The organism is uncultured Algibacter sp., from assembly GCF_963976535.1.
In the GTDB taxonomy this organism is placed as follows: domain Bacteria; phylum Bacteroidota; class Bacteroidia; order Flavobacteriales; family Flavobacteriaceae; genus Algibacter_B.
Genome location: NZ_CAXBLF010000022.1, coordinates 1 through 49,127, shown reverse-complemented (window position 1 = coordinate 49,127; position 49,127 = coordinate 1). Strand labels below are relative to the sequence as shown.

Annotated in this window: 40 protein-coding genes and 1 pseudogene; 21 read left to right on the top strand and 20 right to left on the bottom strand. The window is 33.3% G+C overall.

Annotation, left to right across the window (positions count from 1 at the left end):
• Positions 1–18: 18 nt before the first annotated feature.
• From AAC024_RS08180 to AAC024_RS08170, 3 genes are all read left to right on the top strand, one after another.
• On the top strand, positions 19–609 hold the full coding sequence (locus tag AAC024_RS08180; RefSeq protein ID WP_339894795.1) for a HupE/UreJ family protein: 591 nt from the start codon (positions 19–21) through the stop codon (positions 607–609).
• Between the two features lie 639 nt (positions 610–1,248).
• Complete coding sequence (locus AAC024_RS08175) at positions 1,249–1,680, top strand: dCMP deaminase family protein (RefSeq protein WP_339894794.1); 432 nt, start codon at positions 1,249–1,251, stop codon at positions 1,678–1,680.
• The gene (locus AAC024_RS08170; RefSeq protein WP_339894793.1) at positions 1,680–3,272 is read left to right on the top strand and encodes a S41 family peptidase; all 1,593 of its coding nucleotides are present in this window, start codon (positions 1,680–1,682) and stop codon (positions 3,270–3,272) included. Before AAC024_RS08175 ends, AAC024_RS08170 begins: the two co-directional genes overlap by 1 nt.
• 166 nt (positions 3,273–3,438) lie before the next feature.
• Here AAC024_RS08170 and AAC024_RS08165 read toward each other — a convergent pair.
• Positions 3,439–3,531 (bottom strand): annotated as a pseudogene (locus AAC024_RS08165) (NAD(P)/FAD-dependent oxidoreductase); the annotation flags it as partial.
• A gap of 310 nt (positions 3,532–3,841) precedes the next feature.
• Here AAC024_RS08165 and AAC024_RS08160 point away from each other — a divergent pair.
• A complete protein-coding gene (locus tag AAC024_RS08160) occupies positions 3,842–4,075 on the top strand; it encodes a type II toxin-antitoxin system ParD family antitoxin (protein ID WP_339894792.1) in 234 nt (77 codons plus the stop codon).
• Entirely contained in the window at positions 4,076–4,378 is a 303-nt protein-coding gene (locus tag AAC024_RS08155; protein WP_339894791.1) for a type II toxin-antitoxin system RelE/ParE family toxin, read from the top strand.
• An 81-nt stretch (positions 4,379–4,459) separates the two neighbouring features.
• On the opposite strand, the gene AAC024_RS08150 is transcribed toward AAC024_RS08155, so the two are convergent.
• The 3 genes from AAC024_RS08150 to AAC024_RS08140 form a co-directional block, all read right to left on the bottom strand.
• On the bottom strand, positions 4,460–5,068 hold the full coding sequence (locus tag AAC024_RS08150) for an FAD-dependent oxidoreductase (RefSeq protein ID WP_339894796.1): 609 nt from the start codon (positions 5,066–5,068) through the stop codon (positions 4,460–4,462).
• A gap of 124 nt (positions 5,069–5,192) precedes the next feature.
• On the bottom strand, positions 5,193–5,396 hold the full coding sequence (locus AAC024_RS08145; protein WP_339894790.1) for a hypothetical protein: 204 nt from the start codon (positions 5,394–5,396) through the stop codon (positions 5,193–5,195).
• Between the two features lie 116 nt (positions 5,397–5,512).
• The gene (locus AAC024_RS08140; RefSeq protein WP_339894789.1) at positions 5,513–6,100 is read right to left on the bottom strand and encodes a MarC family protein; all 588 of its coding nucleotides are present in this window, start codon (positions 6,098–6,100) and stop codon (positions 5,513–5,515) included.
• 108 nt (positions 6,101–6,208) lie between these two features.
• Here AAC024_RS08140 and AAC024_RS08135 point away from each other — a divergent pair, with 108 nt between their 5' ends.
• The 3 genes from AAC024_RS08135 to AAC024_RS08125 all read left to right on the top strand — a co-directional run bounded on the left by AAC024_RS08135 (position 6,209) and on the right by AAC024_RS08125 (position 10,832).
• Entirely contained in the window at positions 6,209–6,772 is a 564-nt protein-coding gene (locus tag AAC024_RS08135) for a DUF3109 family protein (protein ID WP_339894788.1), read from the top strand.
• 300 nt (positions 6,773–7,072) lie between these two features.
• Entirely contained in the window at positions 7,073–8,053 is a 981-nt protein-coding gene (locus tag AAC024_RS08130; protein WP_339894787.1) for a ribonucleotide-diphosphate reductase subunit beta, read from the top strand.
• A gap of 289 nt (positions 8,054–8,342) precedes the next feature.
• The gene (locus AAC024_RS08125; RefSeq protein ID WP_339894786.1) at positions 8,343–10,832 is read left to right on the top strand and encodes a ribonucleoside-diphosphate reductase subunit alpha; all 2,490 of its coding nucleotides are present in this window, start codon (positions 8,343–8,345) and stop codon (positions 10,830–10,832) included.
• A 191-nt stretch (positions 10,833–11,023) separates the two neighbouring features.
• Here AAC024_RS08125 and AAC024_RS08120 read toward each other — a convergent pair whose 3' ends face one another.
• Entirely contained in the window at positions 11,024–11,746 is a 723-nt protein-coding gene (locus AAC024_RS08120; RefSeq protein WP_339894785.1) for a DUF6503 family protein, read from the bottom strand.
• A gap of 100 nt (positions 11,747–11,846) precedes the next feature.
• Entirely contained in the window at positions 11,847–12,731 is an 885-nt protein-coding gene (locus AAC024_RS08115; protein WP_339894784.1) for an OmpA family protein, read from the bottom strand.
• Between the two features lie 186 nt (positions 12,732–12,917).
• Here AAC024_RS08115 and AAC024_RS08110 point away from each other — a divergent pair, with 186 nt between their 5' ends.
• Positions 12,918–14,699, top strand: a complete 1,782-nt coding sequence (locus AAC024_RS08110) for a Na/Pi symporter (protein ID WP_339894783.1) — start codon at positions 12,918–12,920, stop codon at positions 14,697–14,699.
• A 41-nt stretch (positions 14,700–14,740) separates the two neighbouring features.
• On the opposite strand, the gene AAC024_RS08105 is transcribed toward AAC024_RS08110, so the two are convergent.
• Positions 14,741–17,041, bottom strand: a complete 2,301-nt coding sequence (locus tag AAC024_RS08105; protein WP_339894782.1) for an inorganic phosphate transporter — start codon at positions 17,039–17,041, stop codon at positions 14,741–14,743.
• An 81-nt stretch (positions 17,042–17,122) separates the two neighbouring features.
• Positions 17,123–18,355: a porin gene (locus AAC024_RS08100; RefSeq protein ID WP_339894781.1), complete on the bottom strand. Its 1,233-nt coding sequence runs from the start codon at positions 18,353–18,355 to the stop codon at positions 17,123–17,125.
• 385 nt (positions 18,356–18,740) lie between these two features.
• On the opposite strand from AAC024_RS08100, the gene AAC024_RS08095 reads away from it, so the two are divergent.
• Positions 18,741–19,055, top strand: coding sequence for a nicotinic acid mononucleotide adenyltransferase (locus AAC024_RS08095; RefSeq protein ID WP_339894780.1), 315 nt, complete (start codon positions 18,741–18,743; stop codon positions 19,053–19,055).
• 81 nt (positions 19,056–19,136) lie between these two features.
• Here AAC024_RS08095 and AAC024_RS08090 read toward each other — a convergent pair whose 3' ends face one another.
• The 3 genes from AAC024_RS08090 to AAC024_RS08080 form a co-directional block, all read right to left on the bottom strand.
• On the bottom strand, positions 19,137–20,345 hold the full coding sequence (locus AAC024_RS08090) for a multidrug transporter (protein ID WP_339894779.1): 1,209 nt from the start codon (positions 20,343–20,345) through the stop codon (positions 19,137–19,139).
• 45 nt (positions 20,346–20,390) lie between these two features.
• Positions 20,391–23,234: a TonB-dependent receptor gene (locus AAC024_RS08085; RefSeq protein ID WP_339894778.1), complete on the bottom strand. Its 2,844-nt coding sequence runs from the start codon at positions 23,232–23,234 to the stop codon at positions 20,391–20,393.
• 320 nt (positions 23,235–23,554) lie between these two features.
• Positions 23,555–23,938, bottom strand: coding sequence for a carboxypeptidase-like regulatory domain-containing protein (locus tag AAC024_RS08080; RefSeq protein ID WP_339894777.1), 384 nt, complete (start codon positions 23,936–23,938; stop codon positions 23,555–23,557).
• A 160-nt stretch (positions 23,939–24,098) separates the two neighbouring features.
• Between AAC024_RS08080 and dgt the strand changes: the two genes are divergently transcribed.
• The 3 genes from dgt to AAC024_RS08065 all read left to right on the top strand — a co-directional run bounded on the left by dgt (position 24,099) and on the right by AAC024_RS08065 (position 26,814).
• The gene (dgt, locus tag AAC024_RS08075; RefSeq protein ID WP_339894776.1) at positions 24,099–25,439 is read left to right on the top strand and encodes a dGTP triphosphohydrolase; all 1,341 of its coding nucleotides are present in this window, start codon (positions 24,099–24,101) and stop codon (positions 25,437–25,439) included.
• Between the two features lie 366 nt (positions 25,440–25,805).
• Positions 25,806–26,261 carry a helix-turn-helix domain-containing protein gene (locus AAC024_RS08070; RefSeq protein ID WP_339894775.1) on the top strand — a complete coding sequence of 152 codons (456 nt, stop codon included), beginning with the start codon at positions 25,806–25,808 and terminating at the stop codon, positions 26,259–26,261.
• Entirely contained in the window at positions 26,251–26,814 is a 564-nt protein-coding gene (locus tag AAC024_RS08065) for a PIN domain-containing protein (protein ID WP_339894774.1), read from the top strand. Before AAC024_RS08070 ends, AAC024_RS08065 begins: the two co-directional genes overlap by 11 nt.
• A gap of 32 nt (positions 26,815–26,846) precedes the next feature.
• Here the strand turns inward: AAC024_RS08065 and dxs are convergent, their stop codons facing one another.
• Positions 26,847–28,601, bottom strand: a complete 1,755-nt coding sequence (gene dxs, locus AAC024_RS08060; RefSeq protein WP_339894773.1) for a 1-deoxy-D-xylulose-5-phosphate synthase — start codon at positions 28,599–28,601, stop codon at positions 26,847–26,849.
• A 39-nt stretch (positions 28,602–28,640) separates the two neighbouring features.
• On the opposite strand from dxs, the gene AAC024_RS08055 reads away from it, so the two are divergent.
• Positions 28,641–29,090 (top strand): nucleoside deaminase, encoded by a 450-nt coding sequence (locus tag AAC024_RS08055; protein WP_339894772.1) that lies wholly within the window; start codon positions 28,641–28,643, stop codon positions 29,088–29,090.
• Between the two features lie 433 nt (positions 29,091–29,523).
• On the opposite strand, the gene AAC024_RS08050 is transcribed toward AAC024_RS08055, so the two are convergent.
• Genes AAC024_RS08050 through aspS form a run of 3 tightly spaced genes read right to left on the bottom strand, consistent with a single transcriptional unit; the run spans position 29,524 to position 33,384 of the window.
• Positions 29,524–29,754 carry a hypothetical protein gene (locus AAC024_RS08050; protein ID WP_339894771.1) on the bottom strand — a complete coding sequence of 77 codons (231 nt, stop codon included), beginning with the start codon at positions 29,752–29,754 and terminating at the stop codon, positions 29,524–29,526.
• 46 nt (positions 29,755–29,800) lie between these two features.
• Entirely contained in the window at positions 29,801–31,588 is a 1,788-nt protein-coding gene (locus tag AAC024_RS08045) for a chloride channel protein (RefSeq protein WP_339894770.1), read from the bottom strand.
• A 41-nt stretch (positions 31,589–31,629) separates the two neighbouring features.
• Positions 31,630–33,384, bottom strand: a complete 1,755-nt coding sequence (gene aspS, locus AAC024_RS08040; RefSeq protein WP_339894769.1) for an aspartate--tRNA ligase — start codon at positions 33,382–33,384, stop codon at positions 31,630–31,632.
• A gap of 289 nt (positions 33,385–33,673) precedes the next feature.
• Here aspS and AAC024_RS08035 point away from each other — a divergent pair, with 289 nt between their 5' ends.
• Complete coding sequence (locus AAC024_RS08035; RefSeq protein WP_339894768.1) at positions 33,674–36,352, top strand: TonB-dependent receptor; 2,679 nt, start codon at positions 33,674–33,676, stop codon at positions 36,350–36,352.
• A 207-nt stretch (positions 36,353–36,559) separates the two neighbouring features.
• On the opposite strand, the gene AAC024_RS08030 is transcribed toward AAC024_RS08035, so the two are convergent.
• The 5 genes from AAC024_RS08030 to AAC024_RS08010 all read right to left on the bottom strand — a co-directional run bounded on the left by AAC024_RS08030 (position 36,560) and on the right by AAC024_RS08010 (position 43,753).
• Positions 36,560–40,093, bottom strand: coding sequence for an efflux RND transporter permease subunit (locus AAC024_RS08030; RefSeq protein WP_339894767.1), 3,534 nt, complete (start codon positions 40,091–40,093; stop codon positions 36,560–36,562).
• 123 nt (positions 40,094–40,216) lie between these two features.
• Positions 40,217–41,386 (bottom strand): efflux RND transporter periplasmic adaptor subunit, encoded by a 1,170-nt coding sequence (locus AAC024_RS08025; RefSeq protein ID WP_339894766.1) that lies wholly within the window; start codon positions 41,384–41,386, stop codon positions 40,217–40,219.
• Positions 41,387–41,414: 28 nt separating this feature from the next.
• Positions 41,415–41,774 carry a four helix bundle protein gene (locus AAC024_RS08020; RefSeq protein ID WP_339894765.1) on the bottom strand — a complete coding sequence of 120 codons (360 nt, stop codon included), beginning with the start codon at positions 41,772–41,774 and terminating at the stop codon, positions 41,415–41,417.
• A 30-nt stretch (positions 41,775–41,804) separates the two neighbouring features.
• Complete coding sequence (locus AAC024_RS08015) at positions 41,805–43,145, bottom strand: TolC family protein (RefSeq protein ID WP_339894764.1); 1,341 nt, start codon at positions 43,143–43,145, stop codon at positions 41,805–41,807.
• Positions 43,142–43,753: a TetR/AcrR family transcriptional regulator gene (locus AAC024_RS08010; RefSeq protein ID WP_339894763.1), complete on the bottom strand. Its 612-nt coding sequence runs from the start codon at positions 43,751–43,753 to the stop codon at positions 43,142–43,144. Before AAC024_RS08010 ends, AAC024_RS08015 begins: the two co-directional genes overlap by 4 nt.
• A gap of 123 nt (positions 43,754–43,876) precedes the next feature.
• Here AAC024_RS08010 and AAC024_RS08005 point away from each other — a divergent pair, with 123 nt between their 5' ends.
• From AAC024_RS08005 to AAC024_RS07980, 6 genes are all read left to right on the top strand, one after another.
• The gene (locus AAC024_RS08005; RefSeq protein WP_339894762.1) at positions 43,877–44,851 is read left to right on the top strand and encodes a polyprenyl synthetase family protein; all 975 of its coding nucleotides are present in this window, start codon (positions 43,877–43,879) and stop codon (positions 44,849–44,851) included.
• Positions 44,851–45,198, top strand: coding sequence for a hypothetical protein (locus AAC024_RS08000; RefSeq protein ID WP_339894761.1), 348 nt, complete (start codon positions 44,851–44,853; stop codon positions 45,196–45,198). Before AAC024_RS08005 ends, AAC024_RS08000 begins: the two co-directional genes overlap by 1 nt.
• A 61-nt stretch (positions 45,199–45,259) precedes the next feature.
• Positions 45,260–45,694 carry an Rrf2 family transcriptional regulator gene (locus AAC024_RS07995; protein WP_339894760.1) on the top strand — a complete coding sequence of 145 codons (435 nt, stop codon included), beginning with the start codon at positions 45,260–45,262 and terminating at the stop codon, positions 45,692–45,694.
• A gap of 130 nt (positions 45,695–45,824) precedes the next feature.
• Positions 45,825–46,559, top strand: coding sequence for an iron-sulfur cluster repair di-iron protein (gene ric / locus AAC024_RS07990; RefSeq protein ID WP_339894759.1), 735 nt, complete (start codon positions 45,825–45,827; stop codon positions 46,557–46,559).
• Positions 46,560–46,676: 117 nt separating this feature from the next.
• Positions 46,677–47,870, top strand: coding sequence for a hypothetical protein (locus AAC024_RS07985; protein ID WP_339894758.1), 1,194 nt, complete (start codon positions 46,677–46,679; stop codon positions 47,868–47,870).
• Positions 47,860–48,321 carry a hemerythrin domain-containing protein gene (locus tag AAC024_RS07980; protein WP_339894757.1) on the top strand — a complete coding sequence of 154 codons (462 nt, stop codon included), beginning with the start codon at positions 47,860–47,862 and terminating at the stop codon, positions 48,319–48,321. The genes AAC024_RS07985 and AAC024_RS07980 overlap by 11 nt, the downstream gene beginning before the upstream one ends.
• The last annotated feature ends 806 nt before the right edge of the window (positions 48,322–49,127 follow it).

The window sequence follows — 49,127 nt, the reverse complement described above, 5'->3', positions numbered from 1 at the left end:
CCCTAAATCTTAATTATTATGCTTGAAAATTTTTGGTTTAATGTAGAGTATGGTATCAATCATGTGCTTGATATTAATGCCTACGACCATGTTTTATTCCTTATCGTTTTAACAATTCCTTACGTTTTTAAAGATTGGAAACGCGTATTGCTACTCGTTTCGATGTTTACTTTAGGTCATACCTTATCTTTAGTATTAGCGGCTTACAATGTAGTAACTGTAAATGCTACCGTGGTTGAATTTCTTATACCTATTACCATTTTAGTTGTCGCACTTTTTAATGTATTTACCTCTGGAAAAGGTGCACAACGCGAAAAAGTAGGTGTATTATTTTTATCTACACTGTTTTTTGGTCTAGTACACGGTTTAGGTTTTGCACGCGAATTTAAAATGCTATTGGGCGATACTGATAGCAAACTGGTGTTATTATTAGAGTTTGCTTTGGGTATTGAATTAGCTCAAATAATCATTGTATTTGTAGTGCTATTTTTAGGCTATATCGTACAAACTATTTTCAGGTTTACAAAACGCGATTGGATTATGGTAATTTCGGCTATAGTAGTTGGTTTGGTTATTCCTATGATTTTAAATAGCGCCTTTTTATCATAACTGTTTTTTTCATTTCCTTGAAGAAGGAAATCTCTTTTTTGGGCGCTCCCCAAGGGTCGGGCTTTAGTTCGTTGGTTTGTGTTTTAAATTAATGAACTCATGAATGTAAACATTTCGGCAGTCACTTCCCGATGAAAAATCGGGAGCGCTTCAATAAACCTGTACTGAGTGCAGTCGAAGCATGCCTCAATCCTTAACGAAGGTTAGTAGGCAGTATTCAGTTAGCAGCCTTTTATTATATTTTCAATCCGCTTGAGTTTCCCTCCTAATAAGGAGGGAGTAAGGGAGGTGTGAAAAACTTAACTACGCTTTGTGGAGCATGTAAAAAATATAAATAGTTACTTTGGTCTGAACCAAACTTTCGTAAAACTTTAACGCACTTTGCATTGTAATTAAAATACTAACTAACTATATTCGTTATATGGACTAGCGTTAAGGATAGAAGCGGCATCCTTTTTTGTGTAAACGTACTGTTTCTTGAAATTACTAAACAACATCTTAACAATTAATTTGATGAGATACTGAAACAAGTTCAGCACAAGAAAGATATAGCGGATAGCCTGACCCGAATTGTTATAAAGTTTGAGGTTTTACTAAAAACTTTATATGAGGGTAACGCCCAAATAAATAAAAAAATTAATGCCAGAAAATAAACAGCTTAAGTACGATAAAGCTTATTTGAGAATTGCTAAAGAATGGGGAAAACTGTCTTATTGCGAACGCAGGCAAGTGGGAGCCATTATTGTAAAGGATAGAATGATAATTTCTGATGGGTACAATGGTACACCGTCGGGTTTCGAAAATTTTTGTGAAGACGATGAAGGGTACACCAAGTGGTATGTGTTACATGCCGAGGCCAATGCCATTTTAAAAGTAGCCGCATCAACACAATCATGTAAGGGTGCAACGCTATACATAACCATGTCGCCTTGTAAAGAATGTAGCAAATTAATACATCAAGCTGGTGTTGTAAAAGTGGTTTATAACGTAGCGTATAAGGATAACTCTGGATTAAAATTTTTAGAAAGAGCAGGAATAGAACTTGAACAAGTTGAAGATTTAAAAGCATAATGTCGAATCAGAAAAAATATTGGCCATTAGTATTGGGCGTTGCCATAGCAGCGGGCATTTTTATTGGTGGAAAGTTAGATTTTACCGATTCGCCAGACCGGTTATTTTCTACCAATAGCAAAAAAGACAAACTTAACAGACTTATAGATTATATAGAATACGACTATGTTGATGAAGTTAACACCGATAGTATTGTTGATGTTACTGTAAATGGTATTCTGAATAATCTAGATCCGCATTCTGTGTACATTCCTAAAGAAGATATGGCGCGTGTTGCCGAAGAAATGAAAGGGGATTTTGTAGGTATAGGCGTGAGTTTTTATACCTATAAAGATACCATAGCTGTTATTCGTGCTATTGAAAACGGACCAAGTGCAAAAGCGGGTATAAGAGGCGGAGATAGAATTATTATGGCTAATGGCGATTCGTTATTTGGTAATCATTTAAAAGATGGTGAAATTATAAAAAAACTAAAAGGTGCTATAAACTCTAAAGTAAAGCTTAAAGTATACCGAAGAGGTGAACCAGAACTATTAAAGTTTACAGTTAAACGCGGAAAAATCCCTATTAAAAGTGTAGACGCGGCTTATATGCTTACTAAAAAATTAGGGTATATAAAGGTGAATCGTTTTGCTGAATCTACTTATAAGGAATTTAAAGCAGGCATTAAAAAATTGGAGACTTTAGGTGCTACTGAAATCACGCTTGATTTACGCGATAATCCAGGCGGTTTTTTAGGTGTTGCAGAACAAATAGTAGATGAATTTCTTGAAGACGATAAACTTATTTTGTTTACTAAAAATAAGAGAGGCGATATCGAGAAAAGTTATGCGACAAGCAAAGGCGATTTTGAAACCGGTAAGGTATATGTGCTTATTGACGAAAACTCTGCTTCGGCAAGTGAGATTGTTGCAGGCGCATTACAAGATAATGATAAAGGTATTATTGTGGGGCGACGCTCGTACGGAAAAGGGCTCGTGCAACGCGAAATGGATTTAGGAGATGGTAGTGCAGTGCGCCTAACCGTTTCTCGTTACTACACACCAACGGGTCGTTCCATTCAACGGCCGTATACTAATGGCAATAAAGATTATTACGATGAGTATTTTGAAAGGCTTGATAGCGGAGAGCTTCTTGATCCTGAAAAAATAAAAGTCGATGATTCTTTAAAATTCACAACCCCTGAAGGAAAAGTGGTTTACGGTGGTGGTGGTATTATTCCTGATGTTTTTGTGCCTATTGATAATAGCATGCAAAACGAAACGCTTTCTTTTTTACTACGTCGTGGTTTTTTTGGAAATTTTGTATTTGAAGAATTAGAAAAAGATAGGCACCTTTATGACAGCGCTACAAGACAAGAATTTATAGATGCTTTTGAAGTAGAGAGCGATCTCGTATTTGCTTTTCAAGATTACTTAAACCTGAGAACAGAATCTAAAGTGACTTTTGTAGCCTACCACGAAGAAGTAAAACAATACATAAAAGCCACACTTGCCGACCAACTTTTTGGAGCAGGTGCTTTTGAAGAGGTTTATAACCAACGCGATATTATGATTGATGAGGTTATTAAGTTGAGTGATAATGTGGAATAGTTTATTGATTTTTTTTGGTTTAATACCCCGAGGCTTGCCTCGTTTTTCTTTTTTTGGAATTTAGTTTTTGTCTTTTTGGAATTTTAATACCTCGTGGGCTTGCCCCGAGGTAGTTTATTTCTCGCTAAGGCAGGAATCTTATGAACTGAAATTTTGTTAAAGTATTTTACACAATTTTATCATGTACCTTAACATCCTTCCCACCATTCCAAAGTGTTAAAATATCAGTAGCCACATGTGCACCACTCCCAGAAGCGATAGTAAGCAATGTGTGTCCATATTTGCTAAATACAGACATAATTTTTATATTTGATTTCAATAGTGTCCGATTAAAATTTGTAAGATAGTCCGAACGATAGATTGAGTATAGGCTAAAAGTTTTTTTTGAGATATGCCCCTTACTTTTACAACAAGTAAAAAATCAAAAGCTTTCTGAAATGACAAATCTATTGTAAATTGATTATCAATGAGTTAAAATCAAGTCTTGATTCTATATTCTATCAGCGCAGCGGTCTTGATTCTTTTGTCGGACAATAATGATTTGATTTATATTATAGAAACTAAAATTAATGAACGTAAGTTTAACAAAAAAGCAGCAAGAATATATTGCAGACCAGATTGAATCTGGCGATTTTCAAAATGCCAGCGAATTGGTGAGAGACGCATTGCGATTGCATGAAGTCTATAGACACCGAGTGATTATGGATTTAAAAGCAGAAATTGAAAAAGGATGGTCTGGTTCAACAAGTAGCCGAAATATAAAGGATATTATAGATAGTAAGCGCCAAAATAAAGCGGGCTAAATGTTAAAAAAAATATCTAGCTACAAATTATCTGAGGAAGCAGATTTTGACCTTGAAGCTATTTTTGATTACACAGAATACAGTCGCGGTTTTAATCAAGCGGTTAAATATCTTAATCATTTAGATGTTGTTATTGAACAGTTAGTCTCAAATCCACTAATTGGTAGAAAACGACATGAATTAAAATTAGGTTTGCATAGTATTATTGAGCAAGAACACTTCATTTTTTATAGAATTATGAAAAATCATATTAGAATAGTAAGAGTGCTTCACGGAAGTAAAGATATTCCAAAACATTTTTAAGATTTGAGTTAGTAATGAGGTTAAGTATTCAATAACACCTCTGTGCAACTCAGTGTGTCTCTGTGAATCTCAGTGTAACAACTATTCACTGATTTTATCATGCACCTTAACATCCTTCCCACCATTCCAAAGTGTTAAAATATCAGTAGCCACATGCGCACCACTCCCAGAAGCGATAGCAAACTGACTGCGCCATCCTGCAAGCGTACCAGCAACATATAAGTTGTAGTCAATTAAATGATCGGCATTTTTTAACCAAATACGATTTTTTTCAATGGCTGCTCGTGGGTGAGGTTCAATGTATTGTTCTAAACCTTTAATGGTGATTAAATTAGTGTAGCCTACTGCGATAACAACGATTTTAGATTGGTAAGTATTTTTGTTCGTTTTAACTTCAAAGCAATGAGCGCTTTTTGAAACTTCTATAACTTTTTCATTTTCAATTTGGGCAACATGAGGATACAAATTTGAAAGTTGTTCTTTTCCGCTTTCTAAAATAGAAGCGCCAGTAGTTCCAGGAGCTAAGCCTAAAACATTATTAAATAGCGCGGTTTGTAAATGTGAGGATTTTTGATGCGTAATAATGCCAATGGTTTTGGTTGCAGCAAACGCTTTTGGTTTGGCAGAACCTAAAACCAATGCACAAGACATGCCTGCAGAACCACCGCCAACTATTAAAGCATCATACATTAAAATAATTATTCTCCGACTTTTGGTCGGGTTTCCTATTAACCTTTCCTTTGGAGAGGTCAGACCTGAAGTTTTTATCACTTTTGGGTGAGGCAAAATACAAAATTTCGGTTTCAGTAATTTTTTATTTGCGCTCTTTTATTTTCTGTTCTATACGTTTTGAGGTTCTTAAAATAGCCATCATTAAGATAACACAAAGGGATGCAACAATGGTGATAATAGCAATAATACTCTGACCTTCAAAAGGTGCATCAAAATTAATTTGGGTAAAATTAAAGATGATTAAGCCAAGAGCAATTACACTAAGAATTATGGTAAAATTTTTCATTTTTTTGGAATTTTAATATAGTTTTATTTTTTAGGGTTTAATACCCCGAGGCTTACCTCATTTTTTTTTTTGGAATTTAGTATTTGCCTTTTTGGAATTTTAATACCTCGTGGGCTTTAAACAACGTCAAACAACGCTTTTATGTTGTGCGCAAATAATTTTACGGCAATGGCTAGTAAAACAACACCAAATACTTTTCTAACAATATTAATCCCATTTTGTCCTATAAGGCGTTCAATTTTAGACGACGTTTTAAGTACTATATAAATAATAATAACATTCATTAATACAGCAACAATGATATTTTCAATTCTAAATTCTGCCCTTAGCGAAAGTAACGTAGTTAAACTACCAGGGCCAGCAATTAGAGGAAACGCTAAAGGAAAAACAGCAGTTGTCATCGAGTCATGATCTTCTTGTTTGTAAAGCGTAATGCCTAAAATCATTTCTAAAGCAATAAAAAATAAGATAAAAGCACCAGCAACGGCAAATGAGTTGACATCAATTCCAATAAGGTTTAAAATACTTTTACCTAAAAACAGAAACACGATTAAAATCACACCAGCAATGATCGAGGCTTTTTCACTTTGAATATGTCCTGCTTTTTTTCTTAAATCAATTACAATAGGAATGTTCCCAATAATATCAATCACCGCAAACAATATCATAAATGCTGTGAATATCTCTTTAAAATTTAACTGCATTATTTAGGTTTTTATAAAATTCTAAATTTTCGGCAAAAGTAGATTATTATATTAATTAAATTCAATTACAGATTAACTATTTTTGCGTGCTACAAGATAAATGATTTTATGTTTCAGTTAGGAAAAACTATTGTGTCTGAGGACATTATAGAAAAAGATTTTTTGTGTAACCTATCAGCATGCAAAGGTGCGTGTTGTATTGATGGTGATGCTGGTGCTCCTCTTGAAGCTGATGAAGCAGAAATTCTAAACGGCATTTACCCTAAAGTAAAACCGTTTTTACGTAAAGAAGGTGTTGAAGTCATTGAATCTCTAGGGGCTTATATTACTACTGAAGATGGCGAATTAGAAACACCATTAATTAATGGTGCCGATTGTGCTTATGTTATTTTTGATGAAAAAAACGTAGCGCTCTGTGCTATTGAGGAAGCTTATAGCCAAGGCGAAGTGTCTTGGAAAAAACCAGTTTCCTGTCATTTATATCCAATACGTGTTCAAGATTACAGTGAGTTTTCAGCAGTAAATTATCATAAATGGGAAATTTGTGATGATGCTTGTGCATTAGGTAAAGAATTACAAATCCCTATCTACAAATTTGTAAAAGAAGCGCTCATAAGAAAATTTGGTGAAGATTGGTACTCCGAATTAGAAAAGGTTGCAGAAACTTTTTAACACCTCAAAAAATTATTTAAAAACCCCAGTAAAAAGCCTTATTAACAAAGGGTTTGTGCTTATAAAACTTGATTTTTTTTTGTAAACAATTTGAAATTTAAAATTAGCTAATAAATTGATAATCATAATTTTAAGTCTTTTTTTGTGTAAACTTCTTAGTTTCTTGATGTTTCTTTGTTTGTTAAAAACTTGTTGAAAAGGTTTGTAACTTTTATTGAAAATGTATCAATCATTTTACAATCTTTGTTAACCCGAAATAATAGCAATTTTTCGACCAATTTTCTAAAAAACTAAAAACTAATGTCTCAGGCTATCGAACCTATTTTACAAGAAAACAAAGATCGTTTTGTTATTTTTCCTATTCAACATCATGATATTTGGGAATGGTATAAAAAGCAAGAAGCTAGTATTTGGACTGCTGAAGAAATTGATTTACATCAAGACCTTAACGATTGGAATAATAAATTAAATGACGATGAACGGTATTTCATCAAACATGTGTTAGCGTTTTTTGCAGCCAGTGATGGTATTGTAAACGAAAATTTAGCTGAAAATTTTGTTTCTGAAGTGCAATACTCAGAGGCTAAATTCTTTTATGGTTTTCAAATAATGATGGAAAATATTCATTCTGAAGTGTATTCATTATTAATTGATACTTATGTAAAAGATGATAAAGAAAAGGACGCATTATTTAATGCCATTGAAGTATTTCCAGCTATTAAGGAAAAAGCAGATTGGGCATTACAATGGATAGACTCACCAAGTTTTGCAGAACGTTTAATTGCTTTTGCAGCGGTTGAAGGGATTTTCTTTTCTGGAAGCTTTTGTTCTATATTTTGGCTTAAAAAACGTGGTTTACTACCTGGCTTAACATTCTCTAATGAGCTTATTTCAAGAGATGAAGGTTTGCATTGTGATTTTGCGGTGCATTTACATGAAAACCATATTGTAAATAAAGTACCCAAATCAAGGATTACGCAAATATTAACAGATGCTTTAGATATTGAACGCTCATTCATTACCGAATCACTTCCAGCAAGTTTAATTGGGATGAATGCGAAGTTAATGACAGAATATCTTGAGTTTGTAACAGATAGATTATTAGGTGAATTTGGTTGTGAAAAAGTTTACAACTCATCAAATCCTTTCGATTTTATGGACATGATTTCATTACAAGGAAAAACCAATTTCTTTGAGAAACGTGTTGGAGACTACCAAAAAGCAGGTGTTCTTAATAAAGAAGATGATGAGGATAAATTCAGTTTTGACGCTGATTTTTAATCAAAAAGAATTCATTGAAGCATTACGTAAAGGTTTCCTTTGAATTTGTCATTCTCGCGTAGGCGGGAATCTACAAAAAAAGCTCAAAAGTTTTCTTTAAAAGATTAAAATAATATTTCCGTAAAAGGAAATTAAAACAAAGTACCATTTAATAATTAATCAACTAAGTTTCATCTTATTAGATTCAAGATTGAATTTAGAATAAACAACTAACCATTTTTCTGAAGGCATACTCAAAGTAAATAGCTTTTCAGTATTTATCAGAAAATTTTAAAAACCTTGTAAAACAATGTATGTAGTAAAAAGAGATGGCAGAAAAGAACAAATTATGTTCGATAAAATTACTGCTAGAGTAAGGAAGTTATGTTATGGATTAAACGAATTGGTTGATCCATTAAAAGTAGCTATGCGCGTCATTGAAGGATTATATGATGGTGTAACCACTAGTGAACTTGACAACCTTGCTGCAGAAGTTGCTGCAACCATGACAACGGCGCACCCAGATTATGCACGTTTAGCAGCCAGAATTTCGGTTTCTAATTTACACAAAAACACCAAAAAGACGTTTAGCGACGTTATGGAAGATTTACACAAATATGTAAACCCAAGAACAGGTAAAGATGCCCCTTTACTTTCTGATGAAGTTTACAAGGTAATCATGGATAATAAAGATCGTTTAGATTCTACTATAATTTATAACCGTGATTTCGGATATGATTATTTTGGTTTTAAAACCCTAGAGCGTTCTTACCTTTTAAAATTAAACGGCGCAATTGCTGAACGGCCTCAACACATGCTTATGCGTGTTTCAATAGGTATTCATTTAAATGATTTAGATGCTGCTATTGAAACGTATGAGTTGATGTCTAAAAAATATTTTACACACGCTACACCAACATTATTCAATTCGGGTACACCAAAACCGCAAATGTCTTCATGTTTTTTACTAACCATGAAAGATGATAGTATTGAAGGGATTTACGATACACTTAAACAAACGGCAAAAATCTCGCAATCTGCAGGAGGAATAGGTTTAGCTATTCATAACGTTCGTGCTACAGGAAGTTATATTGCAGGAACTAATGGTACAAGTAATGGTATTGTACCAATGCTTCAAGTATTTAATGACACAGCGCGTTATGTAGATCAAGGTGGCGGAAAACGTAAAGGGAGTTTTGCTATTTATATTGAAACTTGGCATGCTGATATTTTTGATTTCTTAGATTTAAAGAAAAACCATGGTAAAGAAGAAATGCGTGCGCGTGATTTGTTTTATGCGATGTGGATTTCAGATTTATTCATGAGACGTGTTCAAGAAAATGGCCATTGGACCTTAATGTGTCCTAACGAATGCCCGGGATTACCAGAAACACATAGTGAAGAGTTTGAAGCTCTTTATTTAAAATATGAGGCTGCAGGTAAAGGAAGGAAAACAATTAAAGCACGTGAACTTTGGGAAAAAATATTAGAATCTCAAATTGAAACTGGTACACCTTACATGCTGTATAAAGATGCGGCAAACCGTAAATCTAATCAGAAAAATTTAGGAACCATTCGTTCTTCAAATTTATGTACAGAAATTATGGAGTACACATCCCCAGATGAAGTTGCTGTATGTAATTTAGCGTCTATCGCCTTACCAATGTTTATTAAAAACGGAGAGTTTGATCACAAAGAATTATTCCGTATTACTAAGCGTGTTACTAAAAACTTAAATAGAGTAATCGATAGAAATTACTACCCCGTAAAAGAGGCAGAAAACTCTAATATGCGTCACAGACCAATTGGTTTAGGGGTTCAAGGGTTAGCAGATGCGTTTATTCTATTACGTATGCCTTTCACTAGTGATGAAGCTAAAAAACTAAACCAAGATATTTTTGAAACACTATACTATGCTGCAGTTACAGCAAGTATGGAGGAAGCAAAAGTGGATGGGTCTTACCAAAGTTATGAAGGGTCTCCTATTAGTAAAGGCCAATTCCAACACAACCTTTGGAACATTAAAGATGATGAATTAAGTGGTAACTGGGACTGGGAGAAATTACGTAAGCAAGTGCTTAAAAACGGTGTGCGTAACTCGTTATTAGTTGCTCCAATGCCAACAGCATCTACGTCTCAAATTTTAGGAAATAATGAGTGTTTTGAGCCTTATACCTCTAACATTTATACCCGTCGTGTATTATCTGGAGAGTTCATTGTAGTAAACAAACACTTGTTAGAAGATCTAGTAGATTTAGGTTTATGGAATGAAAATTTAAAACAAGATATCATGAGAGCTAATGGTTCTGTTCAAGGAATCGATATTATTCCTCAAGAAATTAAAGAGTTATACAAAACGGTTTGGGAGTTAAGTATGAAGGATATTATAGATATGTCTCGCCAGCGTGGATATTTCATAGATCAGTCGCAATCGCTTAATTTATTCTTAGAAGGAGCAACTATGGCTAAATTAACATCAATGCATTTCTATGCATGGAAAAGCGGTTTAAAAACAGGTATGTATTACCTACGTACCAAGAGTGCAGTTGATGCTATTAAATTTACATTATCAACAACTAAAAAAGAAGAACCAGTTGCTGAGGTTGTAGAAGTAAATGAAGTTGCTTTACAAAAGGAAGAAGCGAAGAAAAAGAAACTAGCGGTTCAAAACGCTGCTAAATTTGCTAAGCAGAAGACACCAGAAGTTGAAGTTGAGCCAATGAGTGCGGAAGAAATGAAAGCGCTTATTGCACAAGCCAAAGCTGGTGAAGGCGATGACTGCCTTATGTGTGGTTCATAAATAATATTGTTATTGGGTTTGTCCCCCTGAAAGGGGGGACCCCAAATTTTTAAAAGAGGCTGTCTGAAAAGTCAATTTTGGAGTAAATTGTCACATTGAGCGCAGTCGAAATGCCTTATAAATCAAGATTATAACGTTTTCGACTGCGCGCTCAATGTGACAACTCGAAAAACTTTTCAGACAGCCTCTTTTTATTGCTTTAAAATATCAGTACCTAAATACTTATCATCTTTATTGTAATACCAAGCTCTTATTTTCGGCATTTTAATTGCATTGATAGTAGCCTCTTCAGTTAGTAAAATATATTCACCGCTATCTGGTTTTATATTCCCTTTTTCGTCCGTTTTAAAAAACTGATATATTTCCATGGCGTAAGTATTTGGGTTAAAATAAAAATACCATATATCGCTGCCAACGGCTGCATCATAACTTACATTAAGAACCAAGTAGTTTTTGTTTTTAAAGGTTTTGTACTCAACCTTGTTATCCAATATAGTTCCGAGGTCTTTGAGTTTCATAGGTAATCCATATAGATAACTGTAATAATTTTTGAAGAGGGTTGTCATTTCACAATGTGATCTTTTTGGTTTTTCAGTTTGATTAGATATCCTAATAGAATCGCTTTCGGAAATAATACAGGTGCCTTTATGCTGCTTATAGGTTATTGTAACAGTGTCATGTTTAGTGATTAATTGGAATGTTTCTTTAGGGATGTTAATATAAACCTCACTGTCTCGATTTAGATTTGTGTGAGTTTCCATGGTTATGTTTAAAGTGCCACTGAAAGTTTTCCATGCCCCATTCGGGTCATGATAAGCAATGGCTTTATCCAATAATTCTTGGCTAGAAATGTTTTGACTAAAAGTATTTAACCCAAAAGAAACACAGAATAAAAAGAGCACTAATGTTTTCATAATAAAGAGATTATGCTTCTAAGGTAGTATTTCAAAAGTTTGAAACAAAAAAAGCATCTCAATTTGAGATGCTTTTTTATCAATAGATTAAATTTATAATTTAATCTAAGATGTTACTTTCTGCAACGGTATTATCATTTTCAGACATTAAAGCGAAAAATTTGTCAATATTTGGAAGAATTATAATTCTTGTTCTTCTATTTTTTGATCTGTTTTCAACGGAATCATTATCTGCTAAAGGTTGGTAACTACTTCTACCCGCCGCAATTAATTTCTCTGGTGCTACATTGTATTTCTCTTGTAACTTACGAACCACAGACGTAGATCTTAACACACTTAAATCCCAGTTATCAGCAATATTTTCAGTATTAATTGTTCTAGAATCTGTATGACCTTCAACCATAACATCTAAACTTGGTTCGGAGTTAATTACGTCAGCTAATTTTTCTAAAACAGTATCTGCTTTAGAACTTAATCTGTAACTACCACTATTAAATAGCATGTGGTCTGCGATAGAAATCATAACAACTGTTTCATTAATGTTTACAGCAAAATCGTCATCTTCATTCATGTTGCTTTCGCTAATTGTTTTTTCAAGGTTGTGCGCCACAGCTAAATTCATTGAATCTTTGAGCGTTTTAGCTTGACTTAGTTTTGAAGGATCAACTTTTGCTAATGTAGCTCGCATTTTAGCTTTTGCATTATTAGAGATAATTGCACCGTTTCCTAGTGCTTCAATTTTAGAATTGCTTTCTTTGGTTAATACTCCAACATCTTCTTTTAGAGACGATATTTTAGTGTTATACTTATCAACTCTAGTTTGAATTACCGCAAATTTAGTTTCTAAGTCTTCCTTAGCTACTTTAGTTTTTTGTAATTCACTTTTAATTTCTCCATTTTCATGTTGCAGTGCTATATACTTCTTTTTAGAAACACAAGAAAAGGTAAAAATTGTAACTAATAATAAAATTGAAATGTTCTTCATAATAATAACTTTAGGTTTGTACTATTTACGTACGAAGTAGATATATAGATGTTGAAAGTTGTTTTATTTTCATAAAAAAAGTACCTCGAAAGAAGTACTTCCTTTATATTAAAAATCTTATAATAATATTTAGTTTTTAAATACCCATAGTTTTTTTATCTTAATGCACTATTTAATTAATTATATATGATTAGAAGGTCTCTTTTCTTTGGGGTTTTAATTGTTTTGGGTGTTTTACTTTATTTAAATCCAAACTTTAAAACAATTTCCGCTGGAGTTGCCATACTACTTTTTGGAATGATTATGTTAGAAGAGGGTTTTAAGGTTTTTACTAAAGGGCCATTACAATCTATCTTAAAAAAAGCTACAAATAAGCTTTATAAAAGTATCACAACAGGTGCTTTTGTTACCGCATTAATTCAATCGAGTTCCTTAGTTTCGGTTATTACAATTTCATTTATCAGTGCTGAATTAATCACATTAGCAGGTGGTATTGGATTGATTTTCGGGTCTAATATAGGTACAACAGCTACAGCTTGGTTAGTAGCAGGGTTTGGTCTTAAAATTAAGATATCTGCCTTGGCAATGCCTATGTTAATTTTCGGAATTATTTTTTCCTTTCAAAAGAAAACGGCTTTAAAAGGGATTGGAAATGTTTTGGCGGGTTTAGGCTTTTTCTTTTTAGGGATTCATTACATGAAGGAAGGCTTTGACGTTTTTAAAGATTATATTGATTTATCTGAATATGCAGTTTCAGGGTTTTTAGGGGTGCTAATATATACCGGATTAGGTATTATTATAACAACCATTCTGCAATCAAGTAGTGCCACCTTAGCATTAATATTAACAGCTTTATCTGTTGGGCAGATAGAATATGAAAACGCATTAGCTTTAGCTATTGGTGCAAATATTGGCACAACAATTACTGCTATACTTGGGTCGCTGAGTTCAAATGTTGCTGGTAAGCGGTTGGCAGGAGCACATTTAATTTTTAATGTAACAACAGGTATTATTGCCATTGCGTTAATATTTCCTTTAGCAAGATTAGTTGATAATTTCTCTAGTATATTAGAAATCTCGAATACCAATTACACCTTAAAACTTGCTTTATTTCATACCATATTCAATGTTATAGGTGTTATTGTAATGATACCCTTTATTAAAAGGTTAGAACGCTTATTATTGAGGTTAATTAAGGATAAAGGCGATAAAGAAATTGACGAACCAAAATATCTTAATCCGGCTGTGTTAAAATTTCCTGGAGCTGTTATTTCTGCTTTATTAAATGAATCAAAATATTTATTTAAGAATAGTGTTTTTGAAATTGTAGCGCATGCCTTAAATATTCATAGAGCGGATATAAAATCTGAAGAAAAACTAAAAACTATTATAAAGAAATCTAGCACAGATTTAAAAACAAATGTTGAAGATTTATATTATAGTAAGGTTAAAATTATTTATGGTGAAATTATAAAATATGCTTCAACAGCTCAAAGTACTTTAAGTTTAAATAACAGGCAAATAAACGCTATTACCGATATAAAAATAGCCAATAGGAAAATGGTGGAAATTATTAAAGATGTAAGGGAGTTAAATAAAAACATCACCATGGTTTTAAAATTAGAAAACAAATACTTGCAAAAGGAATACAACAGTTATAGAAAAAAATTAACCAAAGTATTACGCGTCATATATTTATTTAGAACTGAAAATGATGCAAAAAAATATGAGCTTCAACTAAAAGAATTAAAGCATGAAGCAAAAGTTAATATTAGACAAAGCAACAAATCTATTGACAAGCTAATAAGAAAAAATTTAATTACAGCAGAAATGGCTTCATCATTGTTTAATGATTATACCAATGTGAATGATATGATTAAAAAATTAATTGATGTTGCTGAATTATTGTATGGTAAAAAAGATTCTTTACTAGAGGAATCGTCTGAAAATGAAAACACCACTAAATAAAAGGTTTATTCAGTGGTGTTTAATATAATTTTTATTTATTATTATTCTGCTTTTTCTAATCCAGTTTCCTCATCTTCAACAACCGAAATTGTTGCAGGTTCAACTGAACTATCAAATGAGTTATGATACTCCTCTAATAAACTCATTGTTGATTTTATTAAATCTTTAGTTTCTAATAATAAACTAAAATATAGCGTGGTATTTTTAGGACTTGATTCTTCAGTTCTTGTACGCGAAATTTGTTTTTTAATTTTATCTTTTACAAGGTTATAAACTTCAGTTCTTTCATCTAAAATTGCACCGATTTGTTCAAAAGATTCCGATTTGAAAGCTACCCGAGTATCTTCAAATAAAATTTCTAGTTTATCATCAATTTCCTTTAGCTCTTTAATTTGACTGAACTTAAGTTTCTTATGATTGTTATTAATATGCTTGTGACTTACATTAGTAATATATTCTAAAGATTGTGTCATATCTTGAAGATAGCCTAAAATATTAATATAAAAATCGCTTGCACCAATACTTGACTCATCTAAATTTTTAATAAAATAGAACACATTATCACGTAAGTCATCAACCTCTGAGGTTAACTTTACAACTTGTTTTTTACTCTTTTTAAGTAAATCTATATCTTGTTTAGCGAGCCCAACAACTGCATTAGAATAGATTCTATTTGTGCGTTTCACTACGCTAGCCATGTTATTTGCGCTTTCAAGAATAACACCTTGTATAGAGCTGCTTTCGGCCTTTTTCAAGCTATCTTCATCAAGGACTTTTGAAGATTTATTTTTATGAGTTTTGTAGTTCCTGTATAATAAAATAGCAGTTAATAAAAGTAATATTGGTGTTATCACAGCTGGGTTCCAATTAATCAGAAACACTACAATACCCGCAGCAATAAATGCTCCAATTGCAGTACCAAACCATCCACCAATTACGTTCAATACACCAGCCACACGATAAACAGCACTTTCTCTTCCCCATGCACGGTCAGCCAAAGAAGTACCCATGGCTACCATAAACGTAACGTATGTTGTTGATAAAGGCAACTTCATAGAGGTTGCAATTGCAATTAATACACCAGCAACCATTAAATTAACAGAGGCACGAATCATATCGAATGCAGGAGCATCGATACTTTGATCTTTTGTCATAGTAAACTCTGGTTTATCAAAACTCTTACCTATTTTTTCAGTAATTGAGTTAGGTAGGATGACACCAAAGTAATTAGACAATTGGGTTGTTCCTTTTACAATTGATCTTGAAAGTCTATTGGGTTCAAATTTTTCATGAGTTTCTCCTTGACGAGATAAGCTTATTTCGGTTTCTGAAACAGTTTTTGCTTTTTTAGACAGCCATAGTGTCAATACCATTATGGCTCCTGCTATAAATAATAAATAAGGTTCAGCAGGTACTTTCTTCTCTAATACTGCCATTGACATTGCTGTGTCCATTCCGCCAGCAACCCAAGCTTCATAAGAATGATAAGCCGCCATTGGTACACCGATAAAGTTTACTAAGTCGTTACCTGAAAATGCCAATGCCAATCCAAAAGTTCCAACTGCAATTACAACAAGTAAAACTGTTTTTTTGGTTAGTTTCTCAAATATGAAAGAAAATAAGGTCCAGAAAACGAAACTTCCAAGAATTATATAAATTTCATTTCCTTCTAATAAGTCTTTTAGCTCTTTATAATAAGGTGTTCCTTTTAGACCTTTTAAAAAGATGAAATAAGTGATTGCGGTTAAAGCAACGCCACCAAAAACGATTCCAAAATACTTACTTTTTTTCTCATAATTAAATGTGAAGATGAGTCTTGACACCCATTGTACTAGTGCACCAACCGAAAAGGCAATGACTACCGAAAGTAAAATACCTGATATAATTTCTAATGCCTTTTCTGTGTTAATGTATTTAGCTAAATCCGAGAAAGTCTCAGATTCAGAATGGCTAATTTTTATCAATGACATTACTACTGCTGCACCTAATAAATTAAATACAATAGAAACCGTTGTAGATGTCGGTAATCCAAGAGTATTAAAGAAGTCTAGCAACAAAATGTCTGTTATCATTACAGCCATAAAAATTAGCATAATCTCTCCAAATTCAAATTGAGCCGGAATAAAAATACCTTTCCTTGCTACTTCCATCATTCCACTAGAAAAAACAGCGCCAATAAAAATTCCTAAACTAGCAACAATCATAATTGTTCTAAGCGAAATTGCTTTAGATCCAATCGCAGAATTTAAAAAGTTAATAGCATCATTACTAACACCAACAACAATGTCAACAACGGCTAAAACTGTAATGGCAATCAACATTAATAAATAAATATTATCCATAATTTTTTAATTAAAATAAGTTTGCAAATGTCTTTAGATAATCTGACTGTAAAGTTACCTTATTGTTATGTTTTTAATAACTTAAAAATGAATATCAAATCCAAGTCTAAAAGTAATATTATCATCATTACCATCCAAGGATGTATAACTAATATCCGACTGAACTTTTAATTTATGACCAACAATAAATTTGTTTATACCTAAAGTGTATTGCTCTGTTGGTTGTTTATCTGTAACGGTTTCAAAATCTAATGTTGTAAAACGAGCTGCTATTTCGTAGTTGTTCTTAAATAAATAACCAGCCTGTAGGTTTAAAGCATTTCCTGTTTCAACTATATAGTCTGGTCCTACTTCACCATCAACATCTATTATAGTATTTCCATCTATTTCTGTTGCGATTTCATCACCAGCAGTACGCTTAGCATACTCACCCATAAATGAAAATCCATTATATTTAAACATGGCATCTGCAAAAATGGTAGTTTGGTCTGTTTCGTAAATAGAACCATCTGTTCTAATCATATAATCACCGGCAAACCCTCTTTCTCTAACAGCATCTTGGTTATAATTATATGTAAAACCAGCCATTAATTTTGGTTTTGCTTCACGTTTTAAATCAGATTGACTGTAATCACCTTTCGATTTAAACGTTCCGAAAGGTAAAAATTCTAAACGACCAGTATACTGAAGTCCACCTTCATTGCCTTCGGTAACATTTCGTCCTTCACCTTGTGAAATAGAAATTTTTTCACGCATTAAAAAGTTGCCACCTAAATTTGATTTATGACGAAGTTGAACCCCTAAATCACGATCAATATTAAAACGACTATTCAGTAAAGAACGATCTATTAATTGAAGGTTAGCAGAAGATACAACACGTTCAACGTTCCCTGGAAGTTTTGTCTGTCCTGCCCATAATTCCCAGTTTTCAGCAAAGTTCCACATAATAACTGCATCCAGAATATATCTTGGTGTATTTCTATTAAAATCATTTGCACCTGAAATATCTCTATTGGATAAACCTAACTCCAATTTATATTTAAGTTTTGGGCTATATGCAAAACCATCAAACTTTAATCGAGCACGTCTTACAATAAAATTATGATCTGGACTTCCATATTGATTTCCATCATAGTCCCAAGAAGAGATTGAGCGAACTTGAAAACGAGGTGCGAATTTAACACTAAATGAACTGTCCTTTGCAACAAAGTTAATTAAGCCTTTGCCAAAAGAAGTGTCGCTTATTTCTTGTGCATTAATTTGTGTAATTGTTGCAATGGCTAGAATTGCCATTATACTTAGTTTAAGTTTCATAATAATTATTAGTTTTTTGTCGCTGCAAATAACTAAAATCAATGTTAACTTAATGTTTCCAAATGATTAATTTTATAACAAAAAAAAGACTGCCTTGGCCTAAGGCAGTCCATTAGAAATCATGATAATGTAAGTCGACAAAAACTAATATATTATATGAAATACTAATTATTTGTCTTAAGACATTGCAAATATCGGTGTTTAAGGTAATCTTAACGTAACCTCTATATTAAGTAATCATTAATATTCCAATGTTAAATCTTTATATTCAAATAAATGATAATCAATTATTTATGAGCTTAATGTTAATTTAACGTTATGTAAATGTTGTATGAATGTTAACTATTATATATCTTTGAGGTATAATGTTAAAACCCCCATAATTATGAAGAAGTTATTATTTGTTTTTGCTTTTTTAATTACTGTGGTCTCTTTTGGACAAAAAGAAAGAGAATTAAAACTTAATAAAGACACCAATTTAATTGATGTTGTTTATTATCATGACAATGGTGTTGTAAGCCAAACGGGTTCTTACACAGCAGATGGTAAATTACAAGGTGTTTGGTTAAGCTTTAACACAGAAGGCAAGAAAACAGTTTCTGCGAATTATGATAATGGAAAAAAAGTCGGCAAATGGATTTATTGGATTGACGGAACTAAAAAAGTCGTCAATTATGAAAATAATGTTGCTTCGCTATAGTTGTTATAGCAAAGTGATAAACAAAAAAAGCATCCTGATTTTCAGGATGCTTTTTTTGTGAATATATGTTATGTGTTTTAACTAGTTTCCTACGGTCCAGCTTGCTCCCCAAGTTGCATAATCTGTACCAGTTGCATTGCCAATACCTGTTATAAAATCTGCGTCAGCAAAAGTATCTCCAGTATCGTTTTTTAATTGTACAGTTACATCAGTAAAAGTTACATTAGTTACATTTAAGTCTCCGTTAATAACGCCTGTTCCAGTTGGGTTATCGCTACTCGCTCCAGCATCACCATCTAAATCAAATCCTTCGGCAAAACCTTCAATTAATATATTGTTAAAGATACCTTGGGTACCAGCTCTTAATCTTATAGCTTCGTTTCCAGTACTAGAACCTAAGCCTACAATGATAACATCTGCTACAGTTGGTTTAGACCAAAATTTTGGGCTAGATAAGTTTCCTATATCTGTGTTGTAACCATCACATTCAAAACCTTTGTCATGATCTGCTCCATGCTTAACATAAGCGTTGGTTACCTTACCGGTAAAACCTTCTGTCCAATCAATAGAATCATCTTGACAGTTAATTACAACAGCGTGATTTACTTCTACATTTCCTCCAAAAAACTCGATACCATCATCAGCACCTTCATAAGCCTGAATGTAATCTACTGTTGTACCAGCACCCACACCATAAAAAGAGAATCCGTTATTTTCAGAAGAACCATCAGCAGCACCTCCAGAATATTCAACACGAACATAACGAATAATACCTGAACTATCAGAAGATTCAGTTCCGCCGTAAGGTAAACTTCCAATCTCAGATGTAGAAGTCGCGCCACTGGTTACAGAGTTAATTGGTGCTTTTCCTAAGATAATTAAACCACCCCAATCACCTGCAGATGGATTTGATGCACCAGATGTCATTACAATTGGGTTAGCAGCTGTACCATTAGCAATTATTTTTGCGCCTTGTGAGATGGCGATATAAACATCAGCACCAGTTGCTACTGCTTTAACAGTAACACCTTCACCAATAATTAAATTAGCACCATCGGCCATAATTACAGGGCCACTAATAGAATATGTGTTACCTGCTTCTAGTACTAAATCCGAAGAGTATTCTGCGGCACTAATAGCAATTTCGTCACCGCCACTAGTAGTAGTTCCGCCATTATTATTGTTAATTATACTGTTATCAGTAATATTAATAGCGGCAGTATCATCTGTTGAGCAAGCGTTAATAAGCAATGTCGTAATTGCTAGTCCTAATAATAAATTATTTTTCATCGTTTCTAAGTTTATTTTTTCTTTTGTTATTAATTAATCGAGTTTTTAAAATTTATATTTTATTTGTAATCCTATGTTCATTCCTTTTTTATAATCGGATACATCTTTCCCGTTTGGAGATGTAACCACTATATCACCTTGAGTTGTTTCTCTAATGTATGTTATGCTTGGGTCTAACAGGTTTTTAGCAGCGAAGTTAATTTCGAATTTTTCACCGATTTTATTTTTTAGAATGAAATCTAAAGTTGGTACTCCTTTTTCAATAACATTTCCTAACTGTCCTGATCCTAAAGCATCAATTCTATCAGAAAAATATGAAAATGCTAATGTTGCAATGGGTTTATAGTTTTCAAATGATGATGGCGAGTAGCTAATATCTGTATTAACAATTAAGGGAGAAGCGCCTTGTAATTCTTCCTTGTCTTTAACAAAGCTTACGTTAAAGTTACTTCCAATGATATCGCTAAATAAATCTTGCTCCGTATGCATATACGTTGCATTTAAACCAAATGAAAGTTCTGGGTCTTCGTTTTCATTAACAATGATGTTCTTTCTAATTTCTGCCTCAACACCAATAATTTGTGCTTTATCTCCTGTTCTAAAAAAACGTTGTGTCCCTGTTGCATCAAAAGCAACAACTTGGTTGATAGGGTCTTCAATTTGTTTATAAAAAGCGCCGATAGAGATTAATTCGGATTTAGTTACAAACCACTCATATTTTAAATCAAGGTTTAAAATTTTAGAATATGAAACGTCTTTTACATTGGTATAATCAATCCCTTCTTTATGACCTAATAAATCTGGATTACCACCTATACGTTGAGATACACTTTCGTATACAAAAGGTGCAACTTCTTTAAATTCTGGTAAGGATATCGTTTGACTAGCAGAAAAACGTAAATTTTGGTCTTCTTTTAAAGCATATTTTAAACTTAAACTAGGCAAAAACAATACATCTGATGCGCTAATATTATCATTTCCATTAACCCCAAGGTTAATAACGTCGTATTCAATATATTGATCAAAAGATTCTACTCTTAAACCGGGTACGATAAGCCATTTTTCACCAAAATTAATTTCAGCATTAAAATAACCAGCATAAATATCTAGCTTTCCTTTATAAGTGTTTTCGTCTAAACCGGGTCTGTTTGTGTTGCCAAGGTTTGGATAAGGCTTAATCACTTTAATTTCATAGGTGCCTTCATTACTTGTTAGATTTAAATTATCTAAAGTGAAGAAGCTATTTAAATCGTTAACATCTGCAATACCGCTATTATCAATAATATCGTAACCGTATCTTACATTATTAAAACGACGCTCTTTTGTTCTGGCATTATAACCAAAATTTAGTTTGATGTTTTCTTTTGCTTCGTAAGCTAGGTTTATGCGTCCGTTTAATTCTTCATCTTGTATATCTTGAAAATAACGTTGGTTATCAAAATCTACATTACTGTAAAATATTGGGTTTGTGTTTGGGTCATTATCAAGCGCGTATTGATAGTTTTCAAAACTTAAACGCTTTCTATCTGGTTCATGAGCGTTAACAAAGTTGTGCCCAAAGCCCCAATCAAGATCAATCTTGTCAAATTTATGTATTCCTATAAGTTGGTTTACATAAATTAGGTTTTCATTAAATTGAATATTTTGTTGGAAGAAACCTTCATCAGTATTAGCAATAGCGTCTCTATTACGTCCTTTTCCATCAATACCAAAATAACCAACTTTATCAGATGAACTATTTACAAATAAGGAATTAAACTTTATAGTATTACTACTATCTATTTTATAAATAATAGAAGCCATGGCGGTTGTAGTTGTTCCGTATTCAAATTCTTCAGCTTCCTCAAAAGCTTTTTTCTCAACGTTAGTATAATCTACATTAGATCCTTTTCTGTATTGAAAATCATTTTCGAATGATCCTGTTCCATAAAAACTAAGTTTAGAACCGTTTTCAAAAGTGAATGATTTTCCAAAAGACCCTCCAAAACTGGTATTTATAGGAGTCCCTGCATCAACAGGGTCAAAACCATGAGATAAAATAACAGCAAAAGGATCTTGAGCATATCTATTATAGAAACCGAAATGTCCAGTACCTTCACTTCTTACAAAATCTTTGCCAATAGCATTGGTGTTAATTGAAGACCCAACCCCAAAATTAAAAAAGCCATTTCCTTTATAATCTTTTGAAGAGATATCTACATTACCAGCGGCAAAATCGCTATAAAATTTTGATGAATACGCTTTACTTATTGATACGTTTTCAATAACATCTGAAGAGAACAAATCAAGATCAATGTTTTTCTTGCTCACATCATTTGATGGTAATGACAAACCATTCATCGTTGTATTTAAGTATCTATCACCTAAACCACGCACATAAACATTACTAGAACCTTCTTGTTTAGAAACTCCAGAGATTTTAGCAACTGCTCCTGCAGCATTACTAACCCCTTTTCTTTCTAATTCTACTGCTCCAATACTTTGTTTAATTTCAACAGCTTTCTTTTGGTCTAATAATAAAGCCGTTTCACTTTCTCTTTTAGTTGTTGTTGTAATTAGAACTTCGTCTAGAGAAGCTGCACTGGCATTCATGATTACATTAACTTCTGTGGTTTTTCCTGCTACAACATTGGCATTAATTTCTTGAGTTTCATAACCAACAAAACTGAAAATTAGAGTATAAGTTCCTGGTTCAATATTTTCAAAACTGTATAGACCATCAAAGTCTGATGTTGTCCCTATAGTTGTTCCTTTTAAAAGAACGTTAGCGAAGGCTAAAGGCTCATTATTATATTCTTTGTCCGTTAGTATTCCCCCTAGAGAACCAGTTCCTTGCGCATTCGAAAGAGCCGTTGTAAAGATTATAAATAATAGTATAAATTTTTTCATTAGTAAGTTTAAATTTCTCGCTGCAAAGAAACCACCATATTGTAAATAGTATGTTACCTGTGGATTAAAGAACCGTGATAAAAGCGTTAGGATAGTGTTAACTAAAACAGATATAATCCTAATGTTGGTTACATTCAGTTAACATTAAACAGGTAAGGCCTTGGTTTGGGAGTATTCATATTAATGGAATCTAATTTTTCCCTTTTTATAATTATAGGGGGCAGAAAGATTATTGAATAAAAAAAAACAACTTTTCTTTTTAGGAGAAAGTTGCTTTCTTTTTCATAGAATTTAATCTATATATTATTTACTAGATAATTTTAATTGATGGAGGTCGAACTCGTTTTTTTGTCCGCACTGGCCATTGCCATCATTAAATCATCTATAGATATTGTGCTTGCTGTTAAAGCTAATTTAATAGGAGTTGATTTTCCTGAAGTTACTTTAGTTTCTGTTTCTTTATTTTCATAACCAGTAAAACTGCATACTAAAGTATAAGTGCCATCTTCTAAATTTTGAAATTTAAAAGCACCATTTTCATCAGATAAAACTTCTGCGCCAGTTTCTTTAATCGAAACTTTTGCAAACATTAAATGTTCGTTATTAGATTCAATATCTAATAAATTCCCGCTTATAGAGCCAGTATTCTGAGCAAAAGCAAATGCAGATACAAGAAAAATGGCTGTAATTATAAATTGTTTCATAGTTGTATTCTAATTTCCAGTACAAAATAAAGGCATAAATTTAATTTTGATGTTACGTTAAGTTTAAACAACCATGATTAAAAGGTTACCTTAATGTTAAGCGGTTTTTTATTTAATTTTTAATAGGAAATGTTATCTTGCCTCCACATAATTTTTTACCATGAACTGGGAACAACTACTATCCTTAAAACGCTCTGGCGACACCAATAAACGCATAAGAAAAGAACAAGACGAAACCCGTTTAGGTTTTGAAGTGGATTATGATCGTGTTATCTTTTCTTCAGAGTTTAGAAGCCTTCAAGACAAAACCCAAGTCATTCCATTATCAGAAACCGATTTTGTGCACACCAGGCTAACACATAGTTTAGAAGTAAGTGTTGTAGGGCGGACTCTTGGCAGGCGCGTAGGTCAAAAATTGTTAGAAAAGCATCCGCATTTACAAAGTGTTCATGGGTATCAAACTAACGATTTTGGTGCCATAGTGGCTGCAGCAGCTTTAGCACACGATATTGGAAACCCACCCTTCGGGCATTCAGGAGAAAAAGCCATAGGCGAATTTTTTAAAACGGGACAAGGTAAAAAATTTAATAGCGAGCTTAACGACAAGGAATATCAAGACTTATGCGATTTTGAAGGTAACGCCAACGGATTCAAAATTTTAACCGAAAGTAGAGCCGGACGAGATGGCGGATTACGATTAAGTTACGCCACCCTTGGTGCATTCATGAAATACCCAAAAGAATCGCTTCCTAAAAAACCAACAAATCATATCGCAGATAAGAAGTACGGCTTTTTCCAATCCGAAAAAGAGGGTTTTGTTGATGTCGCAAACGAGTTAGGATTAGCCAAACGCAGCGATAAACACTCAAGTTTTTCAAGACACCCGCTCGCGTATTTGGTTGAGGCAGCAGACGATATTTGTTACACCATAATCGATTTTGAAGATGGTATAAACCTGGGCCTTATCCAAGAAGAGTTTGCGTTAGAATATCTATCCAAAATAATAAGAGATAATATAAAACCAGAAAACTATTATGCGCTTTCCACCAAACAAGACCGCGTAGGTTATTTGCGTGCCCTAGCCATAGGTTCGCTTATTAATGATACTGTAGATATTTTCATGAAACATGAAGACGCTATTTTAAATGGCCATTTCGATTGTGCCTTGCTAGATAAAAGCAAATACGAGGCCCAGATAAAAGATATTATAAAAATTAGTGTCGAAAACATTTACCAATCTGCCGATGTGGTCGATAAAGAAATTGCAGGCTATGGCGTTATAAACACGCTGTTAAACACCTACACAAACGCCGTAAATAATAGTTTTAATAATACCGCTTCAAATTACGACAAGCTCATTATAAAAGGCTTGCCAAAAACTATAGAAACAAACAATTCTAGCTTATACAACCGTTTGTCAAGCGTGTGTTATTACGTGTCTTTACTATCCGATAGTAAGGCAATACTAGATTACAAGAAGATAAAGGGTATTAGTTTTTAGAAAAATGTCACTTCGAGTGTCCCGAATTTATTTCGGGATGTATCGAGAAGTTGGGCGTTACCACAAGGGTCGGGCTTTACACTACAAGTCCTCGCTCGTACCTCGCTGTGGGCTTTCCGTTGCAATCCCTAACGCGCTTGTCAGCCAATGTAGTTTTTATTCTATAAGTTTTCTTTTATTTGGTAAATTTTGACTGATTTAGTGTTTTATAAATGAGTAAGAAATTTTGGTTTTTTTTTTGGTTTGAAGAATTAAATTCAGACGATATTGGCATTAGTTGATTTTTTATAAAAAAAATAACATTTCAACACAATGTCATTTCGTTTATTTCGTTTATATTTGTGTGACGAATAAAATTTAATCAAAATGGAATACTTTAACGACATAAAAAAACCTTCTAAAAAGGAGCAGATTGCAGCAATGAAATCTTATAACGCGCTTGCGGCTGCATTGGAGGGATTACATTCTGAAAAACCAGAAATTGAAATTGAAGAAACTTCTAAAAAAATTAAAATCCCTTTAAAGGCTCTTAAATTGTTAGCAAAAATATTAAAGGCTACAGGTCAAGGAAAACCTATTTCTATTGTTCCTATTGCTACAGAAATGACAACTCAAGCAGCAGCTGAATTATTAGGCTGTTCGAGACCTCATTTTGTTAAATTACTTGAAAAAGGACAGATTCCTTATACTATGGTTGGTAGACATCGTCGTGTTAAATTTCAGGATGTTATGGATTATAAGAAAGCTATGAAATTGAAACAGGAACAATTTCTTATCGATATGATGAAGTCTGACGAAGAATTAGGGCTGTATGATTCATAGTGTGCGATTTACTTGCGTTCTAGATACGAACATTATTTATCCGATAGAAATTAGAGATTTGTTATTTTGGTTTGCGCATTATGATTTATTTACTCCTAAATGGAGTAATCATATTTTTGATGAATGGGAAGATGTAATGGCAAGAAAAGGAGTAACTAAGGGAGAAATTGAGAAAAGAACAAATTATGCTAATTCAGCTTTTCCCGATGCACTTGTTATTAATTATGAGCCTTTGATTGAATGGTTGACTTTACCTGATGAAAAAGATCGGCACGTGCTTGCAGCTGCAATAAAAACTAATGCAAACGTTATTGTTACAAATAACTTAAAAGATTTTCCGACAAAATATTTAGCTTCTTTTGGGTTAGTTGCTAAATCTGCGGATGATTTTATTGCGGATATAATAGACTTAAACCACGAAAAAGCAATAGAATCATTTAGAGCGTTAGTATTAAATAGAAGAAATCCTGATTTGGACGAGTTTGAAGTTTTAGACAATTTAAGAAAAAACGGATTAATTAATTCGGCTAATTACCTGCACTCATTAATTTAGATAATTCTTCTGGCAAAATCAAGATAGGTTCATTACAGAAGATCACTAAAAACCTTAATCAAACGCTCAACATCCAAACCAACAGATTCTTGAAGTTCATCAACACTACCATGTTCCACAAAAGCATCAGGAATACCCAATGTTTTAATGGGGTTTTTATAATTATTTTCAGAAGCAAACTCTAAAATGGCAGATCCAAAACCGCCTTTAATTGAATGGTCTTCAACCGTAACAACAGTATAGTAAGTTTTAAAAATGGTATGAAGTAAGTTTTCATCCAAAGGTTTTACAAAACGCATATCGTAATGCGAAACATTTAAATCTTTAATAGCTTTAGTAACATTTTTGGCAATGGTGCCTATACTTAAAACAGCCAGTTTATGTCCTTTTTTAAGGGCAACACTTTTACCAATCTCAATTTTAGAAAATGGTTGTTTCCAATCAATAGTAACACCTCGCCCTCTTGGGTAACGAATAGCAATAGGTTGCTCTAAACCTAATTGCGCCGTGTACATCATGTTGCGTAACTCTATTTCATTTCTAGGTGCAAATATGATGAGATTCGGGACGCATCTTAAATAACTTAAATCGAAAACACCGTGGTGTGTGGCGCCATCTTCACCAACCAAACCAGCGCGATCTAAACAAAAAATAACAGGTAGGTTTTGTATGGCTACATCATGGATAATTTGGTCGTAAGCCCGTTGTAAAAAGGTGGAATAGATGTTACAAAACGGCATTAAACCTTGTGTTGCCATACCTGCGGCCATAGTTACAGCGTGTTGTTCTGCAATGCCCACATCAAAAGCGCGATCTGGAATTTCAGTCATCATATACTTTAATGAACTTCCCGTTGGCATTGCAGGTGTTATACCCACAATATTTTTGTTCAGTTTAGCCAATTCAACAATGGTGTATCCAAAAACATCTTGATATTTTGGTGGCTGCACCTCGGTCGATTTTGTAGCTAAATCGCCCGTTTTAGCATCAAACTTTCCAGGAGCGTGATATTTTACTTGATTAGCTTCAGCTTGTTTTAAGCCTTTGCCTTTGGTGGTTATAACATGCAAAAGCTTTGGTCCTTTTACATTTTTTAAGCGTTCTAATTCTGAAATCACGGTATTTAAATCATGACCATCAATGGGACCAGAATAATCAAAATTTAAGGCTTCAAAAATATTATCTTGCTTTTGAGTGCCTTTTTTTACGTTGGTTAAATACATTTTTAAAGCGCCAACACTTGGGTCTATACCAATAGCATTGTCGTTTAAAATAACAAGCAAATTCGCATTGGTTACTCCTGCATGATTCAAGCCTTCAAAAGCCATCCCGCTAGCAATGGAGGCATCACCAATTACTGCAATATGCTGTTTGTATTCACCTTTTAATTGTGAGGCAATCGCCATGCCTAAAGCCGCAGATATTGAGGTGGAAGAATGCCCAACACCAAACGTGTCATATTCACTTTCTTCACGTTTTGGGAAACCACTTAAACCACCAAGTTGGCGGTTGGTGTGAAAATTATGTTGTCGCCCTGTTAAAATTTTATGTCCGTAGGCTTGATGGCCAACATCCCAAATAAGTTGGTCTGTTGGGGTGTTAAAAACATAGTGTAATGCAATGGTCAATTCTACAACACCTAAACTGGCTCCTAAATGGCCTTCTTTTGTGGCGACTATATTAATAATAAATTCACGGAGCTCTTGTGCAAGTTGACGTAAGTCTTTTTGGTTTAAAAGACGGAGTTCTTTAGGTGAGTTTATATTTTGTAATAGACTTTTTTGCACGCAGCAAAAGTACAAGAATGAATTTGTATTTTTGCTATCATGATAGAACCTTTTGACGACACCTATTTTATGAAGAAAGCCCTTCAGGAAGCTGAAGCTGCATTTGAAAAAGGTGAAATTCCAGTAGGCGCCGTTATTGTTATTGATAATAGAATAATTGCTCGTGGCCATAACTTAACCGAAACCTTAACGGATGTTACGGCGCATGCGGAAATGCAAGCCATTACTGCAGCAGCTCATTTTTTAGGAGGTAAGTATCTTCAAAATTGCACCTTGTATGTGACGCTTGAACCTTGCCAAATGTGTGCTGGTGCTCTTTACTGGAGTCAGATTTCTAAAATTGTTTATGGCACTAGAGATATGGAGCGTGGCTGTATTAACTTGAAAACGAAGCTGCATCCTAAAACAACTATTTCTGGCGGTGTTCTTGAAGAAGAAGCGTCGTCTTTAATGAGACGTTTTTTTGTTGAAAAGCGAAATTTAAATTGACTCTTTTGTCACCCTGAATTTGTTTTTTATGTTCATTTTGTCTTGATGCACTATTTAGATTGAAATGTCTAGTAGACATTTCAATCTAAACACAAAAACCAAAAAATCAAATCAATCCGAGGAAATAACTAAAGCATTATTCGTTCTCGGAATTACGCGCTCAAAGCTGCGCTTTGCAACTTCATTAAACTTCATTTGTAATTTCTATTTAAAATATATTTTAAACCTCGTTAGCACTCATTATTTCTGCAGATTGATGATTCTGACTGTGTTGAAATTTGGAATTTTATTTTTGTTGTGTTTAGGCTTTTGGCTAATTCTTTCTTTCAATATGCTCGAGGACTGTGGACTGAAGACCGCCAACTGCGGACTGGAATGCTTTAGAGATTTGGTCCCGATAGCTATCGGGAGTGGTAACGCCCAAATATTAATGCTATCTACGTTTTTGGTTTTCGCGCATTTTATCTAAATTTTCTTTAGTAAGCATGTAGTCTTTTGGGTCTTTACCTTTCCAGCGATGGTAAGAAAATAAAGGGAATATCACAAAAAAAACAACAACCACACCAAAACCAATGAGTTTTTGGGAATATGCAACTTCTAAAGTAAATCCTAAAATAATGCTTGTAAAGGCCGCAATTGTTAATATGAGAATAAGATATTTCATAAATTATAAAGATACGATTGTAATAATTAAATGCCGATTATAGGCTTTAGTTGGTAAATTTAATTAATTGTCGTCTATAGGCAGTTAATAATTTAGATTTTGAAATATAACCATAGTATTTGCCGCTTTTAATTACTGGTAAATTCCATGCGCCACTGGTTTTAAATTTATCCATAATATTGTTCATGGAATCTTTATCATAATCAATAATACCGGCATCGGCATGCATAAGGCTCGATGCGTTTACTTTATCATATAAATCAGTATTAAACATAATATGCCTAATATCATCTAAACGAATAACACCTAGAAATTCATTCGCGTCATTTACCACAGGGAAATGATTTCTAGAGGATTTTGCAACGGCTTTTTTTAGGATATCACCAAGCTTCATGTCTGGTTTTAAAATAATAAAGTTGGTTTCAATAACTTTATCAATATCTAAAACCATAAGCACGTTTTGGTCTTTATCGTGTGTCATCAATTCGCCGCGTTCAGCAAGTTTAAGTGTATAAATGGAATATGACACGTAGTATTTAGTTATGGCAAACGAAATAGCTGACACTATCATTAATGGAACAAATAGCTCGTAGCCACCAGTAATTTCTGCAATAAGAAAAATAGCGGTTAAGGGCGCATGCAGTACACCAGCCATGAGCCCAGTCATACCAATAAGGGTGAAATTGGATTCGGAAACGTGAAAATCTAAGCCTATATTATTGATAATTTTAGCAAATGCATTACCTAATACATTTCCCATAACCAATGTTGGAATGAATACACCGCCAACACCTCCTGCTCCGAAAGTGGTGGTCATGGCAATAGCTTTAAATATCCCGATGCCTAGTAAAAGTCCAATGACTATCCAGATATTAGATAAATCTAAATCGAAAGGTGTGGTGCCGATTGCTGCTAGATGATCGCCTTTTAAAAGGTTATTCATAAGGCCATAACCCTCACCGTAAAGTGGGGGAATAAAATATAGCATGCTACCAATAGCAACTCCACCTATTAATAACCGCAGTGCTCTACTTTTAAATTGCTTAAAGAAATTGGTTATAGCGAAAAATACTTTTGAAAAGTATACCGATGCTAGACCTGTTACAAGTGCTAAAAGCATATAAAATGCAATATCGTTAATTTCAAATTTATCTGTTAGTTCAAATCGAAGTAAAACATCGGTTCCTAAAAACATATATGATGTTACAACAGCAGAAACAGATGCTAATAAAAGTGGTACTAATGAGGCGAAGGCAATATCAAGACTAAAAATTTCAATAGCAAATATAATGGCTGCAATGGGTGCTTTAAACATGGATGCCATAGCCCCAGCCGCCGCACAGCCTATTAGGAGCATTCGTGTCTTGGTATTCATGTGAAACAATCGAGCCGCATTGGAGCCTAATGCAGCACCGACACTAACCGCAGGACCTTGTAGCCCTACAGATCCACCAAAACCAGCAGTTAATGGTGCTGTAATTAAAGCAGCATAAATATTATAACGAGGAATGATACCTCCTAATTTAGAAATGGCATAAAGTGTTGATGAAATGCCATGACCTATATGCTTTTTTAACCATATTTGTTTAATAACATAAACCAAAAACAGCCCTATCATTGGGAAAATGAAATACAACGAATTTTGGTAATTGTTAAAAAAATCTAATTCAAAAAGCAGTCGAATATAATGTGTTAAGTTTTTTAGTAAAACGGTCCCTAAACCAGCTAGAAAACCAACTAAAATACTAAGTATATAAACAAATTGACGCTCTGAAATATGTTTATATTTCCAGATTAGAAATTGACGTAATAGTTTTTTAGTGGTTGAAGGCATGTTATAAAACTAACAAAAAATCCCGCTATTGCAGGATTTTTTTATGATTTTAAATTAAGTTTTAAACTTAATTCTGTTAATTGTTCATCATCAATTGGTGCAGGTGCGTCAATCATCACATCGCGACCAGAATTATTTTTAGGAAATGCTATAAAGTCTCTAATAGTTTCTTGTCCACCTAAAATAGCAACTAATCTATCTAATCCAAAAGCTAAACCACCATGTGGTGGAGCGCCATATTGAAAGGCATCCATTAAAAAACCAAACTGTGCTTCGGCTTCTTCAGGCGTAAAGCCTAAATAATCAAACATTAAAGCTTGGGTTTCTCTATCGTGAATTCTTATGGAACCACCACCAATTTCGTTTCCGTTCAACACCAAATCGTAAGCATTGGCTTTTACATCGCCTGGATTAGTTTTTAATAACTCTAATTGTCCTGGTTTTGGTGATGTAAATGGATGGTGCATGGCATGATAACGCTCGGTTTTTTCATCCCATTCTAATAATGGAAAATCCATTACCCAAAGTGGTGCGAATGTTTTTGGATCTCTTAACCCTAAACGTTCTGCTAATTCCATACGTAACGCACTTAATTGGGCTCGTGCTTTATTTTTATCACCAGAAAGTACATAAATTAAATCACCTTTTTTAGCGCCAGTAACTTCTGCCCATTTTGCTAAATCCTCTTGATTGTAAAATTTATCTACGGAAGATTTAAAAGAACCATCATCATTACAACGGCAATATATCATGCCTAAAGCACCAACTTGAGGCCGCTTTACCCAATCGATTAATTTATCTATTTCCTTCCTTGTATAACGATTTCCTCCAGAAACTGCAATACCAATTACCAATTCAGCATTATTAAAAACACCAAAATCTTTATGTTGAGTAACGCCGTTTAATTCGCCAAACTCCATTCCAAAGCGAATGTCTGGTTTGTCGTTTCCGTATAAGCGCATGGCATCGTCATATAATATTCTTGGAAACCTTTCTACCTCTACACCGTTCACTTCTTTTAGTAAATGACGCGTTAAGCCTTCAAAAGCATTTAATATATCTTCCTGCTCGATAAATGCCATTTCACAGTCTATTTGTGTGAATTCTGGTTGTCTATCGGCACGTAAATCTTCATCTCTAAAACACTTTACAATTTGAAAGTATTTGTCCATACCACCTACCATAAGCAGCTGCTTAAAAGTTTGAGGAGATTGCGGAAGCGCATAAAATTGACCTGCGTTCATTCTTGACGGTACCACAAAATCTCTTGCTCCTTCTGGTGTAGATTTAATCAAATAAGGTGTTTCAACTTCAATAAAACCTTCTTTTGATAAATAATTTCTAACCGCTTGAGTAACTTTATGCCTAAATATTAAGTTGTTTTTTACAGGGTTACGACGAATATCTAAGTAGCGATATTTCATCCTTATATCTTCACCACCATCCGTTTTGTCTTCAATAGTGAAAGGTGGAAGTAAAGCTTCATTTAAAATTGTTAATTCTGAAACTAAAATTTCTATATTGCCTGTAGGAATATTTGGGTTTTTTGAAGCACGTTCAATTACCGCGCCCTTAACTTGAATTACAAATTCACGTCCTAAATTTTGAGCTTGCTCTATTAGGTCTTTAGAAGTACGTTCTTCATCAAATACTAATTGTGTAATACCGTAGCGATCGCGCAAATCTACCCAAACAATAAATCCTTTATCTCTAGACTTTTGCACCCAACCTGCTAGGGTAACTTCTGTATTTATATTTGCAGCTCTTAACTCACCACAATTATGACTTCTGTACATATTATAATATTAGATTTGCAAATTTAAGGAAATACAGCAGAGTATTAATTTTTAAAATTGTTTTTTTAGTTTAAGGACAAATTTGGTACAAGGTGCTTGATTTAGAAATGCTTCGTGAGTCTTTGTGAAAATGATAATATCAGACATTATTATTTGAGAATATAGCAAAATTTGATACTTTTTTTTAACAGAATATTGTATGCAAGCATAACATTTTAAATAATTATAATGACTCAAATCGATAATATGCATATATTAGCACCAACTAATTTAAAACTAAAACAATATTATGAGAAAATTATTTCATTTAAAACCAATGGTTTTTTTAATGTTCTTAGGAATGTCTAATCTAATCTTGGGTCAAAATGTTTCAGGTACTGTTACTGATGATACATCGCAACCTATACCTGGCGTTTCAGTAGTTGTTAAAGGAACTGCGACAGGAACTACAACCGATTTTGATGGTAATTACACCTTAAAAGCAAACAATGGAGATATCCTTGTTTTTTCTTATGTAGGTTATGAAGCTCAAGAAATTGCTGTATCAGGCAATACATTAAATGTTACTTTACAATCGGGCGTGGCGCTTGATGAGGTTGTGCTTCTAGGAAATAGGGCTAAACCAAGAACTATTTTAGATTCTCCTGTACCAATAGATAACATTAGTGTACAAGAGCTAACAAGTGGTGGACAACCAACCATTGAGGCGATGTTAACTTTTAAAGTGCCATCATTCAATGCGCAAAATCAAGCCATTTCTGATGCAACAGCACATTACGATCCAGCAGATTTGCGTGGATTAGGTCCAAGTAGAACCTTAGTTTTAGTAAACGGGAAACGTAAAAACCAAAGTGCACAAGTGTTTTTAAATAGAACACCTGGAAAAGGTGAAGTTGGAATTGATTTAAAAAGTATTCCAACAGCAGCTATAGAGCGCATAGAGATTTTGCGTGATGGAGCATCTGCACAATATGGATCTGATGCCATAGCAGGTGTAATTAATATGGTCTTGAAAAAAGATGCAGAGTTTTCAACATTTACTACTAAAAGCGGTGTTACTTCTGAAGGCGATGGATTTAATTTTGCTACAGACTTTAATACAACATTTGGTTTTGGAGATGGTGGATTTATAAACCTAACTTTAGGATATTACAATCAAAAATTCACAAATAGAGCTGGTTCGCCAGGTGTATCAGATTTACCAGCTAACCCACAACAAAATTGGGTAGATTGGGCAACTAACAATCCTCAGTTAGGAATGAAGGTAGGACAACCAGATTTAGAAAAGGGGGACATATTTGTCAATATGTCTCACCCCGTAGGAGAAAATTCTGAATTTTATTCTTTCCATGGATATACATTAAGAACTGGACGTAGTTTTGCCTATTACAGAGCACCATATTGGAGAGGCGATGTAGAAAGTTCGGGTTTTTTAACATCACCTGAAGATTTTGAAGGATATCAACCAACTTTTGAAGCTAGAATTAAAGATAACCTTAATGCAGCAGGAATTAAAATGGATTTAGGAGATGATTGGAAAGCTGATGCAAGTGTTACTTTTGGTAAAAACAGTGTAGATTATACTGTAAATAATTCTGTAAATAGAAGTTATCTTTCAGATACAGGAACATCACCTACAACTTTTAATCCAGGGGGTTACAGCCTAAGCAATGTGGTTGGGAATTTAGACTTCTCTAAAGTGTTTTCTGATGTTGTGAGTGCTTCTTTTGGATTTGAGTATAAGAAAGAAAAATTTGAAGCTAGACAAGGGAACCCATTATCTTATTATGGAGCTAGTTCAACTTCTGGACTTCCTGCAGGATCAGATTCATTTGCTGGTATTACGCCAGGAGAAGCTGGTGAATGGGATAGAAATAACTTCGCAGCTTATGCAGGTTTAGATTTTGATATATCTGACGATTTATTATTAGGAGCTGCTGGACGGTATGAAGATTTTTCAGATTTTGGAGATAATTTCTCTTGGAAAGTATTTGGTCGTCAAAAATTAGGAGATAAAGGAGCTTTAAGAGCATCGTATAGTACAGGTTTTAGAGCACCAACATTACACCAGCGTTACTTAACAAACACCCAATATATTATTGTTGCTAGTTCGCCACAACCATTGTTACAAAGAACTTTAGCAAATAATGACCCAGCAGTTCAAGCTTTAGGAGTTCCAGAATTGTTTGCTGAAACATCAAAAAATATAGCTGCAGGGATTACTTATAAGTTTGATAGAAATTTTTCAGCATCCTTAGATTTTTATCAAATTAAGGTTGATGACCGTGTATTGTTTTCTTCTCAAATTGGTTCTGATTCTGATGACACTACAACGAATCCTGTAGAGCAAATTCTTCAAGATAATGGTGTGGTTGCAGTACAGTTTTTTATAAACGCAGGAGATACTAAAACTACTGGAGCCGATTTCGTTTTAAATTATAGAAATATGGATTTGGGTTCTGGTAAATTACATGCTAATTTGGCTGCTAACTTTAATAAAACAACTATTTCAACAATTAATACGCCAGATGCATTAGCTAATGAAGGGTATAATATTTTTGCTCGTGAAGAAAAAGGATTAATTACAAGTGCAAGACCAAAATCTAAAGTTATTTTAGGTTTAGATTATGTATCAGAAAAAGTTAATATTGGTCTATACAACACCATGTTTGGTAAAGTTACTGTTACCGCTCCTAGTGGAGGAACAGTTAATGGTGTAGAAACGGCTGCTGGTATTGATCAAGAGTTATCTTCTAAAACAGCTACTGATTTAAGTTTAACTTATAACTTTACTAATCAATTAAGTTTAACAGGTATTATAAATAATATTTTTGATGTTTACCCAGACGTCACTAAAGCCTCTACCGGAACTGCACAGGCAGGTAGTAGATTTGTTTACTCATCTGAAGTACAACAATTAGGTCAATTAGGAACAAACTTTAGTATTGGAATAAACTATTCGTTTTAATTAATTCAATATCATTTTAAATCAAAAAGCCTCAACAAGTGTTGGGGCTTTTTTTCTTGATTCACTAATCCTTTTGGTCTAAGAACAAAAGGATCTTTTTAAAACAACTTGACTCAAGGTGTTTTATCCCGTATTGGATTCCCGCATTCGTGAGAATGACAAATTTAGCTGAAACCTCGATTAAAAATCGAGGAATTTATTTTCGAATTAATCTATATGTTTATCCATATTGAAGATTTTTTGAGGAACCAATTCTTTATGAGTTGAGACTCTATCTTTATATAACCACATTTTGAATTTGGTGACAAGATAAAATAAAATGGGTACTACAATTAATGTTAGGAAGGTTGCTATAAACAAACCGTAAATAACAGTCCAAGCTAAAGGGCCCCAGAAAATAACATTATCTCCACCCATGTAGATATTAGCATCAAATTCACTAAATAATGTAAAGAAGTTAATATTTAAACCTGTAGCTAAAGGAATTAATCCTAAAATGGTTGTAATTGCCGTTAATAAAACTGGACGTAAACGCGCTTTTCCACCTTTTACAATGGCCTCTATAAGATTGTTTCTTCCTAAATATTGATTATCTTCTAAATCGTGTTTAACTTTTTGCCTGTCAATTAATAGCTGTGTATAATCTAAAAGCACCACACCATTATTCACCACAATACCAGCTAAGGAAATAATCCCCATCATGGTCATAATAATAACAAATGAACTACCTGTTGCAACGATACCTCCAAAGACACCAATTAGACTCAAGAAAATAGCTAGCATGATAATACCGGGCTTTGAGACAGAATTAAATTGGAAAATTAAAATGAAGAAAATTAAACCCAAACCAGTAAAGAATGCTCCCATTAAGAATGCCATTTGTTTGTTTTGTTCTTCAATTTGACCGGTGTAGTCAATTTTTACGTCATCTGGTTTTTCAGTAAAACTTTGCATTTCGTGTTGAATCTTAGAAACAATGGCGCCCGCATCAGTAAATCCTGGAGCTAAAGCAGAATAAAGGGTTACAACACGCTTAACATCTTTATGTTTTATGGCACTGAAACCAGAGTTATTAGATTGTTTAGCAACGGTTGAAACAGGAATCTCTTTTATCTGTCCTGAAGCCAAATCTCTAAACGTGATCTTCTGATTAAAAATAGCATTGGTATTGTATCTATTTTCTTCGTTAAAACGCACATAAATATCATAATCTTCACCATCCTCTTTGTAAACACCTGCTTTTGCTCCAAAAATTGAATTACGTAATTGTTGTCCAACCTGACCCGAGGTTACACCTAATTCTCCAGCCTTTTTTCTATCAACCAAAACTTGCATGGATGGTTTTGATTTATTTACGTCAATTTTTAATTCATCAATTCCTTCAACATTTTTAGAGTTGATAAAATCGCGCATTTTTTCAGCAGTAGCAATCAATTCAGAATAATCTTCACCTTCTAATTCAACATTTATTGGATATCCAGCAGGAGGACCAACGGCATCTTTTTCAACTGAAATAGCAACACCAGGATATACATCTTTTAAAGCTTCTTGTACTTTTTTAAGAAGCGCTTGACTATCGGCGCCTTCTCTGAATTTATATTCACGCATTGTGGCCGTAATTTTTCCACGATGTGGCATTTCGGCAGCAGAGCCACCATCGGTTTGTGGATTACCCGCACCCTCACCAACTTGCGAAACCGCACTTTCTGTTAAGAAATTAAAACCTGAATCGTCTATATAAGCGGCATCGTTTATAATGCTGTAAACGCGTTCTTCAATATCTTTGGTAATGGCATTGGTCTTTTTAATATCGGTACCTTCGGGATATTCTATATAAGCTATAATTTGATTAGGTGTGTTGTCTGGAAAGAATTCCACTTTTGTACGCTGACTTTCAACGGATGCTCCAAAGCCCATAAAAGCAATAATAAGTAACACAAACGTTCCAATAGTAATTACTGCGGGTTTTTTTCCACTTAACGCAAAACGAAGTGATTTTTCATAAAAACGTTCCCATCGAGGTAAAATATTATTTTGAAAGCTGTTGGACCATTTTCTTAGGAATAATCTATATATCCATAATAAACCAACAGTTACTATCATTAAGCTTCCTAAGCCTCTATAGGCTCCACCAAAAATTAAAATCAATAAACCAATACTTCCAATAATAGCTGAAATTTTAATGATTTGTTTTAGCGGCATGTTCTTATCTTCAGTAGTCATAAACTGAGAAACCATTACCGAGTTAAAGAAAATGGCAACAAATAATGACGAGCCTAAAACAACAGATAGCGTTATTGGGAAATAAATCATAAACTGACCCATAACTCCAGGCCATAAACCTAACGGGATAAAAGCAGCTACCGTTGTTGCAGTAGAAATAATAATAGGGAATGCAATTTCACCAATGCCTTTTTTGGCAGCTTCAATACGACTCAATCCTTCTTCACTCATTAATCTATAGACATTTTCTACCACTACAATGCCATTATCTACTAACATACCAAGTCCCATAATTAATCCAAAGAGAATCATAGTGTTCATGGTATAACCCAAATAGTTCAATATCATGAGCGACATAAACATAGACATGGGTATTGCAAAACCAACAAATAAGGCATTTTTAAATCCTAAGAAGAACATTAAAACGGTTACAACCAGAATGATACCGAAGATGATGTTATTAACTAAATCATCTACTTGCCCAATGGTTTTTGAAGACTGATCGTTAGCAATAGTGACTTTTAAATCTGGCGGAAATTTATTTTTTATGGCATCTTTAACAATAATCTGAATCTGTTCTGCCGCCGCTACCATGTTTTTTCCTGCTCGTTTTTTAACGTCTAACATCACTACGGGTGCTCCAAATTCTCTGGCGTAAGTGGTTTTGTCTTCATCCTTGAAAGTAACTTTAGCAACATCTCTAAGGTAGATAGCATTGTTGTTTTCAGACTTTACAACAAAACTTTCAAGTTCTTCGGGGTCTTCTATTTCACCTATAATTCTTATGGTTCTTCGTTGTCCGCTAGATATTAAATTACCCGCAGACATCGTCAAATTTTCTCTGCTTATAGTATTAATGATGTCATCAAAACTTACTTGAGCAGCCATCATTTTATAAATATCCACAGCTACTTCAACTTCTTTTTCTTGTGCACCACGAATATCTACTTGTTTAATTTCTTGAAGCCCTTCAATTTCATCTTCCAGATATTCACCGTATTCTTTCAACTTATCTACTGGGTAATTTCCAGAAATATTTATGTTGAGAATAGGGATTTCTTCAGACATACTTAAATCGAAAATATTAGGCTCTACTTTGGCACCATTGAAGGTTGGCCAATCTTCACTTGAGGTTTCCGAATCTACTTCATCCTTAACTTTCTGTTTAGCTGCTTCAACACTAATATCTTCATCAAATTCAACAATAACTATGGAGTAATCTTCTTGAGAGGTTGAGGTAATTTCAACAACATTACTTACCGTTTTAAGTTTATCTTCAATGGGGTCTGTAATGAGTTTCTCTATATCTTCCGCGGTGTTTCCTGGGTAAACAGAGCTTATGTAAATTTTGGTTTCTTTAATTTCCGGAAAGCTCTCACGAGGCATACTAAAATAAGCTCCAGCGCCTAAGAAAAGAATTACCGCAATTAATACATACATGGTGGTTTTATTGTTAATAGCCCATGATGATAGCGAAAATTCTTTATTTACTTTTTTATTTTTTAAATCTTTTGTCATGATTGATTATTTTTTGTCACCCAGAGTATTTCATCTGCGCTCAGCACAGTCTTCATCGAAGGGGTCATTTTTTTAACTTAAGCTATTCTAAAAGTGGATTCCTGCCTTCGCAGGAATGACAAGCTATTCAACTTCAAGAATTTTTACATCTTGCCCGTCTTTTACACTACGTGCTCCTTCTTTTATAATTTCGCTACCGTTTTCTAAACCAGAAGTTACTTCTATATTATCACCTTGTGTTCTACCTGTTTCAATAATAACACGTTTTGCTTTTCCTTTGTTTTCAACTTTATCCGAAACGGTATAAACATATTGTTCGCCGTTTGCATTTTCAGAAATGATACTTTGCGGAATTAAAATAGCTTTATTGTTTGTGTAATCGTTAATTTTAAGTCTAGCTGTTAAGTTTGGTTTTATCAGCTTTTCTTTATTAGCAACACCAACTTCTATTTTAAAAGTTCGGTTTGCTGGATTAATAAAATTTCCGGCTTGACGTACTTTAGCGGTCATTTGTTTATTAAGTACTGGAAAATCTACTTGTACATCTTTACCAGTAACAACTTCAGATATATAGCGCTCTGGAACATCTGTTTCAATATACATATCTTGAAGATTTACAATTCTAAATAGTGCAGATTGCCCTGGTACTATAACGGAACCTTGTTCTGAAATAACATCATCAATAGTACCACCAAAAGGTGCACGAACAACTGTTTTTGAAACTTGATTTTGTAATTGACTTACGGCTTGTTCTTGAGCTTCGGATGTTGCTTTCGCTTGTAAAAATTGAATTTCACTACCTATTTTTTGATTCCATAAACGCTCCTGACGCTCAAAAGTGGTTTTAGCTAAGGCTGTTTGAATTTTTAATTGTGATAGTTGTTGGCTTAAACCACCATCATCTATTTTGGCAAGTATTTGACCTTTGCTAACACGTTGTCCTTTTTTAACGTAAAGATGACTTAAAACACCCGAAAACTCTGGGTATATAATAATATTTTGCTTGGTGTTAACACTTCCTTGTAATTCTAGGTAGTGCGTAAAAACAGTTTCTTTAGCTTCAAAAGTTGTGATTAATGGGATCTTTTCCTGAGGATCTAAAATTTTAATTTTAGCTTCTATTTGTTTTAACTGATTAGAAATTTCTTTAGCAGAAGCATCTAATTCTGTTTTCTTTTTACGGATTAATTCTAAATTTTCTGTTGCAATTATGTCTTCAACAGATTTATTCTTATCGCCACTACAAGATAAAATGAGTAAAGCGAATATTAAAAGGGTGAATATGTTTTTCATTAGTTATTGAGTTTATGTGTTTATGAGTTTATTTTAATTGAGATTTGTGCAAGCTGTTTAGCATTGCAGTTATTTCCGAAATATTATCTCTTAACACATCATGATTTTTGTTTGAGATAAATTGTAAATCGTTAGCTATAATAATTTGATTTAAAAGTTCTAAAGCTGAACTAAATGCTATTTCTGTAAATCTTGCTTTATCTTTTCCTGAATGTCTGCCGCTACCTTCTGCTATATTAGATGAGATAGAAATAGCACACCGCCTCATTTGACTTATTAAGCCAAAACGCTCATCATCAGGAAAGGGTTTTGTTACTTCATATATTGAAACAGATAATGTTCTAGATTTCTGCCAAACGGTTAATTTTTCAAATGAGAAATGTTTCATGTTTTCTTTTTTAAACTTTAAACAAATAAACTAATCAACTTCATTTATAATGGTTTCTAAAGCAGCCTTATTATTTATGACATCAAGCATGGCCTGTAAAAATTCTTGCTGTGCCGTGTATAATTGAATTTGTGCTTGTCTTAATTCAAAACTAGAGCCAATACCTTCAAAAAACTTCGTTTGGTTTTTTTGTTCAATGCGTTCTGCAAGGTTTAGGTTTTCTTTTTTATTGGCATACTCTTCAATTGAAAATTGGTAATCGCTTTTGGCTGTTTCAATTTGTAGTTTTAACCGTTGCTCTGTTTCCGTTAAGTCGTCCTTTGCTTTTTCTAAATTAATTTTAGCGCGTTGGGTTGACGCACTCCGCAAGCCCGAGCTAAAAACGGGTATTTTTAAATTGATACCAAATACGCCAAAACCGTAATATTTTTGATCTGTGTTTAAAAAATCAAAATTGTCGCTATAGGATAAATAACCACCGCTTAAAAAAGTGCTCATAGTTGGTAAGGCTTTGCTTTTTTCAAGTTTAACTAAAAGCTCTTTTGATGTTCTATCATTCTCGGCAATTCGGTAATCAATTGTATTTTCAATGGAAAATGGAGTATTTAAAAAGTTTAAATTTAAATTTTGCGCTGTAAGTATTTCTAAATTATCTGTTAAAACCGTTGGGTTTTCAATATCTATACCTAGATTCATGTTCAACATTTGATAAGCCACTTTTTTTAAGCGTCGTGTATTGTTTAAAGAACTTTTTACTCCAGAAAGGGTTATTTTTAATTGTTCAACACTTTCTTCTTCTTCTAAACCATTTTCAAAAATTTTAGTGATTTCATCAACATTTTTTTCAAGAGCTGTTTTGTTTCGTTCTAATATTTTCAGACTCTCTTCAACTAGTAAAACATTTCCGTAAGCATTAATTACAGCTTTCCTAACTTCTAAATCCGTTTTAATTTTAGCATTCTTAGATATTTCTAAAAAAACCTTTGCAGATTGTAGGCCAACTAAATACGAGCCGTCAAAAATTAATTGACTTAAAGTGGCCGAAGCATTAACGTTTTGTTTCACACTAAATTCTATTGCCGCGAGTTCACCTTTTGGGCCACCAAAAGCATCAGCAGGAATAACTTGTATTTGCTGTTTAATAAAATCTTGATAATCGATTCCGGCATTAAGTTGGGGCAAACCAGTAGCAATAGTTTCCCATTTCTGTTTGTAGGCCGCATCAATATCGCGCGAAGCGTTTTTTGATGTTCTGTTGTTTTCCAATGCATAATCTATAGCTTCTTGTAATGAGAAACTTTGTTTGTTTTCTTGAGAAAATATTGCAAAAGAAATCAATAAACTAAAAATTAAAATTAGTTTGTTCTTCATTTTTCTGATTGATTTGATGTTATAAATTTGTTTAATATTTGGAGTCCTTTTTCAGTAACAATGGCTCTTAAGTGATATTCTAAGTAACTTTCCATTAAGTAATTCATTTTATAATGTTCTGGTGGAAAAAACATATTATCTTTAATACCTGTCATTCCTGTGAAATACATTCTAGAAATAAAATCTACATCAATAGTATTTCTAAAAACCTCGGTGGCTACACCATGTTCTAAACTCTCTTGAACAGATTGGTGCATTTTTTCAAACTGTTTATACTTTAGCTCGGTATGAATTTTTGGATAGTATTTTTTCAGTTGATATTGAGGCGATGATTTCTCATTTTTAAGATGGTGCATTACAAACATCTTTATTGAATACAATTCTTCAATTGGGTTGCTCACATTTTCGCAGATATCGTCTATACCGGCACAAATGGTGTCAAACAAATTAAAAGTTACTGCTTCAACAAGTTTAGTTTTGTTAGGAAAGTGCACATAAATAGTTTTTTTCGATATGCCCATTTCATGAGCTATATCATCCATAGTAACACTTTTAAACCCTAGTGTTAAAAATAATACGGCAGCTTTATGTATGATATTTTCTCTCATATTCGGCGCAAATATACTTATGGAAACTTTAAAAACAAAAAAAGTTTCCAAAGTTTTTAATTTTTTTAACACTTAATTTTGTTTGATACTTTTTAATATGATGAATTACATTATTTTTGTTTGATGCTTTCAATAGAAAAATACCAAGAGGAGTTTATAAAATATTTAGAAGAATATTCTAAATTTAAAGAACCAAAAGGCCTTTACCAACCCATTGATTATATATTAGGTTTAGGAGGAAAAAGACTAAGGCCTGTTTTAACATTATTAGCTACTGATATTTTTAACGGCGATTATAAAGAAGCATTAAATGCAGCTTTAAGTGTTGAAGTGTTTCATAATTTTTCATTAGTTCATGATGATATTATGGATGATGCACCATTGCGCCGTGGAGAGAAAACAGTGCATGAAAAGTGGGATGTAAATACTGGAATTCTCTCTGGTGATGCTATGTTAATTATGGCATATCAACTCTTTGAGAATTATGACGCTACTACATTTCAAGCTTTAGCCAAATTATTTAGTAAAACGGCGCTAGAGGTTTGCGAAGGCCAACAATATGATGTTGATTTTGAAACCAGAAATGATGTTACCATCCCTGAGTATTTAAAAATGATTGAGTACAAAACTGCTGTTTTGGTTGGAGCTGCCATGAAAATGGGTGCTATTGTGGCTCATGCTTCAGATAAAGATCAAGACAGTATTTACGAATTTGGTAAAAATTTAGGCATTGCGTTTCAATTACAAGACGATTATTTAGATGCTTTTGGCGACCCAAAAACGTTTGGGAAACAAGTAGGAGGCGATATTATCGAGAATAAAAAGACCTATTTATTTTTAAAAGCTTTAGAGTTTTCAAATGATAATGATAAAGTGGATTTACATCAATTATTTTCATCAGATCCTGAGGATATTAATACTAAAATTGAAGTTGCTAAAAAGTTCTTTATTTCTACAGGCTCAGCAGATGCAACAAAACAAGCCATTCAAGATTATACAAATAAAGCATTTACAGTTTTAGATGCTTTAAATATTTTAGAAGATAAAAAATTGTTGTTGAAGGCTTTTGGTGACCACTTAATGAATAGAATTGTTTAATGAATTTACCAGCAACGTTTGTTGATTTAATTGAAGAAGCGAATCAATTAGATTTATATGAAAAATTAATACTCCAGCTAAATAAAGATTTTCTTTTAGCTAATATCGATTTAGATTTTCATGAAGAAGTCTTACCATCAAGCTTAAAACTGATACTTCATGAAACGGTGTATAAACTCATTCAAGAAAAGTTTATCGAATATTTGAATCTCCTTTATATTATTGATGTCTCTGAAAAACAAGTTAAAGCGTTAGACGGAAGTGATATTTTAAAACTGTCAGAAGATGTTGCTTTTTTAATTTTAAAACGCGAGTGGCAAAAAGTTTGGTATAAAAATCAATTTTAATTAAGATAAATTTGTCTTAATTAAAATAAAATGATATATTTGTGCTAAATTAAAATCAAATATGTTTTCTAAAGCTTGTGAGTATGGTATAAAAGCATCCATTTTTATTGCTATTAATTCTTATGAGGGTAAGCTAGTTAGCCCAAAAGAGATTGCAATAGAAATAGATTCTCCACAAGCATTTACAGCTAAAATTTTGCAGGCATTAGTGAAACATGATATTGTTAATTCTGTAAAAGGAGCATATGGTGGCTTTGAAATTGATAAAAATAAAATAGCAACGGTTAAACTTAACCATATTGTAAATGCTATTGATGGTGATTCAATTTATAACGAATGTGGTTTAGGTTTACATAAGTGCGATGAAGCTCACCCGTGTCCCGTACACGATAAATTTAAGGCTATCCGAGATGGTTTAAAGTTCATGCTAGAAGAAACAAGTTTAGAAGAATTGGCACTAAACATTAAGTCTGGAGCCTCATTTTTAAAGATTTAGTTAATAATAGAGATCTAAAGATCCCAATATAAAATTGGGATGAGTTCAAACATCAATTTAGAAAATTGGGTTTCACTCAAAAAAAATTGAATATAAATAGGATAAAAACATCCGAAATAAATAATTAGTTATGGTAACATTACAAAAAGATTCAGAAAAACAAATAGGGCAATTTGTAGCCGAGGATTATAGAACAGCAGCTGTTTTTTCTAAATATAAAATTGATTTTTGCTGCAACGGAAACAGAACTATTAATGAAGCTTGCGAAAAAAAAGGACTAGATAGCAACGTTTTATTAGATGAGCTAGATAGCATTTTAAATGCTAAAGGAGAACAGGCAATAGATTATAAATCGTGGCCGTTAGATTTATTAATTGATTATATTGAAAAAAAACACCATCGCTACGTTGAAGCAAAAATCCCCGTATTACGTCAGTTTTTAGATAAATTATGTAGTGTGCATGGAGAGAATCATCCAGAATTATTTAAAATAAATGAACTGTTTACAGCATCAGCAGGCGAGTTGGCGGCACACATGAAAAAAGAGGAGTTAATATTATTCCCTTTTGTAAAAAAAATGGTGAATGCTAAATTAGAACAAGTCTCAGTGCAATCACCACAGTTTGGTACCGTTGAAAACCCAATTGCGATGATGATGCAAGAACACGATAATGAAGGCGAACGTTTTAGACAAATTGCAGAACTCTCTAACAATTACAATCCGCCAGCAGATGGTTGTAATACCTACAAAGTAACTTATGCTATGTTGGATGAATTTGAAAAAGATTTGCACTTACACATACATTTAGAAAATAATATTTTATTCCCTAAGGCTGTAAAGCTAGAGCAACAATTTGGTTGGTAAAACGTTGCCTCTAGCTTTAATAATCCTAAAATTCCAGAATGGGCAACTTTTCTGGAATTTTTAATTTTCAATATTCTATATTAGGTAACTATATTTATTATTTAGAAAGCCATTAAAATGCCAAGGAAACTTGTTGTAACATGCTTAATTAATTTTTTGATTGCTGCAATAATGGGCGTGGTATTGCGCTATGCATCAATTGGAACTATTAACTTTAATTATAGATTTTTAACGCATGCCCACTCGCACATTGCCATGTTGGGGTGGGTTTACTTAATGCTCTTTGTGCTCATTGTGCATTATTTTGTACCAGAAAAGAAGCCTATATACACTAAGTTATTTTGGCTAACACAATTTGCTGTAGTTGGTATGATGCTTAGTTTTCCGTTTCAAGGCTATGCGACTGTTTCAATAGCGTTTTCAACATTACATATTTTTTGCAGTTATTACTTTGTGTTTCTTATTTGGAAGCACCATAAAACGGAATCAATAGTTACTCGAAGATTACTAAAAACGGCATTACTATTTATGTTGTTATCTACTGCTGGAGTTTGGAGTTTAGGGCCTGCAGTGTCTATGCTTGGGCAAGCTTCGGCATTTTATCAAATTGCAATACAATTCTTTTTGCACTTTCAGTTTAACGGCTGGTTTTTAATAGCTGTGATCGCTCTGTTTTTTCATGTTTTACAACTTAAAGATTCAAAACAATTTAGGTTGTTTTTTGTGCTTTTAGTCCTATCAACGGTGTTAACATTGGCTTTGCCAATATATTGGTTTGCACCTCACATCGTTTTATTTTGGATTAACGGATTGGGCGTTATTATTCAATTTTTAACGCTGATTGTATTTTTAAAGCTTATAAGACCTTACCGGTTAATTCTCTTAAAAAACAACTCAAAACTTACTATTTACATGTATGCTTTCGCAATATTTTGTTTGGTTTTAAAAATAGGAGCGCAATTATTATCGCTCGTTCCTGAAATTTCACAAGTTATTTATCAACATCGAAATCTTGTCATTGGTTTTATTCATTTGCTAATGTTGGGCGTCATCACGGGGTTTTTATTTGGTTTCATTTTACAGAATAGCTGGGTTACATTTAATACATGCTTAAATTTTGGAATCTATACGTTTGTTTTAGGCTTTGCTTTAACAGAATTGTTTTTAATTCTTCAAGGCAGTATGTTTTACTTTAACAAGGGTACATTACCAAACTATTATCTTTTTCTGTTTCTTTCTAGTGTGTTTTTACCTTTAGGAATAGGGAGCATTATTATTAATATTTTAAAAACCAATACCAATGAATCATAAACCTCAAAAAAGACATAAAGCATTACAAAATCTGAGCAGAGAACACCATCATGGATTACTATTATCATGGAAAATAAGAGCTGGATTTAGCAAAAACATTGAAACTAAACGTATAAAAATTTATGCCGATTGGTTTTTTGAAACTCATTTAATTCCTCATTTTGAAATGGAAGAAGCGCATATTTTTACTATTTTAAATGAAGATAGTGACCTTATTAAAAAAGCCTTGGCAGACCATAGGCGTTTAAAACGTTTATTTACAGAATCGGACGATGAAGCTAAAGCCTTAAGCAAAATTGAAGAGGAATTGGATAAGCATATTCGTTTTGAAGAACGTGTGCTGTTTCCAGAAATTCAAAAAGTAGCTACCGAAGCGCAATTGGCTTTAATTGAAGCCATACATCAAGACGATGATTTTATAGATAAACTAGATGATGAGTTTTGGCTGTAGGTTTTTGCATTATATGTTTAAATAGTTACCAATCTTGAGCTTGACTAATAACCAAATTGGACTAAGTTGAATTTCAATGATGACTGATTAATAGGACCTCTACAAGGTCTTGTTTTGACCTTGTAGAGGTTAAAACGAACAACAAAACAACAAAACAACAAAACAAACCTACAAACCTGAGTTCGATATAAAAATCTCCATTTTAAGGGTGAAAATCAACAAAATAATTGGGTTGTCACCTTGAGCGCAGTCGAAAGGTCATTAAAATCGACAAATTCTTTGGGTTTCGACTGCGCTCAACCTGACATTAAAACATAAGTAATAGATTTTCATTAGATTATGTTTGTTCTTACGTTGAGCTCAGGTTACAAGGTACTCAAAACCTTGCAGGTTGACCAAAGGTAATAATCCACTTGTTTATTAAACGAATTTAGGCTACGCTATGTGTTTTAATAGTTACCAACCTGAGCTTGACTAATAACCAAATTGGACTAAGTTGAATTTCAATGATGACTGATTAATAGGACCTCTACAAGGTCTTGTTTTGACCTTGTAGAGGTTAAAACGAACAACAAAACAACAAAACAACAAAACAAACCTACAAACCTGAGTTCGATATAAAAATCTCCATTTTAAGGGTGAAAATCAACAAAATAATTGGGTTGTCACCTTGAGCGCAGTCGAAAGGTCATTAAAATCGACAAATTCTTTGGGTTTCGACTGCGCTCAACCTGACATTAAAACATAAGTCATAGATTTTCATTAGATTATGTTTGTTCTTACGTTGAGCTCAGGTTACAAGGTAC

Bases quoted from the DNA above. Each gene is read 5' to 3' on its own strand.
- AAC024_RS08035 (WP_339894768.1), top strand. From the start codon at position 33,674: ATGAGAAAATTATTTCATTTAAAACCAATGGTTTTTTTAATGTTCTTA.
- AAC024_RS08105 (WP_339894782.1), bottom strand. From the start codon at position 17,041: ATGGATAATATTTATTTATTAATGTTGATTGCCATTACAGTTTTAGCC.
- AAC024_RS08000 (WP_339894761.1), top strand. From the start codon at position 44,851: ATGAATTTACCAGCAACGTTTGTTGATTTAATTGAAGAAGCGAATCAA.
- AAC024_RS08090 (WP_339894779.1), bottom strand. From the start codon at position 20,345: ATGAAAAATAATTTATTATTAGGACTAGCAATTACGACATTGCTTATT.
- AAC024_RS08015 (WP_339894764.1), bottom strand. From the start codon at position 43,145: ATGAAGAACAAACTAATTTTAATTTTTAGTTTATTGATTTCTTTTGCA.
- AAC024_RS08100 (WP_339894781.1), bottom strand. From the start codon at position 18,355: ATGAAACTTAAACTAAGTATAATGGCAATTCTAGCCATTGCAACAATT.
- AAC024_RS08150 (WP_339894796.1), bottom strand. From the start codon at position 5,068: ATGTATGATGCTTTAATAGTTGGCGGTGGTTCTGCAGGCATGTCTTGT.
- AAC024_RS08070 (WP_339894775.1), top strand. From the start codon at position 25,806: ATGGAATACTTTAACGACATAAAAAAACCTTCTAAAAAGGAGCAGATT.
- AAC024_RS08005 (WP_339894762.1), top strand. From the start codon at position 43,877: ATGCTTTCAATAGAAAAATACCAAGAGGAGTTTATAAAATATTTAGAA.
- AAC024_RS08025 (WP_339894766.1), bottom strand. From the start codon at position 41,386: ATGAAAAACATATTCACCCTTTTAATATTCGCTTTACTCATTTTATCT.
- AAC024_RS08155 (WP_339894791.1), top strand. From the start codon at position 4,076: ATGTTAAAAAAAATATCTAGCTACAAATTATCTGAGGAAGCAGATTTT.
- AAC024_RS08110 (WP_339894783.1), top strand. From the start codon at position 12,918: ATGATTAGAAGGTCTCTTTTCTTTGGGGTTTTAATTGTTTTGGGTGTT.
- AAC024_RS08120 (WP_339894785.1), bottom strand. From the start codon at position 11,746: ATGAAAACATTAGTGCTCTTTTTATTCTGTGTTTCTTTTGGGTTAAAT.
- AAC024_RS08145 (WP_339894790.1), bottom strand. From the start codon at position 5,396: ATGAAAAATTTTACCATAATTCTTAGTGTAATTGCTCTTGGCTTAATC.
- aspS (WP_339894769.1), bottom strand. From the start codon at position 33,384: ATGTACAGAAGTCATAATTGTGGTGAGTTAAGAGCTGCAAATATAAAT.
- AAC024_RS08115 (WP_339894784.1), bottom strand. From the start codon at position 12,731: ATGAAGAACATTTCAATTTTATTATTAGTTACAATTTTTACCTTTTCT.
- AAC024_RS08095 (WP_339894780.1), top strand. From the start codon at position 18,741: ATGAAGAAGTTATTATTTGTTTTTGCTTTTTTAATTACTGTGGTCTCT.
- AAC024_RS08180 (WP_339894795.1), top strand. From the start codon at position 19: ATGCTTGAAAATTTTTGGTTTAATGTAGAGTATGGTATCAATCATGTG.
- AAC024_RS08085 (WP_339894778.1), bottom strand. From the start codon at position 23,234: ATGAAAAAATTTATACTATTATTTATAATCTTTACAACGGCTCTTTCG.
- AAC024_RS08020 (WP_339894765.1), bottom strand. From the start codon at position 41,774: ATGAAACATTTCTCATTTGAAAAATTAACCGTTTGGCAGAAATCTAGA.
- AAC024_RS08055 (WP_339894772.1), top strand. From the start codon at position 28,641: ATGATAGAACCTTTTGACGACACCTATTTTATGAAGAAAGCCCTTCAG.
- AAC024_RS08140 (WP_339894789.1), bottom strand. From the start codon at position 6,100: ATGCAGTTAAATTTTAAAGAGATATTCACAGCATTTATGATATTGTTT.
- AAC024_RS08045 (WP_339894770.1), bottom strand. From the start codon at position 31,588: ATGCCTTCAACCACTAAAAAACTATTACGTCAATTTCTAATCTGGAAA.
- AAC024_RS08010 (WP_339894763.1), bottom strand. From the start codon at position 43,753: ATGAGAGAAAATATCATACATAAAGCTGCCGTATTATTTTTAACACTA.
- ric (WP_339894759.1), top strand. From the start codon at position 45,825: ATGGTAACATTACAAAAAGATTCAGAAAAACAAATAGGGCAATTTGTA.
- AAC024_RS08175 (WP_339894794.1), top strand. From the start codon at position 1,249: ATGCCAGAAAATAAACAGCTTAAGTACGATAAAGCTTATTTGAGAATT.
- AAC024_RS08050 (WP_339894771.1), bottom strand. From the start codon at position 29,754: ATGAAATATCTTATTCTCATATTAACAATTGCGGCCTTTACAAGCATT.
- AAC024_RS08080 (WP_339894777.1), bottom strand. From the start codon at position 23,938: ATGAAACAATTTATAATTACAGCCATTTTTCTTGTATCTGCATTTGCT.
- AAC024_RS08065 (WP_339894774.1), top strand. From the start codon at position 26,251: ATGATTCATAGTGTGCGATTTACTTGCGTTCTAGATACGAACATTATT.
- AAC024_RS08160 (WP_339894792.1), top strand. From the start codon at position 3,842: ATGAACGTAAGTTTAACAAAAAAGCAGCAAGAATATATTGCAGACCAG.
- AAC024_RS07985 (WP_339894758.1), top strand. From the start codon at position 46,677: ATGCCAAGGAAACTTGTTGTAACATGCTTAATTAATTTTTTGATTGCT.
- dgt (WP_339894776.1), top strand. From the start codon at position 24,099: ATGAACTGGGAACAACTACTATCCTTAAAACGCTCTGGCGACACCAAT.
- AAC024_RS08135 (WP_339894788.1), top strand. From the start codon at position 6,209: ATGTTTCAGTTAGGAAAAACTATTGTGTCTGAGGACATTATAGAAAAA.
- AAC024_RS07995 (WP_339894760.1), top strand. From the start codon at position 45,260: ATGTTTTCTAAAGCTTGTGAGTATGGTATAAAAGCATCCATTTTTATT.
- AAC024_RS08125 (WP_339894786.1), top strand. From the start codon at position 8,343: ATGTATGTAGTAAAAAGAGATGGCAGAAAAGAACAAATTATGTTCGAT.
- AAC024_RS08130 (WP_339894787.1), top strand. From the start codon at position 7,073: ATGTCTCAGGCTATCGAACCTATTTTACAAGAAAACAAAGATCGTTTT.
- AAC024_RS08030 (WP_339894767.1), bottom strand. From the start codon at position 40,093: ATGACAAAAGATTTAAAAAATAAAAAAGTAAATAAAGAATTTTCGCTA.
- AAC024_RS08170 (WP_339894793.1), top strand. From the start codon at position 1,680: ATGTCGAATCAGAAAAAATATTGGCCATTAGTATTGGGCGTTGCCATA.
- AAC024_RS07980 (WP_339894757.1), top strand. From the start codon at position 47,860: ATGAATCATAAACCTCAAAAAAGACATAAAGCATTACAAAATCTGAGC.